Origin of the sequence: Vibrio sp. 10N.222.49.C9, from assembly GCF_041474985.1 — a bacterium.
Taxonomy (GTDB): Bacteria; Pseudomonadota; Gammaproteobacteria; order Enterobacterales; family Vibrionaceae; genus Vibrio; species Vibrio crassostreae_C.
Genome location: NZ_JBFRVD010000036.1, coordinates 126,919 through 184,589, shown reverse-complemented (window position 1 = coordinate 184,589; position 57,671 = coordinate 126,919). Strand labels below are relative to the sequence as shown.

The window sequence follows — 57,671 nt, the reverse complement described above, 5'->3', positions numbered from 1 at the left end:
AATGTGTAAGGTGGGAAGTAACCGAATGCGCCGTCCGTCCAGTGGAGAATGTGACCTGCATTTTAAGGTAGTTGCGGCTGTCCAAATTCTTGCTAACGGGGCGACTTAACTCACAAAGTACGAAAAGTGGGGGCAGAGTACAGTTCTTGACTCAAACGAATTCGCTAGTTTTTGCTCTGTAAATCGCACTGAAAGAGTCACACACATACAAGGTAGTATGAGCATAGCCTTGAACAAGCCCAAAATCCTCGCTGAGAGCGTTTGAGGCGGTCTGAGGGTTGTTTTTGGTAGCTAATTTACCCATTTACCATAATAAGAATGATGAACTCCGACTTTAATTGCATGAAACGAGAGCTATCTATTTAGTTTCACTGCTGCGACAATCTTAATTTCTTACTAAACTGGAATTAGTATTGAACTAATAAAAAAGGAATAGTTATGCGAATTGTTTTTTTGTTTTTGCTCTTTTTTTTTCTTCCCTTTCATTTGGAGGTTTTAAACCAATTCACGATAAAGCCTTAGAAGAAAAAGCACTCGATGCATTAGAAGTTCACTTAGTAGCTGAAGGTTTGATAAGAGATGATGCTGAGCTAGCTCTCGCGTATGAGGAGGGAGGGAAGAGTATTTTTTTCTTTCGAGTAAGAGAGCATGAAGGTGGGGATGAGTTATATAGGGTTTTTTGCTCAAAGGCTAGGTGCCGTTTTAGTTATAACTGACAATTGAAGTTGTAGTGGTCTAATGATCCCTGACAATCACGTAAGCGACTTTTTCTATCCTTTTAATTCATGCTTTGCTTAATTGGCAATCTTGCTAAAACGGAAATGTCCAGAGGCTTCATAAGCCTGAAGCTTTACTCGTGGCGCTTTTCTTGCAAAGTGCCTGCTAGCTCAGAACTGCCCCAAAATCACTTAGATTGAATACTCTACATCGTTTAGGATGCGAACATTTTCCCTACTAAAAGTCATCCATCCTTATGAACTTTAGTTGTGAACAATTGCTATGTATCACATCAACCATTTAGTCACTTTATCTTCACGGGCTGGGGGTAAAATCACAACAAACTGTATGATATCTTTTATATTATTTAAAGGTACAGGGAAAGTGACATGACTGAAGAGATAGTCAGCTTGATACCTCACACTCCTATATAAAGGGTGTAATCCATCAAAACTCGAACTTAAAGTTAACTGAAACGAAAACAAGGCTCTAATTGAACCTTGTTAAAAAATTGGATGAGTCTATGAGTTAACGACGGAGACCGTCTTCAAATCGCTTGCGATAATTGTTTATCACGGTGATTAACGACTTTTTAATATCAACAATTTGTTTGGAATGTGGACACCAAAGCGCGAAGCCAAACTTGAAGCCCTCTAGCATCTCATCGGCTTCAACTGGCTCAATGGCATGATTGGCAAACTCAGTATTAGCGAAGGTTTTAGGCAGTAACGCCCAACCCAACCCCGCTTCGACCATCTTTATCACTAGGGCAAGTTGATCGATTGCTTCATTGTCTGAGCTGTAAATAATCTTCTCTGACATACCTTCTTCAATAAAAGATCGTAAGACAAATTGTTTGCTGTTTTTCAGAGCTACCAAGACTGCACTTTTCTCCAACCTAGATAGATCTCCACCTTTTTGAACAAAAGGGAGAAATTCGAAATGCCCAAGGAAAGTAGCATCAAAGCTATACATCGCCTGACGGTCATGCACATTGACGATACCAAAATGGTATTCGCCACTATCTATGCCTCTTTTGATGTCCTGTTTATTCCTAACAAAAAAGTTCACGCGCATTAGCGGAAAATCGCGAAGAAATTGCTGGCGGATTTCAACCAAAGCGCGATGAGGAATCACACTAGAATAAGCGATGTTGACGCTTTCTAATCCACCATAAGAGAGGCTTAGCGCCAATTTATCGAAAGTACGCGCTTGCTCGATGGTTAATTTAGCATTGTGATAAAGAAGGTGACCATCTTCAGTTGGCTCTACCGAACGCCCCACTCGTTCAAACAAACTGACCGCTAGTTGGTCTTCAAGGTTGGTAATCACCTGCCCTATCGTAGTTCGGTGCTTATTGAGTTTGACCGCGGCTTTGCTAAACGAGAGTTGTTCATAAACGGTCACGAACGCGAGAAGTTGTTCAAAACTAAAATTCATAGGTTTCGCTTCCTTTCTAGAGTGATTTACTTAAAATATGATAACTGATCTGCACCAGTGATACTGGACATTCGACTAAGCGAGTTGCCCTACTTCTGTTAATTCATGACTTACTAAATTAGATAAAACGCAACTCGGAAATGTCCAGAACCTTCACAGATGGCACTTCGTAACTCAGAAGTGCCCCTTTTCTAGTTAGAACCAAAGCTACCCTTCAACCATAATTGTGACTTTTGACTTACAATACTTGTACTATGCTTTTTTCAGCTTGGTTCTACTTACACAGCAAGCTCTGCAAGTAGAAACCTTCAATGTGGTTGGGCGTTTTATCTACAGATAACGACTTCTCAAATGGTCTTTGAAGTATTGCGCATTCAAGGTTTCGCCCGTTGCACCTTTCACCAAGTCATCAGTGGTCAGCAGGCTGCCTTTGCTCCAAATGTTTGATTCTAACCAAGTGAAGATAGGGGATAGGTCACCGCTTTCAATCACAGAGTTTATATCTACCGTTTTCTTCATTGAAGCCATGAACTGCGCCGCGTACATCGCACCTAATGTGTACGATGGGAAGTAACCAAATGCGCCGTCTGTCCAGTGGATGTCTTGCATACAGCCGTTAGTGAAGTTGCCTTGAGTGCTTAAACCAAGGTAAGACTGCATCTTGGTATTCCATAACTCTGGCACGTCAGTGTGTTTGATCTTGCCGTTGATCAAGTCACGCTCAATCTCGTAACGCAGGATAACGTGTGCAGGGTAGGTCAGTTCATCGGCATCAACACGGATGAAGTCTTTCTTCACGCGCGTGTAGATCTTCTGGAAGTTTTCTTTCTCAAATTCTGAGCCTGAGAATTGCTGACCAGCCAAGTTCGCTAAGTGTCCAATGAACGGGTCGCTGCGGCCGACTTGCATCTCGAAGAATAAAGATTGAGATTCATGAATGCCCATAGAACGAGCTTCCCCCGCTGGTTGTCCTGCTAGGTGTTTTGGTAAGCCTTGTTCGTAACGTGCGTGGCCTGTTTCATGCACAATACCCATTAAGCTTTGAACGAATTCCGCTTCGTCATAGCGTGTTGTGATACGCACGTCTGAAGGGACGCCGCCACAGAATGGGTGAACACTTTCATCCAATCGGCCGTGTTCAAAATCGAACTGAAGCAGCTTCATGACTTCTAAACCCAGTGCTTTCTGTTTCTCGGTCGAATAGATACCTGATGGTGCGTTAAATTGCTCGCTCGATTGTTTTTCGATCACTTCATCAATTAAACCTGGAAGCCAAGTTTTAACGTCTGCAAATAGGGTATCAAGTGAAGTAGAGCTGGTGCCCGGTTCATAAATATCCAGCATCGCATCATAAGGCGTTAGATTGGCTGCGTCTGCGCGAATCTGCGCTTCTTCACGAGAAAGCTCAACCACTTCACGCCAGTTCTTTTCGAATCCAACCCAGTCGTTGTTACCGCGTTGGCTACGCCACGCATGTTCACATTTTGAACCCGATAGAGATTTCGCTTCAACCAGTTTTTCTGGAAGTAGGTTTGCTTGTTGCCACTGGCGTTTTATTTCACGAAGTGACGATTGTTGCTCAGTGTTCAGCGCTTCATTTTCAGCGTCTGCAATCCAATCGCCAAGCTGTGGTTGAGTCATTAAGCCGTGAATATGAACAGAAAGCTCGGCCATCGCTTCACTACGAGCTTGGTTACCACCTGCTGGCATCATTGAAGCTTGGTCCCAACCACAAATAGAAGCTAGGTGTTGAAAGCGTGAACATTTTTGAGAGTGTTCGACTAGTTTTTTGAATGCGCTCATTTGACTACTCTTAATTTGGTTTCTTTAAATGATCCTTAGGGCTGCGTCAGCGTTAAGGTTCATCTCGTGTACTTTGATTATGGCTTTGCTTTTTAATGACGCCGACCTTCGCAGTCGAAGATATAGCGAGAAAAGCATGAGGCGGTACGATGCCTTGAATTTACTATTTCTTAACAAATCAAACTGTTCTATTGTGCACAAAATCAGTGAGTTGTATAGCTGGTGGCAATTGTTGCTTGCGAATTGTTCAGATACACGGTATTGATGATAGATCGCTGAACAAAAATGACAATGATATGGATATTTTGAACTTTGAGGCATTTCTAATTGCCATCACTATTTTAACGCTAACGCCGGGCTTAGATACGGCTTTGGTGATTCGCAATACTAGCCGCTCTGGCTTAGCTGACGGTTGTATGACGAGCTTTGGTATTTGTAGCGGCTTGTATGTACACGCGTTTTTCTCTGCTGTGGGTATATCTGCAATCCTCGCCCAATCCGCTGAACTCTTTCAAGCCGTTAAGATGGTAGGTGCGGTTTACCTCATCTGGCTTGGCTTAAGCAGTTTGCGAGCATTAATGAAAAACGGTGGCGGTTTAAAGGTCGGAGAACAAGCTCAGCAGGCATACAGTGCAAAGCGTTCTTTGCGTGAAGGCTTTCTGTCTAACGTTCTTAACCCAAAAACAGCAGTTTTCTATCTGGCCTTTTTACCTCAATTTGTAAACCCTGAAGGTTCGCCTTTATTGCAATCTATGTTGATGGCTTCGGTACACTTTATGATTGCGATGGTATGGCAATGTGGTTTGGCTGGCGCGCTTAACTCGGCTAAAAATTTGCTCAAAAACGCGAGTTTTATGAAGTGGATGGAAGGCGTGACGGGCATGGTGCTGGTTGGGCTGGGTGTTAAGCTTCTGATGGAAGAGCCTGTGTAGTTCACCGTTTTCAGTTGAACATGAATATATGAAAGCCCACGATGTGTCGTGGGCTTTGTGCTTTATTACTGGTAGATCTTTGTACCGATCTTATTCTACAGCGCAGTTATTCAACGACGCTAATGTTCATCTCAGCACCTTCGAAACCTAAGTCACTCAACTCATCGGCGTTAAAGTTGGTGGTAACTTCGATGTCGCCAATGCGCTCAGTAGATTCGTTGACGGAATCAGTACTTCTTTTGCTGCGTAGATTGTTAGTAATTGGTGTTGCTTGTCCAATTTCGATAGTACCTGCAAATTGAGATTCAGCGTAGAAATCTCCAGACACGTAAGAGTGGAAGGGGCGTAAGCTTCCGCCAGTCGCGTATTGCATGCTTGATAAGCCAGCTTCTTTAATCGCCCAGCCCCAATCCCACCATTTAGTTTCACCTGGGATGTAACGGTGATCCCATTGGTAGCGAATGTCGGCAGATTCACTGCTGCCACGGCCCATGGTGAAGGTATGAGCCTTGTACGGGCGGTTATCTGGATGAGAGTGCCACGCGTTGCCACCCCAACGAAGGAAGCCGTTGAATTCAACATCGTAGCTAATATCGGCGTTGAATCGGTACGGGTAAGAGATGCTTGAACGATACAGCTCAACTCGAATCGGTAGCTCCGAATTCGCAGGAACCATAGGACGAGCTTGAAGTGTTACTTGTTCGCTAGTGGAGTTGCCATTTGTTTCAGCGAAGCTTTGGTTAGCCTCGAACTTAACGGTGAGCTTAGTTTCGCCAACCAAAGGCCACTTGAAGGTGTTCTCTGTTTGAACGCTCTGTGAGAATCCGTAGCTGTTCGTTTTCGACCAGTTTGTTGATTCGTCTACTTTTAGGTCTACCACCACTTGTTGCGCGATGTTGCTGTTGTTTCTTGCCGTCGCGTAAACCGTTTTCACTAGTTCACGATCCGACTCGACAACATCACCATGCCAAAAGTTGTCGTCGTTAACGGTGTAGGCAAAATTGTCGACGGTGATTTTGGTTTTTTCATCACAGCGATAGCCGCTACAAGAGCCATTGTTATTTCCTTGTATTACCCAACTGTTGCCAGAGCGCTTTATCGTCATGTCTTCGCCCACGTACTGACTGTTATTACCGCCAACCCAAGCGTAACCTAGGTTGTGGGCTAAGTAGCTTAATGGGCGTACAAAGTCGTTACGGTTGTTCACTAATTCATACTGAACATCGATTTCGCTGCCTTCCTGAACCGATTTGGCGGAATAGTTGGGGATTTCAGATTGGTCGTTGTTTGGGTAACAGAACGTTGACCCACTGCTTGATTGCTTAATTTCGCCATGATAACCCGGCCCCATGATTACCCAGTTTCCTTTTAACCCGGTGATCTGCCAAGTGCCCATGCGAGCGACCAAAGTACTCTTCTGCTCTTCTGCTTCATAACGGTCTATAGGACGATAACCAGAGCGACAGACATCTTCACCAAGTTGGTCAAACACTATTTGGTCTGGGTAAATCTTCGCATTTACACCGGTTGATAGAACAGACAACACTGCGGTTGCTAAGAGACTTCTGTTTACTGTGATCATTAACAATTCCCTCATTTGTAATTTTTCTATTTTGATAATGTTTTGTGTGCCGTGCAGTTAACAAGACAAGTTCACTTTTTCATGTTGATAAATAGATAGATACTGAAAAGGGTTGAATTAAATTACCCAGTTTATTCAATGGCTTGTATTGTTATTAGTGTTTTTACGGTGAAAGAGTATGCAACTGAACGTAAATTGTTTGATGGGGCTCAAACCGTTTTTAGAAAAATGAAGGCCCATTATTCGGGCTTAGACGTCAAAATTATTTGACGTTATTTTTGGCGTTTGTATGAATGGTTAATTAGAAGAACAGGTATAACCATTCACAATACTCGTAGTTTTAAGGTGGGCAGGTAGTGAGTGACAAAGAGTAAAAATCTAACTTGAATATTTTGCTTTGCTATCGGTTTTAAAATGCAAACACTTAAAGTAAGGAAGACTGTAATAATTGTATTACTGATAAAATAATGAAAATAACCATCCGTTTTTTATGTGTAATATCGGAAAAGCTTGCTACTTGATAATAGGGCACTTTTTGCTAGTGGTTAAACTATCTCTAATTATCGTTTGGCCAGAAGTTGCGTTCGGCCTGTATTACACGTTTTAATGATGGCAAATAAATCATTCGAACTTAAGATATCAATCTTTACCGTTAATGGGTCATTGTTGATTAACAGGTAAGGCGCCAATCGGCTGTCATTCATTGTTTTATTTATTTTTTGCACAGAGACTAAGTCAATGGTGCCAGAAATAGAAAAGAAAAGTGATTGAGAAGGACGGGCTGTTCCTCTGAATCGCAGAACAAGTGGGTCGGGCATGTTGTCGTCTTGAACGGACATCAGGTGCAGCACCTTGTTGTTACTTATTTTCGTTAATCCGTCGGTACGTAATACATTGTCATTCACTATCAGGTCCACCACGCTATGTTGGTAGCGATGCTCTTCTTTTGGTTGGGGCGAAGGGATACTCCATATGCCAACCAATAAAACGAATGCAGAAATGAGCGCAACGATTGGCATCATAATTGACCTCTTTCTAGGAATAGGGCCAGTTCGGTACTGGCTTGATCTAGTTGGGTTGGCGTGTAAAAGATGTTGACGGACTGGCGTGTGGCTTTGTTCAGAATAGAGAGCTCAGAATATTCCGCTTCTTCGCTAATGTACGCCACGCAATCACATTGATACTGATAGAGAATGCTTTCTAGCTCTGGCGTCATCGCCATTTCAGGGGCTTGGAAAACTTGTATTTGACCTATCCATTGCTCGCTGAGCCGGTTAACGGGGTTGATATCGCTGAGGTTTCTCTCATTAACCTTAGCAAAAGCCAATAACGCTGATGCCAACAGTAAGCAGCCAGTGGTGAAGTAGCACAACTTGTTTCGGTTTTCAGCAGTGGGAAAGTAAGCCGACGAACTTTGTTTAGGGTTAGGCTTAGGTTCGACTGCAACAGCTGCACCGATAGCAATACCGTTATTGCCGACGGGTATCAGGTTGCTCGCATCAGCAAGGGGAGTTGTGGCTGCATTATTGATGGGGGAGTCGATTACCACGCACTCATCGATAAGGCGATAGCCCACCTTAGGAACGGTGACGATTGGGGTTTCTTTGATGCCTAATCTAACGAACCCTTGGCGCAGTAAACTTATACTTTTCGCTAGTGACGTATCCCCTATGAACTCGTTTCCCCAAGCGAAGCTAATAATATCTTGTTTGTTAACAATATCGGGTGAGTTTTTATGTAATAACTCCAGGACCCGAGTTTCACGGTATCCTACTTTAATAGAACGTTCATCGTTATAAATACGGTTTTTAATCGGGTCGAATCTGATCATATAGCCAACGTTTTATTTTTATTATAATTCTCTCTACAATGTAGATGACTATAAACTGACTAATATATGAATTAAAGTCACATGTTTTATTCTTCTGGTTTTTTGTGTCGTTGAAACGAAAAGAAATTTAATATGTTTGTTACAAAACGCCTGACACCTACGCACAATCTGTTAAATATAAGTAATATCTAATTAAGTGTTGGTTTTATTAGTGTTCTTTTTAGTAGTCTTCTATCTTCTTTATTAAATCGCATAGTGGTCGATTTAATATTCTTGTTATTTATAAGGGCATATGTGCTGCATAATAATTTAAGACGTTTCGCTATGTGATGAAAATAAAAAAGCCCGCAGTTGAATGCGGGCTTGGTATTCAATCACTTCAGTTTACGCTTTAACTGCTTCACAATCATTTGAAGACGTCAACGGTTTGAAGAATAGCTTGGTTTCTTCGATAACAACGTGGCGCAGCAAGATAAGCCCGATTAGGTTCGGAATTGCCATTAGGCCGTTCACGATATCAGCCATTATCCAGATCATGTCGAGCTTTAAGAATGCACCAGAAGCCACCAACGCAATGAAGATGATCTTGTAAGGCAATACAGCTTTGGTACCTAGCAAGAACACAACACAGCGCTCACCGTAGTAGTTCCAACCTAAAATTGTTGTAAACGCAAAGAAGATTAAGCCAACAGAAACCAACATAGGGCCAAGGGTATCTGCATTCAGACCAACAGCGAATGCGTGAGTGGTCATCGCAGCGCCTGAAAGATCAGTCTGCCAAGCACCCGTTAAGATAAGCGCCAAACCTGTCATCGTACAGATGATGATGGTGTCGAAGAAGGTACCTGTCATAGAGACAAGTCCTTGTTTCACACATGAGTCTGTTTTAGCCGCTGCTGCAGCCATTGGTGCGCTACCTAGGCCAGATTCGTTCGAGAACACACCACGAGCGATACCTGATTGGATAGCAAGCATGATGCTCGCGCCAAAGAAACCACCGGTTGCTGCTGTGTTGGTAAACGCAGAAGTCACAACAAGGGTAATGGCATTCAGTAGTTGGTCGGCATTTGAAATCAGAACGCTTAAACACGCGACGACGTACATAACCGCCATAGTAGGAACAACTTTCCCTGCCACTTTAGCGATAGATTGGATACCACCAAGGGTAACCACTGCCACTAATATCGTAAGAACGACAGCAGACATCTCACGCGAAGCGCCAAATGAGATTTGAGTTGCGTCCAAGATAGCGTTGACTTGTGGGAAGGTACCGATACCGAAGCAAGCAACGCCGAGCGCGAAGACAGCGAACATTACCGCTAAGATTCGTGAGCCGACACCGTATTGCAGGTAGTACATTGGGCCGCCAACCATTTCGCCATTGCTATCGGTTCTGCGGTATTTAACGGCGAGTAGACATTCTGCGTACTTGGTCGCCATACCAAATACAGCGGCAAGCCACATCCAGAATAGGGCACCAGGGCCACCAATCTTGATTGCGGTCGCTACACCAACGATGTTACCTGTACCAATGGTTGCTGAAAGTGCAGTACACAAAGCCGCGAAACTCGATACGTCACCCGTACCAGATTTGTCTTTGCTGAACACCATTTTCAGTGCAGTTGGGAGGTGTCTAAACTGGAGTAAGCCTAAGCGAAAAGTAAAGTAGATACCTGTACCCACTAGCAGAATAAGCAGTGGTGGTCCCCAAACGAATTGGTTGATGGTTTGTAGTGTAGCTTGTAGGTGGTTCATAGATTCCCCTTAATAAATTAAAAATTTAAGGAGAAGAGGGAAGGCAGTGCAGATCTCAGGGATCGGGCGCACTACTTAATACATACGGATTTCTAGATAGAATTCTTGTGTTAATTAAGGCTGTTGCTTTCCACTCCTCTGTCCTTTTGCCTGAGAGTTTCACTTAGCGAATCACTTATAGATAAGTAACGGGCACTAAGCTTGCTCCTTCGGCGACCGATCTAACGGTTCTCTCCAGAGGTTCCTCCAACGACAGTCCTCACTTTTCTGGATTTCTCCAGCATAAAGCACCTGAAAGATTTACTTCTTCGGCGGGTCAATCTAACTAAATGTTAATGTTTAGTTAAAAACCACTCTCCTGCAGTCTTCATCGGAACAATTACCTAAATAATTAGGTAATCTGTAGGCGTATCCTAGATCATATAAAATGTGATGTCAGCTACAAAATATCTGTTTGCACAAATGTTGTTCAACTAAATGATCAAACAACGAGTCTCTGACGTAACTTGCTTATTTAAATGGTATAAAATAGAGAAACAAGGAGGAGTTATGACTCGACTAATAGCGATTGTTTTTTTATTGGCTTTGGCATTTGTACTATTTCGTTACCGGACAAACGAAAAACTGCAAAAATGGGTAGTGATAGTTATCGTTAGCAGTTTCCTTTTGTATACTGCCAGCTTGATGATTTCGGAGTTAACTCGTTAAGCCTGCCTGTAAACAGGTGGGATGAATGTGTTAGTAAAGCTTAAGTGCTTCTGGCTTGAGCGATAGGTTTAACTGAGCCTTCACAATCAGTATTGGCATTCGTGTCAGTGACCGCGTAACGTTAAATAAATTTTTGGGAGTACCCGCTAGTGAACCAGCAATCTGGACAAAGCGAACAAGATGAAGTGGTTGTTATAGAAGAACGCGATAAGCGCAGTCAGCTCTATATCGGCATTGCTGCGGTTATAGGTTTAGCACTGGGTGGCTTAATTGGTTCTACAGTTACGGCTTCTAAGTGGGAGTCCACTTATCAGGTACTCGAAACTCGTTATCAAGAACTGCATGACAGCAGAGCACAGTTGATGACATCCGTTGAAACTAAAGTGGCAAAAGTTGATACCGAAATCGATGCGAAAGTAGAAGCCGCTCTAGTGAAACAAACGGAAGAGCATCAAAAAGAGCTCCAGGAATTAGCGAAGCAGTCTTCGGTTTTAGAGAAGGCGAACTACTCGTTAGAGCAACAGCTAAATGAACAGAAGCAAACGTTAGAGCAAACTCAGCAAGACAACCAGAAACTTAATCGTCAGGCTGACATGCAATCGACTTTGTTTGAGCGTGCGCGTGAAGTTTTCCGAAAAGAATTACAGATTTCTCAAGAACTTGAAAAACTTGAGAAAGAAAGAGATCAACTCGAGCAGAATCTTGGTTCTCTTAAGAAAGCGTGTGATGTTTACTTAGATGGCACATCATGGGATGCGAAATCTGACGCGTGTGAGAAGCAAGATAACGCTAACTCTCGACTGAGCGATATCAGACAAATGATTGAAGTCCACACCATGGATCTCAAGCAGATCAAAACGCTCACTGAAGAGATGGGTCTATAAGCCGAAGGCTTTACCAACCTAACGTTAGTTTTGCATTAAATATTGAAACGCCCACATCACACACGTGATGTGGGCGTTTTGCGTTTGTCGAGAGCATAGATCCGGTGCGTTCTCATTATTGATTATTTAAGTGTTTTCATTGTTTGCTTAGATATTTGTGAATAGTTACGTATATCCACAATGATATGTTACTTGTTGTTTATTAAATGACTTTGCATACATATTTTCAGCTCAGAGTCGCTGCATAATAGTGTTGTTCAGGATGAACACGCAGTCGATTGCTAGCTCGCATTTGGCTGCTTTGACGACAAGGGATGGAGTGATGCCAGAGTATCTTTGTGAGAACTGCACCATAGCTTATTGTTTCGATGATTGTCGCTCGCCATTAGCGCAAAAAGAGATGATCAAAGTAGAAGAGTTGGTTCGTCGTGTCGATGTTGAACACGATGATGAACAGAGTGAAAAGGGTGAGCAGGGCATTGAAGGTAGTTATTCGCCTAATCGTTCAGACATAAAAAATCCCCACAAGCCAAGCTGGTAGGGATTTTGGATAAGTTGCAGTCCTGTTCTCGCTTTCTCAAGCAAAGGGTCTTACAAAAATTTTTAGAACAGTTTCGTTTTTAGAGCTGTGTCGTTTCTTAGAATGCAGTTAGCTACTAGAGCAAAACCTCATTCCACTAAACGTTATTTCTCATACGTTTTGATTTCGCCTGATTTCACACGAGCAACAAACGATTGCAGTTCTTTCTTCACAACTGGCATCAAGAAGTACAGACCAAGAATGTTGAAGATAGACATCGCAAAGATAGCCGCATCAGAGAAGTCGATTACCGCACCAAATTGAATCGTGGCACCAATAACAACAAACACACAGAACATCACTTTGAAAATCAGCTCCGTTGTTTTGCCTTCACCAAATAGGTAAGTCCAAGCTTTAAGACCGTAGTACGACCAAGAGATCATGGTAGAAAACGCAAACATGATTACTGCGAGAGCGAGTGTGTATTTGAATACTTCTGCCGTTTCAGTAAACGATGCAGCAGTCAGCGTTACACCCGTTAAACCAGAGCCATCGAATGGACCTACGTTTAAACCAGCGATAGTGATAACCAATGCGGTCATTGTACAAATGATTACCGTATCAACGAACGGTTCTAATAGTGATACTAGACCTTCGGTGATTGGTTCTTTTGTTTTAACCGCTGAGTGAGCGATAGCTGCTGAACCTACACCTGCTTCGTTCGAGAATGTTGCACGTTTCAAGCCTTGAATTAGCGCACCAATAAATCCACCAACAACACCTTCACCAGTAAATGCACCTGTAAAGATTGCGCTGAACGCAGGGCCAACTTGATCAAGGTTAGAACCGATGACAATCAGAGCCATACCGATATACAGAGCAGCCATCCAAGGAACAACTTTTTCTGTTACCGATGCGATAGAAGGCATACCACCAACAATCACAGAGAAAACTAAAGAGGCAAGTACAAGGCCAGTGATCACACCGTATTCACTTGGTACATCAAATGCGTAAGTTAACATGGCGTGTGCTTGGTTAGCTTGGAACATGTTACCGCCGCCCAATGCGCCTAAAATACACATTAATGCGAAACCAATAGCGAGCACTTTACCTAGTCCACCTAAACCTCTTTCACCCAGGCCTTGGCTTAGGTAGTACATTGGACCGCCCGAAACAACACCTGAAGGTAGGATAGTTCGGTATTTCACACCTAAAGTACACTCACAGAACTTAGAAGCCATACCCAGAAGGCCACACAAGATCATCCAGAATGTCGCGCCAGGACCACCAATCGCAAGTGCAGCACCTACACCGGCAATGTTACCAAGCCCGACAGTACCAGAAAGCGCCGTTGTTAACGCTTGAAAGTGAGAAACCTCGCCGTCCTCTTTAGAGTTAGGATCGGTATACTTACCTTTGATAATGTCTATCGCCATGCCGACACGTTTAAATTGAACAAAGCCAAAATAAACAGTGAAGATGATCGCAGCGAGCAACAGCCAGCCAACAATCACTGGGAAGTTAGCTTCACCAATCGGTACGCTTTTAAATATCAGCCCAACGAACCAACCTGTGTATTCGTTGAAAAAACCATCAACACTTTGACTTAAGTTGCTGATAGCTAGGTTAAATGATCCTTCTTCTGCAAATGCACTGGAACTAAACAATAATATAAACCCAAAAAATAATTCACGTATGTTTTTCATGGTTTTCCCTGTCTTTTTAATAAATTACGTTTGTTGCTGTTGTGTTTGTTTTCTATTTGATTTGTATATTTCAGCGGTATATCTACTTCATTCGACGGCAACATAAACGGCTGTAGCTAGGTCGAAAAACGAAATAAATATAAGTACTGATCTTGCTTTGTATGGATATCCTTTTGGTATGTGCACCAATAAGACTATGGTATTCGGGCTACCAAGTCCTACTGATAATCCTATACATAAAAATAATGCCAACAAAGAAATTTTTACAATAAATTTACAGTTGTTCGGGTTTTGTCATCATTTGGGAATAAGTCGATGCTTTTTATGCTGAGAAAAGCATATGCAGTAGCTGCTATAGAGTCGGGTGAAGGAGAATTCAGAGTGATGGGCTGGAGGGACATAGAGGGCGCGTAGGGGATTTCGAGTATTCGATATGTTTTCGAGGTGTATAAACATTCTAAGGCTGAAAGTGTATTCGGATCTTAGGATATTAAAAAAGCCCTTTATAAGAGCTTTTTTGATGAGCGGAAAGCATGACTACTTTCCGATAGCACATAAAACTAAACGGCTCGATCACTATTGCTATTGCCAACCGTGCTTTTGCTGGATTTGTGGTAGAGCTTAAGTGCCAATAACGAACCCCACAACAAAACTTGTCCCCAGAGTAATGTCCATTGAGATGCCACTTCTTGCCAAGATGCACCCATCTGATTAAGTGCTAAGAAGCCTTGGATAGCCGGTGTGCTTGGGAACAGCTGTGATAATAGAACTAACCATTCGGGCATCATTTCAACTGGCCAGATAAAACCTGAAGAGAAGATCAGTGGCATTGAACTGATTAACACTACAACCGTGACTAGCTCTCTTCGTGGCACTAACTCACCAATAAAAATCCCGATCAAACAACTGGCCAGTAAGAAGGGCAGAAGTAAGGTTAAGATCTGTGTTGTTGAGGCGAGCTGGTTTATCCCATACATCGAAAAGCTAGCGCCGAAATAGTACATCGACAACAGGTAATAAATGCCGACTAAGGTACAACAGCGGGCAAGCATCAGTTTCGCTGGAGAGGTCTTACTCCAGTAGCCAAATGTCGATTGAGCGTTTTGGGTTGCACCCACTAAACCAGAAGCCATGGCTAAGGTTTGTTGCAGGATCAACACAAAGACGGCTGGAACTACGTAATCGATGTATCCCATGCGACTATTAAACGTTGGTTTCAGGTTCAAGCTGAATGCACTGTAGCCTTTGGCTGCCGATTCTAAAGGCACACCTTCGACTAACAAATGGCTGACCTTAACTTGCGCAGCTAACGTACCACCGGCCTTGGCAAGCCCTTCAACAATGGTTCCGTAGACCAAAAAGTAAGAAGCATCACCAGCGTAAGAAAGTGTCGGGCTCTTACCGAGCAACAAGTCTTTATAGAAATCTTCTGGAATGACAAGGAATCCGCCAATCTCTTGGTTAAGCACGGCTTGTTTCGCATCGGCGATGGTGGAGTCTCGACGGACCAATTCGATCTGAGAGGTGGCATCCACCATACGCTCTAATTGATAGCTGCTTTGACTCTTATCCAAGTTCACAACCGAAGCTTTCAGTTGTTGAGGAACTTGGTTCGCGTAAGGCAATGGATACAAGAAGGAATAGAAGACCACACCACCAAATACCGTAAGAAGCACGACAGGGTTGCGCAATACCGCTAAGAGTTCTTGCTTGAGCAGTTGAGTAAAGCTCATCGTTTTACTCCTTGTTGTGCTGATGCTTCTGGCTGTGTTGACGGCGTTGTTTTTGCAGATATAGCTGCTTTTGTAGATGGATCTGCTTGTGCAGTTAGAGTTGATTGCGCCAAGTGTTTCTTAATTAGCAACATTACCACGAAAGCAGGAACTGCATACCACAACATAGAAGAGAGGCTGATCAAAGACTGTGCTGCGCTCACACCATAACTAGACTGCGCCGTTTGTACTTCGATGTAATGACTCACGGGCAATAAGCTTCTCCAAATTTGAGCAGCCGTGTTCATGTCTGTCACTGGAAAGGTAATGCCCATGAACGCGAAACTCGGTGCAGTAAAGGCACCTGCGAAACTCATCGCCCTTGCAGGATCAAGTGTTAAGAAGAAAAACAAACAACCCATGATGATACAACTGATCACTGTCAGTATTTGGGCAATGGTCAATGCTACAAAGCTGCCATTAAATGGCCAGTCTAAGAGAGCATAGAACCAAAAGCTAAACGCGATACCAAACATTAAAAATAAGACAGCATAAGGTATTAATGTTGAGGTTAGCGACTTCATAGGTGCGTTGGATAACCAAGCTTGAAGGCCACGTGCTCTAACGTTCGCCGTCAAAACCAATATCGTGCCCACCACAATCATGATCTGCCACAGTGCAGGAATAACCGCAGACACCAAGAACTGTGCATAACTGGTGTTCTTGTTGAACAGCGGCGTGATCTGGCTTTGTACCGTTACTGCTTGGCCTAATGCGGATTGCACCGTGGTATCACCGTGTGACAGCTGTTTCACGACTTCAAGTTGCGCGTTAAAAGTCCCTTGAGCCTGCAGCAAGGCAGAGTTCACCAGCTTACCGATTAAGATAAATTGGCTGTTATAGAATACAGACACTTGCGGATTCAAGCCGAGCAGAAGGTCTCGGTCGAAGTGCCTTGGTATCACAACATAACCATAGATATCACGTTCGATCATCGCTTTCGCCGCATCACTCGCAGAGCTGTATTTCTGAGTGACTTGCAGCGTTGGTGACGCATCAACAAGGCGTGTGAACTGTTGCGAGATTTGACTGTGCTCAAGGTCGACAACTGCGACCGGTAAGTCACGAGCGATCCCTTGTGAAAAAATCAGCCAGATACTGGCAGCAAGCAGCAAAGGAATCCAAGTTAGGCAAGACAACAACCATTTGTCTTTGCGGACAATCGCCCACTGCCGAAGCAAGGTATTCTTCGCTCTATGATGCTCCGTTGATTGCGAGCCTCTAGATTGCGATCCAGTATATTGAGAGTTAGCAGACATAAGTCACCTAAAGCTCAACCACTAGGCTCATGCCCATACGCAGTGTTTCGCTCGTATCGACAGGGTGTGCTTCTACTTCAAAAGTACGTAAATCGAAGCCTTGTGCTGCGTCTGTTGAGCGCCAAGTTGCGAAATCACCCATTACGGCGATGTGAGTTACTTGGAAAGTTAATGATTTATCCAGAGCCGGTAGGTACGCCTCAAACTGGCTGCCTTTCTCGAAATGCTTAAGCATGTCTTCACGAACATTGAGCACAGCCCAAGCATCCTTGGTGTCGATAACAGTCACAACAGGGAAGCCTTGTGGTGCAAGTTCTCCACTGCTCAATAGAACCTGAGAGACTTCGCCATTAAACCAGCTGTGGATCTGTGTGTCTTTTGCGTAAGCTTCAACTTCCGCTACCGCACCCGCTGCCATTAACGCTTTTTGAGCGGCGGCCACTTTGGTTTCGTCACGCGCACCTTCTTGCGCTAATTGATACATTTGGAATGCAGCGCTTTCGGTGTACTTCGCCGCTTGCCACTGTGTTTTGGCTTCATCACGCTTCTGCTCGGCAACCACACCATCGTTGTAAAGGTTGTTTACACGTTGGTAGGTTTTGTCCATCAGATCGGCAGCTGCTTTGGCTTTCAACCATTGGTCTTTAGCCGCTTGGATCTGTTGAGTACGCGCGCCATTCTCTGCTTCTTGTGCTAATGCACCAGCGGCTTTCTGACCAGCTTTTGCTTGCTCTAGCTTCGCATCAATCTCAGGGCTTAGTAGAGAGAAGATCAATTCGCCTTTTTCAACCGAATCGCCTTTGCGCACGAATATTTCATCAATTCTGCCAGGTACTTTCGATGAGATGCTGTATTGCTGCACATCGATTTGACCTTGAAGCTTAACCGGCTGAGGTTGATAAGCTTGATAGAAACTGTATCCGACCCAGCCAATAACGCCGATACCAACTAAAGATAGAAGAAGGGGCTTAATAGGTTTCATGAATTATCCTTTTGACTGGCTAACGGTGTCTGTTTTTGAGTCGAAATCAGACGGAACAGAGGAGGTTAAGTAACTGGAGTAAGCATTCATTTCGCTGGTTAGCGCTAACAGCTTGTTGAGAGAGATTAGGTATTTGAAGCGAGCAGCAGATTGCTGGGTTTTAATGCTCGCAAGATAAAGCTCGGCATCAACCACTTCTAATGAGTTAGATAACCCTTGTGTGAAGGCTTTTTTACGAAGTAATAGGTTTTCCTGAGCTAAAGACAAGCTCGAGTTTAGGCCTTGAACCTCTTCAATGGCTTGGTTTGCTTCAAGGTAAGTCTTTTGTACCAACACGGTTAAGTCTTGCTTAGCTTGTGACTTAAGGAATTGAACCTGTGATACGGCACTGTGAGCCGCAGCGACTTTGTCGGAACGGCCAGAGGTATCAAGCAGTGGCACATTCACACCAATGCCAACCAACCAATCGGGTTTCATTTCACTGGCTAGAGAGTCATCTTCATACAGGCTGTAATCACCATAAAGGTAAACCTCTGGGTAGTATTTACCTTTCTCGGCTTTAATTAAGCTGCTTGCTTGTTTCTCTTTTGCATCAAGAATCTTAAGGCCGGGGTAGGTCATGAGTGTCTGGTCAATGAACACGTCCATATGAGGCAGGTTCTTATTGATAAACAGTTGTTCAGAGGGTTCTACACTTTCATTTTGACCAAGGATTTGGGTCAACGCCAATTGCGCAATTTTAAGATCGTTCTGAGCTTTCGTGCGCTCTACAATCGCTTTATCTAAAGAAGCATCGGCTTGTAGGCGTTCTACTCGGGCGATTTGTCCTTGCTGTTCAAGCTTGATGGCGAAATCACGATGCTGAGTTAAGCCTGCTTCAACGGCTTGACGCGTTCTCACCACGTCTTCCGCTAAGATCACCGAGAAGTAATACTTACTTAAGTCTTCGTAGCGAGCTTGTTTCTCCATCAACAGTTGGCTTTGCGCTTCTTCGCTTTTACCTTCAGCCGCATTTTGCGCAGCGGTTATTCGACCACCAGTGAAGATAGGCCACACAGCACGAATGGAAGAGCTAAAGATGTCTTGTTCGGTAATCGTTGAGGTAACGCCACCAACTAGAGGGCGCAAAATCGCGGATATAGCAGGGTTTACTCCACTCAAGCTATCTGAAAACTGTTCACCATTAATCGTCACATCACTATCAAGGTGCGTGTAGTTAGCCCCTAAGGTAATAGAAGGAAGATTGAGGCTACTTGTTGAGTTCTGAAGGTGTTGATAACGTTCAACGTTGGCTTGTTGAGCCGCAAGAGAGTTGTTGTTCTCTTGGAGAATTTGCCACGCTTTAGAAAAAGTGAGCGGAGCTGCATAGCCTGGCGAAGCCATAGTGCCGAGAAGCATACTGGCGATCGCAAGGTATCGGAATTTTGGTTTGGTCATCTGCATTAAATACCAATTAGAGTATTAACTCTAATGTTAACAGGGCGATAGTCATTTGTCTTGAATAGATTGTCTCATATGAATAGAAATTCTCATAACTCGTTAATCAAGTGTAAATAAGATTGAGTGACGTGAATATCAAAGATAAATGAAACTTAAAAAGCACGCATAAGCATGCTCTTTAAGTTCAGTATAGAAGTGTTTTTACAAAATGAAGTGGCTTATTTAAAGCTAGGACAATGGTGATCGGCGCGCCATACCAATTGTCTTGAACCTTGCATTGTTTGTAATAAATCTCTCCCTGACATTTGCGGGAATGCTAACAATACCTTGAGATCGAGTGGGGAGGTGCCATCTTTCTCATAGGCTCTTACGTGAGTAAAAGTCGATTGTAAGTGTTTGAACAGCATAGTCTTAGTAAGACAAATTCCAAAGTTATCGCGTTTCATTGCCTTGTTTCCTTTTCAACAATGTTTATACGTTATGTTTGTTATCCTGTTTCTATTGGACGTTGCCACTGATCGATACTTCCTGCTCATCAATGTTTTATTATTGGGCGCTGATTTGATCAGGCGCCTCTTGATTGTCATGCTGGCCAGTAGTGTAAATAAGGATGTGTGAATGAGGTTAGATAGATAACCTGTTTGTTCAGCAACCGTAGCGGCGAGCGTGCAATTTTTAGTTATAGATACGTCCAGCGAGCGAAGGGTTGTTGCTATTTTGTTAATCGAAGTTTCGATTCAAAGCGCGGTCTGAAAATCATGACCTATGGCTTAGCAACAATAAACTTCTTCATATGCAACCATTATAATTGTATTTATTTTAAACAACCTAAAAAACACCTAAAAGCTTAGTGATCTAGCTCAATATTTATTCGTTTATTTTGGTTTTTAAGCTAATCAGTCCTAAAAATGAACGATTAATCGAGATGAACAACGTAAAGGATTATCAATTAACAATCTGCTCAATTATTTAGTTGAGTAGCAGTCACAAATTCACGTCCCTAGAAAGGTCATGCGATTAACTTGGTGTTAACATTGATCGTCTAACACTAGGGACGGTGGAATATGAAATGGAGCAGTATCAGTTTCCGTAAAAGGTTACTGATTATCATGACGGTCACTGGCCTCGTTGAACTTTTGATTCTTGCAGCGGCTGGTTTTTACTACATCAAACAATCTCAAGAACAAGAGATGGGTTTGAAAGCGTTAGGTGTTGCTGAATTTCTATCTGAATCGCCACTTGTCACCAGCATTATTCAAGAAAATGGAACGTTGGACCCTGATGGCGTTCCCTACGTTTTGTCTGAAAAAACCCAAGTTAAATTTCGTAACCTTACTCAGCTCATTGGCGCGGCGTTTATCGTTGTTGGAGATGATAAAGGTATCCGCCTGATTCACCCTTACGATGACAGGCTCGGCAAACCCATGCGTGGTGGCGATAACCAAAAAGCATTGGTATTGGGCGAGTCTTATGTGTCGACAGCCAAAGGATCGCTGGGTTTTTCAGTTCGTGGTAAATCCGCGGTAAAAGACACCCAAGGTACCGTTATTGGTGTGGTGTCAGTTGGTTACTTATTGGATTCGTTGCAAGATCGAATCGAACCTTACTTAGCCTTTTTGATTGTGATGGCGTTGCTGGTGGTTGCGGTCAACGCTTTGATTTCGAGTTATGTATCTCGCCGTTTTCAACGCGCTATTTTGGGCTTTGAGCCTGAAGAGATAGGCCGGTTGTATGTTGAGCTAGATGTAACCATGAGTACCGTGAAAGAGGGCATTCTGAGCATCGACAAGCACGGCATTTTGCGTTCTATTAATAAAAGTGCCTGCGATATTTTATCGATAGACAGGGATAAAGCACTCAATCAACAGCGCCTTTCTGACGTATTGCCAGGCAGTGATTTAGAACAACTGCTATCAACCGGCGACACCGACCACGATGTTGAGTTGTATTTAAACAATAAGCGAATCATTGCTAACCGAAGCCCGATTATAGTGGCAGGTGAGGTGGTCGGGGCGGTATCGAGTTTCCGATTACGAGATGAAATCAACGATTTAACAGACCAGCTCTCACAAACCAAAGAATATGCTGATCTACTGCGTTCACAAACCCACGAGCATCAAAACAAGCTTAACACTATTAGTGGCTTGATTCAGATGGGCGAGTTGGATTCTGTTCAACAATTGATTGGTCAAGAAACCGCTCATTACCAGAGCTTAATTGAGTTCTTAAGAGAGACGGTGAAAGACCCTCTTATTGCAGGCATGCTTTTAGGCAAAACAGAGCGAGCTCGAGAGATTGGGTTAGAGCTTAAAGTGGAAGAGGGATCAAGGCTTGAAGCTCTGCCTAGCTGGTTAAACGCGGATGACGTTGTCACAATTCTTGGCAACCTGATTGATAACGCCTTTGACGCCACCATGACGGCGATTAAGCAAGAGGGTCAAATTGCGCCAGCGCGTCGGGTTATTGAAGTTTCAATCAGTGATTTTGGTAATGAAATTATCGTAGAAGTAGAAGACAAAGGGTGCGGTTTGCCGAAAGAGTTGGCGACCAAAGCACTCACCGAAAAAGGCGTATCGAGCAAAGCGAAGCAAAATCGTGGTGTGGGTTTGTATCTGATAAAGCAGCTGGCAGACCGATATCAAGGGCAGCTTGAAATGGTCGACAACCAAGATTTTGGCACGCGAATGACGGTTTATTTGCCAAAAGAAGAACAATAATAATTAAGCACGAAGCGATCTTGTGAAGATCATCGTGACGGAAAAAACATGGTTAAAGGAAGAACATAAATGAACGCAATCACGAGAGTCATGGTCATTGAAGATGATATTGCGATTGCAGAGCTACACCATCGTTATTTAGAACAGATGGGTGGCTTTGACGTGGTCGGCATTGCCACTACACAGTCTGAAGCGCTGATGCAACTGGACATCTTAAAACCGAATTTGGTGTTATTGGATGTGTATCTGCCGGACGGGTGTGGGCTCGATATTCTTAATCACGTAAGAGGGAGCAATCAAGGCTGCGACGTTATCTTGATTACTGCTGCTCGGGATGTCGATACGCTGCAGCAAGCAATGCGTGGTGGGGTGGTCGATTATCTATTGAAACCAGTAATGTTCCCTCGTTTGGAAGCGGCACTGAAAAAGTATCAATCTCAACAGCAAGAGTTTGAAAGTGTGTCGGATTTGAATCAAGGTTTGGTTGATAAGATGCTGCAAGCCAATGCCAAAGCGGACTCTGGAAAAGTATCCACCTTACCCAAAGGCATTGATGGCGTAACGTTGGATAAGATCAGAGCCATTTTTCAGCAAGCTGATGCCGTTAATATTACCGCCGATGAAGCCGGAGAACGAATTGGTGCTAGCCGAACTACCGCCAGACGCTATTTAGAATTTTTGATTACCACTGGTGAGTTAGTCGCAGACTTAAATTACGGTACCGTAGGTCGCCCGGAGCGCTGCTACAACAAAGCGCAAAGATAAACACGACACCATCAAAATAAATATAAAGCCAGTTGAATAAGCTGGTTTTACCTTTTTCTCCCTTTCCTATTGCTCACTCCACCGACCAGATACCGTTCTTTCTTGACTACACTGTTTGAGAATGCCGATTTGCTTCTCCCTCGGGTCAAATGAACGGAACTATCGATTAGAATTTGTTCGAAATGAGTCAATATTTAATCGATTGCTTTCACAGTGGTTGATGTAAATCAAATAGTCATAGACAATACTGTCCCGAATAGAGGTGATAGCTTTCACCCTCGTTTACCAAACGCATTCTCAAATTTAATAGGCGCTTACTATTGATGTAATAGTTAAGACCTATTATCTATTTTCGTATGTCGCTGATACCTTTGGCGAATACTAAAAACCTTGTTTTTATAGGAAAGATGATGGTAATACCTGAAAACAGCAGCATCGTTATTTTTGGTGCGTCGGGAGATCTAACTTACCGCAAGTTAATTCCTGCTCTATACCACCTGTATGCTAGCAATCAACTACCAGAATCCTTTGCGATTCTTGGAGTGAGCCGTACTGAGTACAGCGATGAGTCTTACCGTGAGAAGCTGAAGAAGTCTCTTCAGGAAATGGAAAAAACTGAACCAGAGACGCTGAATGCATTTATTGAACATCTGCATTACCAAGCGATCAATACTTCAGATGTAGACGACTATGCTCGTTTAGCACAACGTCTAGACAAGCTTGAGCAAGACTACCAATTCGAAAACCATAACACATTGTTCTACTTGGCAACCCCGCCAAGCCTATACGGTGTGATTCCAGCAAACCTTGCTGCGCATGGCCTTAACGATGAATCGAACGGCTGGCGTCGTCTGATCATCGAAAAACCATTTGGTTACGACTTAGCATCAGCTCAAGCGTTGGATGAAGAGATCCATCATCACTTCCAAGAACACCAGATCTACCGTATCGACCATTACCTTGGTAAAGAGACGGTTCAAAACCTTCTAGTGCTTCGTTTCTCAAACGCGATGTTTGAACCACTGTGGAACCGTAACTTCATTGAATACGTTGAAATCACAGGTGCTGAGTTCCTTGGCGTTGAAGAGCGTGGCGGATACTACGACGGTTCTGGCGCAGTTCGCGACATGTTCCAAAACCACCTGCTGCAAGTGCTAGCGATGGTAGGTATGGAGCCGCCTGCACAAATTAACGCTGATTCTATTCGTGATGAAGTGGTTAAAGTGCTTCAGTGTCTGAAACCATTAGAAGAAGATGATCTGCGTAAAGACTTAGTATTAGGTCAGTATACAGCATCAGATGTTCGTGGTCAGCACCTACTAGGTTACCGTGAAGAGCATGGTGTAGCGGATGATTCTCGTACCGAGACTTACATCGGCTTGAAAGCTCACATCAATAACTGGCGTTGGAATGGTGTTCCTTTCTACGTACGTACAGGTAAACGCTTACCAACACGTGTGACTGAAATCGTGATTCACTTTAAGAACACGCCACACCCAGTATTTGGTCAAGATGCACCAGAGAACAAGCTGATTATCCGCATCCAACCGGATGAAGGTATTCAGATGAGCTTTGGTTTGAAAGAGCCAGGCGCAGGCTTCAAAGCAAAAGAAGTGAAAATGAACTTCTCTTACTCTGACTTGCCTGAAACTCAGATGCTGACGGCTTATGAGCGTCTTCTTCTTGATGCACTGAACGGTGATGCGACTCTGTTTGCACGTACCGATGCGGTAGAAGCATGTTGGAAGTACGTTCAACCAATCTTAGACTTCAAGCAAGATCCTCAAGCACTGTTTGGCTATGCTTGTGGTACTTGGGGCCCACAGGAAGCAGATGAACTTCTGCAACGTGATGGCCGCGCATGGCGTTTCCCATGCAAAAACTTAACAGACACGGATTACTGCGAACTATGATCAATCACAAGATCTTTGCAACGCCTGAACTGGTTGTTGAAAACCTAGCAAATGAAATGAAAGCATACAGCGAGCAGGGCAAACCTGTTCACATTTCACTGTCTGGTGGCAGCACGCCAAAAATGCTTTTCAAACTTTTAGCACAGGCGCCATACGCGGAAGGTATTCAATGGAATAACCTTCACTTCTGGTGGGGCGACGAACGTTGCGTTGTACCAGACGACGCTGAAAGCAATTTCGGTGAAGCAAACGCGCTCTTATTTTCAAAACTAAAAGAGTTTACTCAAGTAAACCTTCCTGCTGAAAACATCCACCGCATCCGTGGTGAGGATGAACCAAAAGCAGAAGCAGAGCGTTTCGCAAAAGAGATGGCAGACGTAATCCCAACAGAAAACGGCACGCCTGTATTCGATTGGATTCTGCTTGGTGTTGGCGCAGACGGTCACACAGCTTCACTATTCCCGGGCGCAACCAACTACCAAGATGAGAACCTGTCTGTACTGGCTTCTCACCCTGAGTCTGGTCAAATCCGTGTTTCTAAAACCGCAAAAGTTTTAGAAGCAGCAAAACGAATCAGCTACCTAGTACTGGGTGCAGGTAAAGTTGAGATCGTTAAAGAAATTCATACTACTCCTGCTTCAGAGTTGCCTTACCCGGCAGCGAAAATCCAGTCTAAAACTGGCGAGACAGAGTGGTTCCTAGATTCAAATGCAGCAAGTGCTATCGCATAAGTGCGAATAGCCGCAAGGAGATATAAATAATGAAAGGTGATATCGGTGTAATTGGCCTAGCAGTAATGGGTCAGAACCTTATCCTAAACATGAACGACCACGGCTTCAAAGTTGTGGCTCATAACCGTACTGCTGCTAAAGTAGACGAGTTCCTAGAAGGCCCAGCTAAAGGTACTAACATTGTTGGTGCTTACTCTCTAGAAGAGCTAGTTGAGAAGCTAGAAGCGCCACGTAAAGTGATGCTTATGGTTCGTGCTGGTGACGTTGTAGACACGTTCATCGAAAATCTAATCCCACTTCTAGACGAAGGCGACATCATCATTGATGGTGGTAACACTAACTACCCAGACACTAACCGTCGAGTAGCGCATTGTCGTGAGAAAGGCATCCACTTCATCGGTACTGGTGTATCTGGTGGTGAAGAAGGTGCTCGTTTCGGTCCTTCAATCATGCCAGGTGGTGCGGCTGAAGCTTGGGAAGCGGTTAAGCCAATCTTCCAAGGTATCTCGGCAAAAACTGACGCTGGTGAGCCTTGCTGTGACTGGGTTGGTAACGACGGTGCTGGTCACTTCGTTAAGATGGTACACAACGGCATCGAATACGGTGACATGCAGCTTATCACTGAAGCATACCAGTTCATGAAAGATGGCCTAGGTATGTCTGCTGACGAGATGCAAGCAGTATTCGCTGACTGGAACAAGACTGAGCTAGACAGCTACCTAGTTGAAATCACTGCTGACATCCTTGGCTACAAAGATGAAGACGGTGAAGCGCTAGTTGAGAAGATCCTAGACACTGCAGGCCAAAAAGGTACGGGTAAGTGGACGGGTATCAACGCACTAGACCTAGGTATCCCACTAACACTGATCTCTGAGTCTGTATTCTCTCGTTGCCTGTCTGCTCTTAAAGACCAACGTGTTGAAGCTGAAGCTTTGTTTGAGAAGACAATCACTCCAGTTGAAGGCGACAAGCAAGAGTGGGTTGATGCACTACGTCAAGCTCTACTGGCTTCTAAGATCATCTCTTACGCTCAAGGTTTCATGCTAATGCGTGAAGCGTCGAACGAAAACGGCTGGGACCTAAACTACGGTAACGTAGCGCTAATGTGGCGTGGTGGTTGTATCATCCGTTCTGCATTCCTAGGCAACATACGTGATGCGTACGAAGCAAACCCAGACATCGCGTTCCTAGGTTCTGACGAGTACTTCAAAAACATCCTACAAGGCAGCCTAGTGGCATGGCGTAAAGTAGCAGCGAAATCTCTAGAGTCTGGTATCCCAATGCCATGTACGATTTCTGCGCTATCTTTCCTAGACGGTTACACAACTGCACGTCTACCAGCGAACCTGCTTCAAGCTCAACGTGACTACTTCGGTGCTCACACTTACGAGCGTACTGACCGTCCACGTGGTGAATTCTTCCACACAAACTGGACTGGTACAGGCGGCGATACTGCTTCTACAACTTACGACGTATAATCGTTAGTTAGAATCAGTAGAGAACAAATTTGTTCTTTCAGCTGCAAACTAGAAAACAAAAGGATGCCTCAGTGGCATCCTTTTTTGTTGGTTTGCGTATTTTTAGATGGTCACTTCAAACACACAACTAATTATCGCTTAGGCGGTCATGATATGTGGTTGTACATCGTCGTTGTATTGATCTCGAATGGCCATAAAGCTGTCTAGGTTTTGTTTAGGCGCTTCAACCCACTCTGGGTCAAACATTGAACCAGTGTTTGCTTCTATATAGGCCATCACCTCATTCAGTGACCAAGCGTGTTTATAGGCTCTTTTACTCATTAACGCATCGAATACGTCTGCCAGTTAATAGCGTATGCGCTATTGCTTAACTAAAGTGCTGTTAATGATGATCTGGACGTTAAATAACCATTTTAAAATTAAATGAAAAGATAAATAGGATAACGCACATGCTTTATGCCATCATAAAGACATAAACAAGGGCAATGGAAATAATGCCCAAATGATTGAGCTAGAAGCGGTCAGTGATGACGGTGTTCTAGAGTAAATTCAAGGCCTTTAGTTGCCTTGAAAAAGGTAATGTTATGACTGAAGAAGAAAGAATCGAACTGCAACAAAATAACCCGCTACACGGCTTAAAGCTTGAAACCATGATCACTGAATTAGTGGATCATTATGGTTGGGAAATTTTAGATGCGGCAATGCGTATGAACTGCTTTAACACTAAGCCTACAGTGGCAAGCGCAGTTAAATACCTGAAGAAAACCGAATGGGCTCGTGAGAAGGTTGAAAACTTCTACCTTTACCGTTTCAAGCGCATGCCTAAAGCATCGGACATCGAATACCAGATGCCTCCGCGTTCACGTACATTCCGCCATGGGCTAGAGCCTCGTGAGCCGATGGAACTAACGGTTGAGTCTATCCATGCCTCTCAAGCTAAAGCTGCGTCTGCATTTAAAGAGCGCCGTGGCGGTAACGGTCGTAATTTCCGTCGTTAACAAGAAGACGTCGCTAGAAAGAACCGTCGCTAAATAAGGCGTCGGCGATTAGCACGGCTAATTAGATAAGCGAAAAACACAAAAGGAGCCTATGAGCTCCTTTTTTAATTCGTTCGATTTAAACCGTAAATGGCTAAGCTTCGCGGTTCTTTCTTTGATTCTTCCAAAGATCGGCGACATAAACGATTGCACTGGTAAGTAAGAATAGCGCTGACACAGAAAACAGAGCGGGCATTTTTAGGATCCACGCGAATGTGGCAGCAAGAAAAGCGACAAAGCAAATGAGTCGACTTGATGACATGACATGACCGAGTTTAATGTTCATAACGCCTCCTAATGAAGTCTCACTTTCGACAGGAGAAGTATCCCACCCTTGGAAAAATAAAGGCTAAAAAACAGTCTAAATTGTTATCAAATTTGCTAATTGAAGGACTCGTCTCACACATTTTGGCTTGGCTATTTTATAAGTAATAAAATAGCCAAATCGGTATGAGCAGGGTGGAGTCTTTTGGCTTTATCTTTTCAGTTGCAAGTCTTATTAAACCGAACGTCTAATTAGCATAGAAAAAGTAAGCGGTGATCAAAAAGCTCGCGATGATCACTGTGGTTCGAACATAGTGTTGAGGGATGCGGCGAGAGATTTTTGCTGAATAATAACCACCAACCAATGTACCCAATAATACAGCCATGCCAGACGGCCAATCAATCGAACCATTGACGATAAAAAATACGATCGCTGCGAGGGAAGCACACGCGGACACGAGCAGTTTGATGCCATTCATCACGTTGATGTTGGTGTAACCAGCCAGCGCCAAGTAGCTCAATGTCACAATGCCTAAGCCTGCATTAAAATAACCACCATAAACACACACGATCAAAAGCAATACAGCGGAAAAGAACGCCCCTGCGCTGGTGGCGTGCTTATGTTTAGCGGTTACTTTCTTTAGCCATTTGTTGAGAGTGCCACCAAAGGTAAAAAGCAGAGCGGCGAACAGTAATAACCAAGGTACGGATTGGGTAAATAGCGCTTCTGGCGTGTGTAGTAGTAAAAATGCACCAATGCCGCCGCCAATTACGCATAGCCCAACAACGAGCTTGAGTTGTTTGGTACCAGATTGAATTTCGTGGCGCAGTGCGTAAGCACCACTGATGTAACCAGCGCATGAAGCAAAGGTGTTGGTCGCGTTGGCTGCCATTGGTGGAACGCCAGCAAATAACAAAGCAGGGAAAGTGATGAAGCTGCCGCCACCCGCAATGGAGTTAAGCACACCGCCAACCACCCCTGATAAGAATAGCATCAACCAATCCATAGTTTTAGAATCCAATACGTTAACTAACTGGTTACCTTACTTGAATTTGTTATGAATATCAGCGCCATGTGTGTTGTAAAGATAGGTTTGTGAGTTTGCTACCATCTTTAACCGCTGGTTTTAATTGAGGCTTTAAATGAAAAAAGGAGCCAATGGCTCCTTTCGTTGAGGTTTAGTTGATTCGATAAAGCTTTACACTTCTACTGGCTTCGCTCTAAAACTCTTAAATAGTTTCACTAGAATCGGGCTAGACAGCACCAATACCGCCAGAATAGTGAAGGTCATCGTAATAGGGCGTTCCCATAAGAAGTTCAACTCACCATCGCTGATCATCAATGCTCGTCTTAGGTTCTCTTCCATCAAGCCGCCCAATATGAAGCCTAACAGTAATGGTGCCAATGGGAAGTTGGCTAGCCTTAATGCTATCGCAGCCATCGCTACCAGTAGCATCACAAATACGTCCATCGTGTTGAATGACACCAAGTACACGCCAGTGATTGAGAAGAAGATAATCATTGGCAGTAGAACCGTTCTAGGTACCGCTAGCAGTTTAGAGATATATGGGATCAACGGTAGGTTTAAGATAACCAGCACGATGTTGCCAAAGTACATCGAGATAATCACCGACCAAAATACGTCTGGGTGTTCAACGAACAAGCGAGGACCAGGCTGAATACCGTAGGCAATCAATGCACCAAGCATAATCGCAGTTGTACCAGAGCCCGGAATACCCAGCGTTAGTAGCGGAACGAATGAACCACTTGAAGCGGCGTTGTTTGCTGATTCAGGAGCAACAAGACCACGGATACTGCCTTTACCGAACTCTTTCTGCTTGTCTTTTGGCGCGAGGCTACGCTCCATACCGTAGCTTAGGAATGCCGCAATAGTGGCACCTGCGCCCGGTAGAACACCGGTAAAGAAACCGAGAATAGAAGATCGAATTGAAACTGGTGCCACTTCTTTGAACTCTTCTTTGGTGACCTTCATGCTACCAATATCCGACATCTTTTGGCTTTCTTCCGCGCTGGTGTCTTGCTCTGGTTTTAGAATACCCATCAAGGTTTCACCCAGTGCGAATGTTGCCATCGCTAATAATAGGAAGCTAAAGCCATCCATCAGATCCGTAAGGCCAAAAGTGAACCGTTCAACGCCAACACCTTTGTCGATACCTACAGTTGATAGCATCAAACCAAGAATAGTCATCATCCACGCTTTGACTACCTGACCTGGGCCTGCAAACGCCGCTACAGCGGACAAACCTAATAGCATCAACGCAAAGTAGTCTGAAGACTGGAAGCTCAGTGACACGCTTGCTAGAGCCGGTGCGGCAATCAAAAGCATGATTGCTGAAAGCGTACCGCCTGTGAAAGAAGAGTAAGCCGCGAGAGCAAGTGCTTTACCTGCTTGGCCTTTTTGAGCCATCGGGTAGCCGTCAAACGCGGTTACTACCGTTGAAGAACAACCCGGAGCATTGATTAAGATGGATGACGTCGAGCCACCAAATACAGCGCCGTAGTACACACCAGCCATCAAGATTAGGCCAGAAGAAGGATCTAGGCCGTATGTAATCGGGATCATCAACGCGATTGCTGAAATTGGACCGAGTCCCGGTAGCATTCCAATAAAGGTACCAACAAAACAGCCAACAATTACCATCATGATGTTCATTGGCATCACGGCGGTAGAAAGTCCTTGTAAAATTCCGTCTAACATAATGTTATCCCTACCAAAGAGTGAAGATTAAACCAGGCTCTAGGTAGATATCTAAGCCTTGAGTTAATAAAAGAAAGAACGCGATAACGAAAGGAAACGACGCGCCAAATAAGACAGCTTTGCGGCGCTCACCCAGTAGGTAAAAGCCTGCAAGTAAGAAGAAGCTGGTTGCTAAAACAAAGCCAAGATAAGTCAGTCCAACACCGTACAGAGCCATTAACACCAAGAAGCCAATAAGCAGTTTCCAGTTCAGCGGCGTAGTGTCGCATGTAACTTTTTTATCCGGCTGTCCGGTTATAAGCAGGATCAACGAAAGGCCAATGCCGATAAACGTTAGCAGGATAGGTAAGGTTCTTGCTGTGAAGGGTTCGTACTCGTCACCGGGGAACAAAGGAATCAGCGTGGTTTGGTAGCCATAGCATAAACATGCAAGCATAAAGAGCATGGCTCCGATGCGATCCTTCGAAAGCAAAGATTCCTTACTCAGAAATTTGGTTGGTAAGTCCGACATATCCAACTCCATTTGGGGTGGTATAAAAAGTAAAAAAGCCGTACATGAGCGAGTCAATGAAATGTCTGGGATCACTAACCAAAGGTAAGCGAATTACGGTACTGGTTTATCAGCCACTTGCGTTTACAACGAATCGGCAAGCGTTAGTAATACGTCTACGAATAAACAAAGGAGTTTGAAGTTAACTCATGCACGGCGAAACAAGGAAAGAGTAAGAGGGCACATAGGCCCTCTATGGTTGTTGGTTATTTCAAGAAACCAAGCTCTCGCATTAGGTCGCCCATCTGTTTTTCTTGATCTTCTAGGAAGGCGTAAAAATCTTTGTCAGCTTTGTAGTTGTCGATCCAACCGTTACGGTCACGAACCACTTGCCACTCATCGGTTTTGTACATTTTGCCAAGCGCTACATTCCACTCGTCGATTTTTGCTTGGCTTGTCCCCGGTGCCGCAAAGAAACCACGCCAGTTAGCAAATACTGTCTCGTTGCCGTATTCAGTCAGTGTTGGGATGTTAGGCGCAGCGTCAAGACGCTTTGGAGCCGTCACAGCAAGCACTTTTACTTGGCCAGATTTAGACATCTCTAGCACTTCACCAAGGCCAGTAGAAAGCAGCTGTGTTTCGCCAGAAAGCAGTGCCGCCATCGCTTTACCGCCAGCATCGTAGGCAATGTAACGCACTTTCTTCGCATCAAAACCTTCGCCTTTGAACGCTGCCGCAACCACAAGGTGATCCATGCTGCCACGGGCTGAACCGCCAGCAATTTTCACTTTACGTGGGTTGGTTTCGAACTCTTTAACGACGTCTTCCCAAGTGTCGTACTTAGAATCCGCAGGAGCGACGATTGCGCCGTAATCGGCAATGGTTGCTGCTACCGGAGTTAGGTCACGGAAAGATTGAGGGAAGATACCTGTTAGTGAACGAACAACGATAGGCGTTGAGTTCACCATTAGCGTGTCTTCTTGGCGTTGTGCTGTTTCGATTAGGTGAGCAATCGCTTTACCGCCACCGCCACCAGACAGGTTTTGGAAAGAGACATTTTCTACGATGTCTGATTTCACCAATACATCACCCGTACCACGAGCTGTCATATCCCAACCACCACCAGCGCCGCCAGGGATTAGGAAGTGGATTTTTTCTACGTCAGCAGCAAAAGTGTTGAAAGAAAAGGTTGCTGCGATGATAGAAGCCGCAAGAGTAGGTTTCAGTGCCTTGAACATGGTTCACGTTCCTTATGTAGGGGATCTCTTCAATGGAGAGAAACTTATGTTTTATTTCCAGCTACTAAACAGATGAGTAGGATATTGCTTAGCAGATGAAGCTAAAGTTAACGGTGTGTTAATGAAATGTCTGTAATGCGGCGATATTGAGAATAAAGAACATTGGATTAATATTGTTCATAAAGTTCACGGTAACGTGTTTTTGTCCATTTACTGTTGAATGATATCTGGATTCTAAAATCGTAGTTATTGTCTCAGAATGATTGAATTCATTGACAAAGGTTGGATTTAACTAGCGTTTTCTACTCGAGTGCATTGGTTGTTGGTCTATATTGTTAGATGTGACTACGATAACTATTTCTGCAAAAGAGTCAGGTGTATAGAGGTGTTAGATTTTAGATGTGGAATAATGAGTTACTATAGTTGATATGCAACTTAAGCGGTATTGATTGCGCTAGGCTGTTAACTTTGGAGTTGGCGATTATTCAAGGATGAAATAATGGCATTAAAAAAAATTTCGTTACGCTTTACCGTTGGAACAATGTTCATACTCGCGACTGTGCTAACGGCTGTGGTTGCGGTCTCTCTTCAATACTACTTCAGTAAAAAAATGGCGACGGAGAATACTCTGTCAAAGTTGACGATGGTATCTCATGACCTGAGTGATTATATCGGCGCGATTGACTCTGACGCAGCCAACACCGCGCGTTTACTTGCTACAGTGAAACTATCTATCAGTAACAAAATATCGAAAGAAGAGTCGCGTAGTATTCTTTCTGAAGCCATTAAAGATAACCCTCTCTTTTATAGTATTTACATTGGCTCATCCGATGAAAATTTCTTCCAAATTATTAACCTAGAATCTGCCCCTGTCGTTAGAGAAAAAATAGGAGCACAACAAACGGATCGTTGGGTTGTGGTTGAGATTCAAAATATAGGGCAGGAGCGAGTCCGGACAACGAAATACTTTGACCAAGAGTTTTCCCTCAGAAGCTCAACTACGGAGCAGAGCAACTACTTTCCAACGACCAGGCCTTGGTATGTTGCTGCCAATGTTCTGTCGGTCGAAAAAACTCAGCCATATCTTTTTCAGCATTTACAAATTACCGGACAAACTTATTCTTTAGCGTTTGAGTCGAAAATCGAATCTGAAATTCAACATGTGATTGGTATTGATATTGTGCTGTCTTCTTTGGCTAACAAATTATCAGGTACGGCGCTTGGATTAGCAGAAGATAGTAAGGTTGAGTCTTTCTTATATTCGAAATCGGGTAACATTATTGCGTCTAACCTCAAGGTTAATAATCAGGAATCGGAGTTTGATGTATCAAAACTGATGCTATCATCTGAGCAAAAAGCCTTGGTTAATGATACTCCTCCGCTTTTAGTGTCTAATCAAAATGATTGGGGGCCGATGGACTTTTCAGTGGCGGGAAGACCAGACGGCTATGCGATAGACCTTCTCAAAATGATTGGTGGTATGACTGGGATCAGGTTTGAATTTGTGAATGGTTTTTCTTGGGGAGAGCTTGTTAATAAGTTTCAAGAAGGAACTATAGATGGGCTGCAATCGGTGCAAAATTATAAAAATAATGGCATAAGCGGCCTCTACACCACTCCAATCTATGATTTACCGTTTGCTATCGTGACCAGAGAAGACGCGAAGATTATTACTAATTATGCCGAGCTTGAGGATAAAAAAGTGGCCATTTTATCTGGGTGGTCAATTATTCCTAAGCTAAGGGAAGACTTTCCGAATATTGATTTAGTTGAGTTTGAAAACCTAGAGTCCGCATTTGATTCAATTGAAAGCGGAGAGAACTTTGCATTCTTAGACGCTGAACCCGTACTCTCGTTTGCATTAGATAGGTTTTTCCAACCAGGCCTTGTTGTAAATGGGGCTCTAGAAGATCTAAAACAGAACTACTCAAATCAATTCCATTTGGTGTTGCAGAGCAAGCATAAGCAATTGCTTCCAATTATTGACAAAGCTATCGGCAGGTTAAGTGATGAACAACTTGATACCTTAGCGAAAAAGTGGCTCCATGATACCGGCTTTAATACGAATACGACGGTTCCTTATATTGAACTTTATGATTTGACTAAGGAAGCAACGGTTGAAGGCAGTATGGTAAGGGTAGAGTTGAATGGCGAGATCAAGCATCTCTATTTAAAGAAAATAGACACGGGCGAACACTACTCTGAATATTTTGCGGTATTGATTCCCGAATCTGAAATCTTTAGTACAGTCAATAAACGTCTAGCAACCTCTGTTGGTATAACGATGTTACTGATGAGTTTGACGTTGCCTATTGCTTGGGGTTTTGGTGCACCGATAGTGCGTCCTATTCGTCAATTAGAGGAGGAGACTCATAAGATCAAGATGCGTGATTATGATAGTGTCGAGCTTGTTGACACTCGAATCAAAGAAGTATGGGAGCTGTCTGTGGCAGTGAAAGGCATGGCGGCAGAGATTAAGCAGCATGAACAGACACAAGAGGCGTTTGTGGAGTCGTTTATCAAGCTTATCGCCCAAGCTATCGATGATAAATCTGCTTATACGGCAGGGCACTGTAATCGTGTACCAAAACTCGGCTTGATGTTGGCTGATGCAGTTGAGAAATCACAGTCCGATCATTTCAAAGATTTTGAGTTTAAAAATGATGATGAACGTCGTGAATTCAGAATTGCGGCTTGGCTTCACGATTGTGGCAAGATCACGATACCCGAACACATCGTCGATAAAGGTACGAAGCTAGAAGCGAACTACAACCGAATTCACGAGGTGAGAACTCGATTTGAAGTACTTTGGCGTGATGCGGAAATCACCGCTTTGAGAAAGCAACTTGAAGGTACGCTATCAACGCAGCAAATTGCAGATGAGTTTGCGACAACCAAACAACAGCTACAAGATGACTTTACTTTTATCGCGACATCGAACGTTGGTGGTGAATTCATGAGTGAAGACAAAGTCGCTCGTATTCACGCGATAGCTGAGACGACTTGGACGCGTAACTTTGATGATCAACTTGGTTTATCACCGATAGAGGCGTTGAACCGAGAACCGAGTGCAAGTTTACCTGCGACAGAGCCACTGTTAAGTGATAAACCTGAACATATAGTGAGAAGAGATAGGCCGTTAGAGTTTGACCCGAAACATAAAATCAAAATGGATGTACCTGAGCACTTATATAACCTAGGCGAAGTCTACAATCTGAGTATTGCACGCGGCACGTTGACTGCAGAAGACAGATTCAAGATAAACGAGCACATGCTTGGCACGATTAAGATGCTTGAGAATCTGCCATTCCCGAAAGAGCTAAGCCGTGTTCCTCGCTATGCTTCGACGCATCATGAAACACTCAAAGGTACGGGATATCCAAGGAAGCTGACTGGTGATGACCTTTCAATCCCAGAACGTATTCTGGTGATCTCCGATATTTTTGAGGCGTTAACTGCTGCGGATAGGCCTTATAAGAAGGCGAAGCCAATCAGTGTTGCTGTCGACATCATGTACAAAATGGCGTTGGACGAGCATCTCGATATCGAACTGTTTAGATTGTTCTTAACCAGCGGTACTCACCTGCGTTATGCAGAAGAGTATCTCAAACCGGAACAAATTGATTTCGTTGATATCAACAAATACCTAGAAGTTACTCGTCAGATAGCTTGATTAAAGGTTGGCTTGTTAGAACGGGTTCGATGAATGAAAGGCGCACATGAGTGCGCCTTTTTTATATCTGTTTATCGGTGAGCTGGTGGATAGATACGAAGGGGGCTGCTTTTGACAAGTTTCGGCTATAAGTTGTCGACATATCGATTTCAAATGATTTTAGGGTAGATAGGGGGTTAGTGACTCTTACTCTGATTAAATCGATAAATAACAGATGGTTGAGTTGTTTGTAGTGTCCTTTTGGATTAGTTTTAATCGTCTATGAAAAATACTACCTTAGTCTAAATTGTCGACAATTTGCTTGATTGTCGACAATTCAATCGTGTATTTTATGTTCATGTTATGAAATTGTTGACAATTAGGGTTCAGCAATCAGAAGTGAGCAGCGTGAATATGAATACTGCGATAAAAGATCTCAGCTTAAATGCAAACACGAAGACACGTGTGAACGATAAAGAGAACACTAAATCAGAAAACCTCACTGAGTACCTCGTTGAGGCGATTGTTAACGGTGAATTAGCACCGGGCAGTAAGATCTCGGAGCCTGAACTGGCTAAACGCTTTGAGGTAAGCCGAGGCCCATTACGTGAAGCGATAATGCGTGTTGAAGGGCTTGGCTTGATTGAACGCATTCCTCATGTAGGGGCTCGAGTTATTACTTTTTCGGCAGACAAACTACTCGAGTTGTACGCGGTGCGAGAGGCATTGGAAGGCATGGCGGCTCGCTTAGCAGCAAGACATATCACACAAGAAGAGCTTGTCGGGCTTGAAGGATTATTGTCGACACACTCAAAATACATCGATGAAGTCGAAGGTTCTTCTTACTTTCATCAACATGGGGATTTCGATTTCCATTACCGCATTATTAAAGCGAGTCGTAACAGCAAACTGATTTCGCTGCTGTGTGATGAGCTTTATCACCTATTACGCATGTACCGCTATCAATCGCCTAGGGCTCAGTCTCGGCCCAAAGAGGCGCTCGATGAACACAAATACATCCTACAAGCGATTCGCAACCGTGATGAAGAGCTAGCAGAAATACTAATGCGAAGACACATCTCGGGAAGCCGATTACTTATAGAGCAACAAATTCAATCCAAAGGTCTTGATTAATTGGCGACTGGTATTTGCTAGCGGTTCTTCGCTGGCGAGAGCTAAACATCAGTAGTCATAAAGATTAGAAATTAACAATTAACAGGGAGCGTCATTATGAAGTTATCAGCAGGAGCTAAGTTCCGACAAGCTGTGCAAGACAACGACCCATTGCAGATCGTCGGTACGGTGAATCCGTATTGCGCGATGATGGCAAAGAACTTGGGGCATCAGGCGATCTATTTGTCTGGCGGAGGCATCGCCAATGCGTCTTATGGGTTGCCTGATTTAGGCATCACCACATTGAACGATGTGTTGGTAGATGTTGAACGTATTACCAACGCGTGTGATCTGCCATTGCTGGTGGATATCGATACGGGATTTGGTGGCGCATTCAATATTGCACGTACGATTCGCGCTATGGAGAAGGCAGGCGCAGCAGCAATCCATATGGAAGACCAAGTGGCCCAGAAACGCTGTGGTCATCGACCAAATAAAGCGATTGTAAGTCAGCAAGAGATGGTCGATAGAGTCAAAGCGGCAACCGATGCTAGAACCGATGAAAGCTTTGTGATTATGGCACGTACGGATGCATTGGCGGTTGAAGGCATTGATAGCGCAATTGAGCGAGCGATAGCTTGTGTTGAAGCGGGCGCAGACATGATCTTCCCTGAGGCGATGAATCAACTCGATCAATACGTGAAGTTCTCGGCAGCGCTGAAATCAGCAACGGGCAAGCACGTGCCTATTCTTGCGAACATCACTGAATTTGGCCAAACACCACTCTACAGCTGTAACGAGTTAGCCCAATCAAGTGTCGACATGGTGCTTTATCCATTGAGTGCGTTCCGTGCGATGAACAAAGCGGCGGAGAATGTTTACAAACACTTGTTAGTTGAAGGTAATCAAGAAGCTTTGTTGGATTCAATGCAAACCCGTAAAGAGCTTTACGAACACCTGAATTACCACGACTACGAGAACAAGCTTGATCAGTTGTTTTCAAGCGAAGGGTAAACCGGTTTCAATTAATCAAAAATCAACTTAATCCAATAACGTGAAATGGTTAGTCGCCATATCCAGTACCGATGATAAAGATCATCGGATACATAAACAGGCAGCACCAAAGAGTGCAGGCGACTAACACAGAAAAGGAGTTCACCATGTCTGTATCTTTGAGTGATAAAGCAGCTGTCGATAAGGCTTCAACAGAAAATCTACAACAAAGCGAAAAAACAGCAAGCAACTCAGCCAGCGCACCTGCCATCGGTGGTGCTGGTCTGCGTGGGCAGAGTGCGGGAACCACGGCGCTATGTACGGTAGGCCAGTCAGGAACGGGTTTGACCTACCGTGGCTATGACATAACCGACCTTGCTAATCATGCTCAGTTCGAAGAAGTGGCGCATCTGTTACTAAGAGGTCATTTGCCCAGTGAAAAAGAGTTAGACGATTACAAAACGTTGTTGATTGGTTTGCGCGGCTTGCCTCAACCTTTGAAAGCAGCACTAGAGCTTATCCCTGTAGACGCTCATCCAATGGATGTGATGAGAACGGGTTGTTCAATGCTAGGTAATCTAGAGCAAGAGTCAGATTTTTCTGAGCAACTGTCTGCGACTGAGCGAATGCTTGCGCTTTTCCCTGCGATTATTTGTTACTGGTACCGCTTTAGTCATGATGGCGTGCGCATTGACACTGAAGATCAAAGCGAAGCATGTCTGGGTGGCTACTTCTTGAAAATGCTAACAGACAAAACTCCAAGTGAACTTCATAAGAAGGTGATGCATTGCTCGCTCACCCTATACGCGGAACACGAGTTTAATGCTTCAACCTTTGCGGCTCGGGTTTGTGCATCAACCCTGTCTGATATTCATTCGTGCGTTACAGCAGCAATTGGCACACTAAGAGGCCCGCTGCATGGTGGTGCGAATGAAGCGGCAATGGAAATGATCCAAGATTGGAAAACCGCTGATGAAGCAGAAACTAACATCATGCAGATGCTTGCTAACAAAGACAAAATCATGGGCTTCGGTCATGCGATTTATCGCGAAAGCGACCCACGAAATGCTCTAATCAAGCGCTGGTCAAAAGAGCTAGCTCAAGAGGTGGGAGATGAACAGCTTTACGCCGTTTCTGAGCGTGTTGAAGCGGTAATGAAGCGCGAGAAAGGACTGTTCTGTAATGCGGACTTTTTCCACGCCTCTGCTTACCACTTCATGGACATCCCAACCAAATTGTTTACTCCTATCTTCGTGATGAGCCGCCTTACGGGTTGGACGGCACACGTGTTCGAGCAAAGAGAAAACAATCGCATCATTCGCCCAAGCGCAGACTACACTGGGCCAGAGCATCAAGACTGGCTGCCAATCCATTTACGTTAGTCCTCTATATCGAGCCGACTTATGTCTTGAGGTGACTTCCGTCTTCATACGACAAGGCCTCAAGAACCAACGAATAGAATTTAACAGATAATGGTGGATGTATGTCTGATGTGAAACTTGAACAAGCTCAGTACCTTGATAAAAATCAGTACCGAAAACTTTTACCCGGAACTCATTTAGAATATTACGATGCTTGCGAAGCGGTAGAAGCGATATCTCCGGGCAGTTATAAAACCTTGCCTTATACGTCGAGAGTATTGGCAGAGCAATTAGTAAGACGCTGTGATCCTGAAACCCTTGAAGACAGCTTAAAACAGATCATTGAACGCAAGAGTGACCTTGATTTCCCTTGGTATCCTGCGCGTGTGGTGTGTCATGACATTCTTGGTCAAACAGCCCTAGTAGATTTGGCTGGATTAAGAGACGCGATTGCCGACCAAGGCGGAGACCCTGCCAAGGTGAACCCCGTTGTCGAAACCCAACTGATTGTTGATCACTCTTTAGCTGTGGAACATGCAGGCTTTGATAGTGAAGCCTTTGATAAAAACCGTGCGATTGAAGAACGCAGAAACGAAGATCGTTTTCATTTTATTGACTGGTGTAAAATCGCGTTTAAAAACGTGAGTGTGATTCCTGCGGGTAATGGAATTATGCACCAGATTAACTTGGAGAAAATGTCTCCAGTGATTCAATCTAAAGTAGGAATCGCGTTTCCTGATACCTGTGTCGGCACCGACAGTCATACTCCTCATGTTGACGCTCTGGGTGTTATTGCAATAGGTGTAGGTGGTTTGGAAGCTGAGACTGTGATGCTCGGTCGTCCGTCGATGATGCGATTGCCTGATATTGTAGGCGTTAAACTGACGGGTCAACGACAAGAAGGGATAACCGCAACGGATATTGTGCTTGCGATTACTGAGTTCCTTCGCAATGAGAGAGTGGTCTCAAGCTATTTGGAATTCTTCGGTGAAGGGGCTCGTGCTCTGACTATTGGTGACCGCGCAACGATATCTAACATGACGCCAGAATATGGTGCGACAGCGGGTATGTTCTATATCGATGAGCAGACTATTCAATACCTGAAACTCACTGGTCGAGAGCCTGAGCAGGTTGAACTAGTTGAACGCTACGCCAAGCAAACTGGGCTATGGGCTGACGATCTCGATTCTGCTCAATATGAGCGTGTACTTGAGTTTGATTTATCGAAGGTTGAGCGCAATCTTGCAGGGCCGTCTAACCCTCATCGCCGTTTGCCAACCAGAGAGCTGGCTGAACAAGGTATCAGTCAAACATCTTGGAAAGAGCAGCATGCTAAGCAGTACAGGGATGATCAGATGCCTGATGGTGCCGTAATCATCGCAGCGATTACCTCTTGTACTAACACCAGTAATCCAAGAAATGTGGTCGCCGCAGCATTGGTGGCTAAGAAAGCCAATCAACTTGGATTAGTTCGTAAGCCGTGGGTGAAAACATCATTTGCGCCGGGCTCTAAAGTTGCCAAGCTCTATCTTGAGTCGGCAGGTTTGCTACCTGAGCTGGAAAAGCTAGGCTTCGGTATCGTCGGCTATGCGTGTACTACCTGTAATGGTATGAGCGGAGCCCTAGATCCTGCTATCCAACAAGAGATCATCGACCGCGACCTGTATTCAACCGCTGTGTTGTCAGGGAATCGAAACTTTGATGGTCGAATCCATCCCTATGCCAAACAAGCGTATTTAGCCTCACCGCCATTGGTGGTTGCTTACGCGTTGGCTGGCACGATTCGCTTTGATATCGAGAAAGACAGCTTAGGTACCGACAACAATGGTAAGCCAATCTACTTAAGTGATTTATGGCCGAGTGATGCCGAGATCGATGCTGTTGTCGGTGAGCACGTTAAGCCTCAGCAATTCCAACAGATCTACGTAAAAATGTTCCAGCCAGACGAGGAGCAGGTGACGACTGAACCGCTTTATGACTGGCGACCTCAAAGTACTTATATCCGAAGACCACCTTATTGGGAAGGTGCTCTTGCGGGAGAACGAAGCCTATCTGGTATGAGACCTTTAGCGATTCTGGGTGACAATATCACTACAGATCACTTATCCCCTTCAAATGCGATTCTCGCTTCGAGCGCTGCGGGGGAATATCTCACCAAAATGGAAGTGCCGGAAGAGGACTTTAACTCTTACGCGACCCATCGAGGCGATCACTTAACCGCGCAACGAGCAACATTCGCCAACCCTAAGCTGTATAACGAAATGGTTAAGGACGCTGGAGAAGTTGTGCAAGGTTCACTAGCAAGAGTTGAACCAGAAGGTCAAGTTACGCGAATGTGGGAAGCGATAGAAACCTACATGAACCGTAAACAGCCTTTGATTGTCGTGGCGGGTGCCGATTATGGACAAGGTTCATCACGTGACTGGGCAGCCAAAGGGGTGCGCTTGGCGGGTGTTGAAGTGATTGTTGCCGAAGGCTTTGAACGAATCCACAGAACCAACTTAGTTGGAATGGGTGTGTTGCCTTTGCAGTTTAAAGCGGGAACCAATCGCAATACCTTAGAACTGGACGGCACCGAGCTTTACGACGTGTACGGCGACATTGAAGCAGGGTCTGATTTGGCTCTAGTCATCACTCGTAAAAACGGTGACAAGCTGGATGTTCCTGTGACCTGCCGACTAGACACGGCAGACGAAGTGAATGTGTACAGCGCTGGTGGCGTATTGCAACGTTTCGCTAAAGACTTTCTCGCACAGTAGGAGCTTATGATGACAAATAAACAGATAAAAGTACCTGCTACCTACATGCGGGGCGGAACAAGCAAAGGCGTTTTCTTCAACTTAAGTGACTTACCTGAGGCTGCGCAAGTTGCCGGAGAAGCTCGAGACGCATTACTTCTGCGCGTGATTGGTAGTCCAGATCCTTATGGCAAACAAACCGATGGCATGGGTGGTGCAACATCCAGTACCAGTAAAACCGTTATTGTTTCGAAAAGTAGTAAAGCCGATCACGATGTTGATTACCTATTCGGCCAAGTAGCAATAGACAAGCCGTTCGTTGATTGGAGCGGTAACTGCGGCAATCTGTCTGCTGCAGTGGGCCCATTTGCTATTCATAGTGGCCTAGTCGACTCGAATCGTATTCCAGAAAACGGTGTGGTCGAGGTGCGAGTATGGCAAGTGAACATAGAGAAAACCATTATTGTTCATGTACCTATCGCTGGTGGCGAAGTTCAAGAGTTAGGTGATTTTGAACTCGACGGTGTGACTTTCCCCGCCGCTGAGATCCAAGTTGATTTCCTAGACCCCGCCGATGCGAGTGGCTCTATGTTCCCAACAGGGAATGTTGTCGATTTTTTAGATGTTCCCGATCTGGGTTGCATCAAAGCGACATACATTAATGCTGGGATACCCACCATTTTTGTTGATGCTGAATCGGTTGGCTACCAAGGCACTGAACTTCAATCAGATATCAATAGTGATACCAAAGCCTTGGCTCTGTTTGAATCCATACGAGCACATGGTGCAGTAGCAATGGGTCTTATTGATTCTTTAGAACAAGCTGAATCACGTCAACATACACCTAAAGTCGCGTTTGTTGCTAAGCCTCAAGCGTACCAAGCTTCCAGTGGTAAATCGGTTGCTGTCGAAGATACTGACCTTCTAGTACGTGCTTTGTCTATGGGACAACTGCACCACGCCATGATGGGCACGGCAGCGGTCGCGATTGCTTCAGCGGCGAGTGTGCCAGGTACGTTAGTGAACTTGGCAGTCGGTGAGGGTTCCCGAGATTTTGTGACCTTTGGTCATCCATCAGGAACCTTAAAGGTCGGAGCTAAAGCTTTGCAGACGGAAAGCGGTTGGCAAATAGAACGGGCGATTATGAGTCGTAGTGCCCGAGTGATCATGGAAGGTGCCATCCGTGTGCCTTTTCCTAAGTAAAGCGATTGTCGTGAACGGTCAAATGTTCACGAACACAACGCTGAGAAAAGAGTGCACCCAAGTGACACTGCCAAAAGCTAGGCGCTTGGACTAATGGATAAATCATGGAGGAGGCACTATGTCTGCTACGAATCGAATGAAAAGAAAAACCGATTATATCACCGAGTATCAATGGGCTAGGGAAGACCCCAATTCGTTCTGGGAAACACAAGCACAAGCGATAGATTGGTTTGAACCACCAAAAACGATATTACAAACTGACGATAACGGTATTGAACGTTGGTTTCCTGATGGGGTGATGAACACCTGCTGGCTCGCGCTTGATTACCATTGTGAAAATGGGCGAGGTGGCAATACCGCGCTGATTTACGATTCTCCAGTTACAGGAAATCAATCCTCATACACTTACAATCAATTGCGTGACCAAGTGGCAAAAGTCGCAGGTATGTTAGCCACGCAAGGCGTGACCAAAGGCGATCGTGTGGTGATCTACATGCCAATGATTCCTGAAGCGGCAATGGCAATGCTGGCTTGTGCTCGACTAGGCGCGGTGCATTCGGTGGTGTTTGGTGGTTTTGCTCCTCATGAGCTTGCCGTTCGTATCGAAGATGCTGAACCGAAGGTCTTGATTACTGCCTCCTGCGGTGTCGAGATAAATAAAGTTCTGCCATATAAGCCGATGGTCGACAGGGCGATCATGGACAGCCGCTGGAAGCCCGAAAAAGTGGTGGTATTCCAAAGAGAGCAATCTCTAGCCGAGTTGAACAATGAACGCGATGTACTTTGGCAACAAGCTGTTGATGATGCTTTGCCTCATGTGTGTGTGCCTGTTCTAGCGACTGACCCACTATATATATTGTATACATCAGGGACGACGGGTAAGCCAAAAGGCGTGGTGCGCGATAATGGTGGTCACGCGGTCGCGATGAAATACTCGATGAGCACTATCTACGATATGCCGCAAGATGGCGTATTTTGGGCGGCTTCTGATGTCGGCTGGGTAGTGGGGCATTCTTATATTGTTTATGCACCATTGATTCATGGTTGTACTACGATTCTGTTTGAAGGTAAGCCAGTCAGAACGCCAGATCCCGGCGCATTCTGGCGAGTGTGTGAAGAGTACAACGTCGATGTATTGTTTTCTGCGCCAACAGCGTTTAGGGCCATTAAGAAAGAAGATCCTGAAGGCGAGTTGCTCACCAAGTATGACTTATCATCGCTCAAGTCGATTTTCATGGCTGGCGAGCGCTTAGACCCGCCAACATTGGATTGGGTCGAGTCTCATACCAATAAACCGGTTATCGACCACTGGTGGCAAACCGAAACGGGTTGGGCTATTTCTGCCAATCCGACAGGGCTTGAATCTTTGCCTGTAAAAGCGGGTTCTTCAACCAAGCCAGTACCCGGTTACCAAGTGGAGATCCTCAATGAATTGGGTGAAACGGCACAGCCAAATCAGCAAGGCTTTGTTGCACTCAAACGTCCACTACCACCCGGTTGTCTGCCAACGGTTTGGCGTAATCATGATCGATTTGAATCTGGCTATCTGAGCCAATTCCCAGGCTATTATGTTTCTGGGGACGGTGGCTATCTCGATGAAGATGGGTATCTATTTATTATGGGCCGTATCGACGATGTGATAAACGTAGCGGGACACCGTCTGTCGACTGGAGAAATGGAAGAGATCGTGGGTGGTCACCCAGCCATTGCAGAATGTGCGGTAGTCGGGATTCACGATGACTTGAAAGGACAACTTCCTTTAGGTCTAGTTGTGTTAAAAGATGGCGTAAAAGTCGATGGCATTGAGTTGCAAAGGGAATTGGTTGGCAAGGTTCGTAATGAGATCGGCGCGGTAGCTTGTTTTAAGCAAGCCTTGGTTGTTGAGAGGTTACCTAAGACACGCTCAGGTAAGATCTTACGTAGAACGATCCGGCAGATCGCAGAAGGTGAACAATATGTGGTGCCTTCAACTATTGACGACCCTACCAGCTTAACTGAAATTGCTGAAAAGCTCGGCAAATAGACGTCGCAGTTTAGGTAATCTCACCTTCGGCTTGTTGATTTATACATAATCCGGCGTGATGGTTTACCTAAACTCTACTTTATTCATCCGCTTATCCATTGCGTTTACTATGACCTCATTATGAATCCCACATATTGAGGTCTTTTTATGCGAGCGTACTTTTTGTTGATTGCTTTATTGGTCAGTGGTGCTGCTAGTGCCAGTATTTCAAAGGATGAAGCGAGTAGAGCGTTGTTAGAACCTTTGAGTCATCCCAAGGTATTTAAATGTGTATCAAAGACTGGCGTCGATCTCTATCAAGCGGTTTTTGATATTGGTGTGGGATATGAAGCCGACCCTATTAACTCGAAGATGATCGTTAATTCAAGGAAAGGCCGCTACGAATATCAAATCTTAGGCGCAGTAAGGTCTGAAAGAGCTGGTGAAATTGTCGTGTTAACTCGCCATGTGGGAGACGGTGTTAAAGTTGCGGCTATGATTGATGACGAAAATGGCAAGATACTGGGGATCGGCGATAAAAATCATTATCGAGATTGTGGTGTTAGGCCACCACCTAGCGTAGCAAACATGCAAAACTTTTGGTCTAAAGGCTAAGAGATATGTGAAAGGCAAGAATTATAGAGAAAGCGCGATTGAGGCGACCTTATTGGTCGCCTTTTTTGTTGGTGAGGATAAAGCGAGCTCAAAGCTATATATCATTAATCAGTTATGCGATGGCTGAATAATACATAGCTGAACATGATGTATCGTCTAAACGTGGCTTTATTTATCTTATTAACGGCTCTGCTTAAGATGGTTCTACTCAAAACGAAGAACTAAGCGAGACTCCTATGAAATTCACTAAACCTTTTCTTTTAGCGACACTGATTGTGACTCTTTCTGGTTGCGCATCACCAGCAATGGATAACGAAAATGAGAATGCCGCACGTAATCGTGGTGCGGTAGGTGGTGCTTTATTAGGAGCAACAGCCGGCGCTCTAACTGGAGATGCGAGTTTAGCCGTTAAGGGCGCTGCATTAGGTGGTGTGACCGGTGGTGTTGCGGGTTCAATGAAAGATACGGACGATGCAAGAAACGCACAACGAACCCAAGTTACTGCTGATGGTCTAGCGCAAGACAATCGCACTGATGCAGAAAAGCGAGTTGCGGAAGTAGAGGCGGAAATTAAGCTTATTGAACTGGAACAACAGCTTGCTGATCTCAAAGAAGAGAAAGAAGATAACGGTGCATAAAGCTGAAGCTACAGCAAAAGCCACAGCAAAAACCATAGCTTCGATATTCGTTTAATTCAAAATCATTCAAACAGAATGGCCACGTAATGTGGCCGTTTTTGTATCTAAAATACACACTTCAAACAATGAATTAATTCAATAACTTGTATAGATACTCACGCCAAGTAAACTAGACTCAGTTTAGATATTAATTTGGTTTGAGAAGCGCAATAGTCATGAATGTCACCTTAAGGGCCGCAAAGCACGCGGATTTGGAACAACTTAACGAGTTAATGTTCGATCTCCACCATTATCACCACCTTGCTAGCCCAGAGCATTTTAAAACGGCAGAAGAGATTGAGCAGGAAAAAAGCATTGCACGATACTTGGATGACCCTGAATGTTTGGTTTATGTGGCATTAAAAGGAGAGCTCATTGTTGGCTTTATCTCTGGGCATTTTTGTGAGCTTATCTCAACGGTCAGCAAACCAGTGCCGATGGGAAGTGTCGATGAACTGTTTGTCTTGCCTGATTATCGAAAAGAATCGATTGCTGAAAAGTTGTTTAACAAAGTTGAAAGTACTTTTGATGATTATGGGGTTGAACAAGTCTTTGTAGAAGTTTGGGACTTTAACTCGCCTGCCAAGGACTTCTATCAAAAAATGGGGTTCACACCTCACATTCAATGGATGAGGAAGGCTTTGCACAAAACGTAGACAGCGATTTTGTGTGGCTTTGATTACAATAGTTCAACTGCAACAGCAGTCTTCAATATTCTTCTATTATTTTTTAGGTAAACTCGTTGGTTATTCGATATTTATTAGTTTTCATACTGTCTCTTTTGAGTACTACTTCCGCTTGGGCAAACGACACTTTGCCCGATCATATCGCGGGCGCCTTGTGTGTAGTACGTGCTGATAACCAAATCGTGTTGGTTGATGAGTTGATCACCGGTCAATTGTCTCTACCGGGAGGCACTGTTGTTTCAGGTGAGCCGCCAGCCGTCGCGGCGCAACGAGAAACTTGGGAAGAGGCTGGTTTGTCGGTAACGGTCGGTGATGTGCTAGGTTATACCGACAGTGCCGTCGTGTTTGATTGTATTTCTGACTCTGAAGTGATCAGTTACAAGGCTCGAAATGAGTTAGGTGGCTTTGAGCTGCCGATTTGGTTTGCTCCTCATTATGGCGTGGAAGTCAGCCGAGCGATGTTACTTCCTCCTACTGAATTGCAAGATCACCAATACCGCTACCCAGAACAGTGGTCTGAGATTAACGAGCTGTTTTTATCTGCGACAGATCAACCGGTGACGTATGTGACTGAGCTGGTGGGCGCGGCACCCAAAGTCCATCAAGTTGAATTAAATTGGATTGTGTCACTTCAAAACACGTTCGATAAGATGCCAAGCGTATTTGCGAATACTGTGCTTTTGACTGACTTGTTGGCCAAGCCATGGGTCTTCATTGTGATATTGCCGTTAATTGCTTGGTACTTTGGCCGTAACTTCGCGTTGAAGTTTGGCTTCACTTTGATCTCGGTGACACTACTTACTTTAATCGCGCACCAAGGTTTTGGTTTTCCACGTCCACACGCTTACATGCCAACATTGAAACTGGTGATGAGCAGTGGGTATAGTTTTCCAAGTCTGTTGGCTGCCTTGTGGGTCAGTTTAACCTTGTTAGTCTTTTGGAAACTAAAGCGCCTCTTGGAGCAAAAAGCCATTCTGGTAGTGCTCGCTGGCCTGCTGTGGATCATGCTATTTAAGTCTTATTCAGGTAGTGCGTTTTTTAGTGATGTATTAATGGGTGGCGTATTAGGCGCTTTAACGACGTGGCATATCGTGAGATTAGACGCGAAACCGGATGTTGATATTAGCGCCTTATTGAGTTCTAAAGGTGTTTGGTGGGCATTGTGCTTACTGTCGATTGTTCTGACGGTGATATGGCCACTGCCAACATTCTCATTCTGGGTGGCGATTTTGATGACGATTGCATGCCTAGTGACGTTAACAGACTCGAAACCTTTGGTTGGTCAGTTCTCATTCAAGATCGTTCTTGGAGTGATGGCGATGTTGTTAGCGGGAAATCTGCTGATTAGCTGGGCTGGAAGCTTTGTCTCTTTCAGCGGTATTGCTTCATTTATTGTTGAAACGTTACGTTTCCCAATCTTGATTCTGTTTGGTGTGGTGGCATTTCGTCTGCCATGGAAAAGAGAGTAAGCGACTCGACTAACACAAAATCAAAAAGGCTGTGCAGTGCACAGCCTTTGTCATTTCTGAAACAAGCAAAAAGTAATTCTTATTAGAACCTGTTGAGCGTTTATGAGTTGAAGATAAACTTCTCAATCGCGACCGCTACACCATGGTCGTCGTTGCTAGCTGTGATGTGATCCGCCAGTTTCTTGGTTTCTTCCATTGCGTTTTCCATTGCAATGCCAAGGCCTGCGTATTCAAGCATATGGTGATCGTTTTCAGCATCACCCATGCAGATGACTTCTTCCGCTTTAATGCCTAAGTGTTTCGCTATCGCTTCAATACCGACACCCTTGTTTGATTTCGGGTTTAGGAACTCTAAGAAGAATGGTGCACTTTGTACGATAGTAAACTGAGTCTTAAGCTCTTGTGGCAACTTACCGATGATTTCAGTCAGCTTGCTTGGTTCAGCGACAATCATAGTTTTGATGATTTCGTGGTCATCTTCTAGTTGAGAAAAGTCGAACTCGGTTATATCTAAGCAATTAATACGCGCTTCAATACCAGTGTACTCATTGTTCTCAGGTGTGATTAAGCCGTGGATCTTGCTGAAAGCATGGACATAACCACCAAGCTGTTCAGCGAGGGCAGCAATCTCTTTTGCGGCTTTACCGTTGCTGATCTCACTGTGAATGATCTCTTTTGTCGATACGTTCTGAACCATAGAGCCGTTGTAGAAGAGTACAAAGTCATCTTCGCCGTCAATCGAAAGCTCATCTAATTTGCTTTGCATGCCTTCTAAAGGGCGACCAGAAGCGAGAACTACTTTCACACCTGCAGCTCGTGCTTTGGCGATTGCGTCTTTGTTCTCTTGAGAAATCACTTTTTCACTGTTGAGTAGTGTGCCATCCATATCAAGAGCAATCAGTTTGTACATGTTGTTCCTTACTAAAAAATTAAAAGCTAACGAAATCTATGGGCGAAAGGATAAGGGAACTTGAAAGTTCAGGCTAGGGCTTTGATCAACTCATTTATCAGTACTCATTTGTTTGACCAAAAGGGGGAAGTGCTTTAAGGTCTGCGGTTGATTAATTTCATCAAATGATTGAGCTGAGGGAAAGTTGTACAAGATTAATGAAATGTTTGAAACCATTCAGGGTGAGGGCGTGTTTACTGGCGTTCCCGCTGTTTTTGTTCGTCTGCAAATTTGCCCAGTGGGCTGTTCTTGGTGTGATACCAAGCAGACCTGGGAAGCGTTGCCAGAAGAGGAAACCAGCCTTGGCGATATTATGGTTAAGACAGAAGATTCACCTACTTGGTCAGCAATCGATGCTCAAGGAATCGTGAATGAATATATCAAGCAAGGTTACACTGCTAAGCACATTGTGATTACTGGTGGTGAGCCATGCATTTATGATCTTGTTCCTCTTACTGAAGCGTTTGAGCAGCACGGTTGTCGCTGTCAGATTGAGACTAGCGGAACATCAGAAGTTAAAGCCACACCGGACACTTGGGTTACGGTGTCACCGAAAGTGGCGATGAAAGCGAAACTGGAAATCTTAGATAGCGCCTTGCAACGTGCTAACGAAATTAAGCATCCAGTAGGTACAAGCAAAGACATCGAACAACTTGACGGTTTATTGGAGCGAGCAGCAGTTCCTAACGACACTGTTATCGCTCTGCAACCAATCAGCCAAAAAGACCGCGCTACTCAGCTTTGTATTGATACCTGCATTGAGCGCAATTGGCGCTTATCAATACAAACTCACAAATATTTGAGCATCGCATAGGTTGTATTTTTACTGGGCAAGATAAGTCGCTAGTAGAAGGTTCTCGTAAGGATTTAAGATGAAAAAAGCAGTGGTAGTATTCAGTGGTGGTCAAGACTCAACAACGTGTCTTGTTCAAGCATTAAAAAAGTATGATGAAGTTCATGCGATTACGTTTGATTATGGTCAGCGCCATAGACTCGAGATTGAAGTTGCTGAGTCATTGTCGAAAGAGCTTGGTGTGAAAGCGCACAAAGTGATGGATGTGACTCTGTTGAATGAACTGGCTATCAGCTCTTTGACTCGTGACGATATTCCTGTGTCTCATGAGCTGCAAGAGAATGGGCTGCCGAATTCATTCGTTCCTGGTCGTAATATTCTATTTCTGACTCTAGCGGGTATTTACGCTTACCAAATCGGTGCAAATACCGTAATCACGGGCGTGTGTGAAACTGATTTCTCAGGCTACCCTGATTGTCGTAATGACTTTGTGAAAGCGATGAACTCTGCGCTTGTACAAGGTATGGACAAGCCGCTTGATATTAAAACACCGTTAATGTGGCTCAACAAAGCTGAAACATGGGCGTTGGCCGACCAGTACTCAGCACTTGAGCTTGTTCGAAATAAAACACTGACTTGTTACAATGGCATTGTCGGGGATGGTTGTGGCGATTGCCCAGCGTGTGAACTGCGTAAAGTTGGCCTTAACGATTACCTAGGTGATCGTGAAGGTATTATGGCTGAGTTGGTTCGCAAACAGACTGAGAATAAATAACCTCAGGTCAATCAATTGGTTCGTTGTAAGCATCAATGATGCAGTTTCGGCCGTTGCTTTTTGCTTTCTGATAAAAAGACAGTGCTTGAAATGGCGTAGTGCAACTCTTCAACGCGTTCTCGTACCTCTGCTGGTGGGGTATCGGTTAATATGATGACAAATTCTTCACCCCCTAAGCGACCAAACAATTCACCATTCACTAAGTGTTTTCTAATTTGATCACTAATATGGACCAGTGCCCGATCACCAGTAGGGTGCCCATGCTCATCATTAATCTTCTTAAACTTATCTAGATCGAGCAGCACGAGCACATGCTGTTTGTCCGTCCCTTTACAGCGTTTCACTCTTTTGATTCTTCGAATTATCTCAGTTCGGCTATATGCTTTCGTTAAGCCATCAATTGCTGCTTTTGCGCGAACCGTTTTGTTTATCAATACCGTGAAGCTTGCAGCGCAAAGCAACAGAATAACAACGATGTTGTACATCCATCTTTGATGTTCCATTTTTTCAATTTGAACGCGGTCGAGTTTCGTCTGATGTGTCAGGAAAGAGCTTTCTAGTTCTTGTTCATATTTGGCGTGCGTCAGGCCGAGCGCTTCGAGTGCGAGTCGATTGTCGATATCTCTAGCTTCCATTTGTATTGAAGAGTATCGCTGGTAGAAATAGAAAGCTTGTTGGTAATCGCTGAGTGATTGATGAATATCAGAAAGCTGAAGAAGTGACTGCGCGATGTATTTATGCCTTGTGACTTGTTCAGCTAATTCTAGCGCTTGTTGAGCATAGTTGAGTGCTTCCGTTGGCAGTTTCTGTTCTTCGAACATATCGCTGATCGCCAAGTAAGCATTGATGCGAATGACATCATTGCTCAGTTCGCTCGAAGCTGAAAGAGACTCAATTAGGTAGGTTCTCGCCACATCATAGTTTTTCGTTTGAGTGTACGCTTTTCCTAAGCCAAGACTTGTGAGTGCAATACCGTAGCTATGCGACGTTGAGCTCAGCAGTGTTCTTGCTGTCTGAAAGTGGTGAATTGCTAGTTCACTTTGCTCTTGGTTAAGGTAGAGATCCGCAAGGCTGTGATGCACTTGTGCTTTCATTAAATCTGAAGCGTTTACTCTGAGAATGAGAGCTTGCTCTAGATACTCCGCCGATTTTTCATATTGCTTTAATTCTTTGAGCAAGTTACCCACATCGTTGTAAACCCCTGAAATATCATGCCCTTGTGGAAACACGTTTATTAGTGATAGGTAGGTGTCTAGTGCAGCTTGATAGTCACTGCGGAAATGATGATTGTTCGCGATGACTCGATAAGTCCCGAATTTTGGTAATACAGGGTCAGCGATGTCATGTAAATCTGACTGAAGGGCAGAGCAGTAATAGTTCGCTTGATGGTATTTAGCTTGCTCGTTAAGCGATCGGCATAGCTGGTACTTTAGTAAGGCTTTACCAGTTAAATCACTGCGAGATTGCATTTTCGCCAAAAGTGTTAGAAAGCCTTGTTGTGCTTGTTCATATTGGCCTTTGCCGTCTTTCATCAATGCAGAAATAAACGCTTCTTCAATCGCTTGGTACTCACTGTCGTTTGAAGCGATTCCATAGAACGGTTGATCTCGGTGGCTCATGTATTGATATAACAGAGATGAAAGGTAAAGCTTATCCCCATAGACGGTTGAGCCAGTGTAACGGGTTTGCAGCATGTTTAACGCACGCGATGGGGAATGAGTTAGAGTCGAGAGATAGAGTGCATTCCAATCAGCATTTGGAGTCGTGTTTGAATCCAAATTGGATGAGTTGAAAGGAGAGTCCAGGTGACGATCTTGTGTTGATACTTGGCCATGAGAACAAAAGCTAATGAATAGTAGAAAGGTAACAAAAACGAAGTGATTCACAAGAGACGATCAATCAGATAAAGAACGATATTCTATTATTAGTTTGATGTTGCTTCAAATTTTGAATGGTGCGACTACGTGGTTATGCGAGGTAGGTCTCTAATTTATTGATACTAATCAGAGGTATATCGGTCGCGCGAATCGTGCGACCGATATCGGAAATTAGATGTATAATTTCGCTAGGTCAGAAGGCTCAAGTTCTTTGCCTTCTAATGTTGCATTCCAGTTAGTACCAACAAGAACGCCGTCTTCAGCAAGAGTCAGTAACCAATCTTCTACAAAGATATCTAGTGGAATTTCTAATACTTCGAAGTCAGCCCACTCTTCAACGTTGTGAGTTTGAGCATCTTCTTTTGAAGACCAGAATGGCATCACTTCGCTGTTTTCGAATTCACTTGAGTCACATGCTAGCCAACCTTCTTCGTTGCGAAGGCCCCATACCAGTTTAGTTTCTTGTGTTTCAGAAACGAAAAGTTCTAGATTTGCTTGAGTATCAGCTGTTAGTTTGCTCATGGATTAATTCTCTATGTTGATAACGTGGCAAGATTAACATTATAGACGGCTTAGGTATATGCTATTCAAGGAATTATCACCATACTGAAACGTTAACTTAAGATAACGTTTCAGTATGGTAAAAGCTGGGTACGCCTACTTTTTAATTTTGGTGAAGATGTGCCATTCTTCTTTGATATTACCCTTAAATCCAACAACGGAAGCAACAACTTTTCGATGTAGTGCGTGATTGATTTGGGTGTCATCACTGCTGAATTCAGAATCACCATGACCTACGATGCTGACTCTAGATGGCTGAATACCGTTGCTAATTAGCGCTCGTCTTACATGTGATGCACGTTCTTTCGAAAGCTTTAGGTTATGTTCCGCGTTACCTACTTTGCTGGCATAACCTTGCAATTCAATGCTGGTACTTTCGTAGCGCTTTAAAAATGCCGCCATTTGGCGTATCTGCCCTAGAAAGACAGGGTTTATTTCCGTTGAATTATTAGCGAAGAGTATATGCAGCTCTTTCTTTTCCGATGACTCGAAATATGATCCACAACCGTCGTTATCGATCTCGGCACCAATTTGTGTATCGGGACATAAATCTCGCGCGTTTATTACACCGTCATTGTCATCATCTTGAAGATCGTAAATTTGAGTGGCCGGTGGTAGAGCGCGATATTCGAATTCATCTTCGTTGTTTTCAGCTAAAACATTGGCAGATACAACCATGAAGCAAAGCGATAATACTGTGTTGGTAAGCTTCATTAATATTCCACCTTTTCATTCCATTCTTCTGGGATCTCAACTCGTAAACCGATGAGTAGGTTACCAGTTGCGTTCATTACGCGATATTTTGCGTATTGCTCGTCATACTTAGCATCTAAATAGCCTTTACGAGCTTCGAATAATTCATTCTCAGTGTTAAGTAAGTCGAGAAGGGTACGTTTACCGATACGGTATTGTTTCTCATATGAGATTACCGTGTCTGATGCCGAGTCTACGTGGTCAGATAGGAACTCTTTTTGCTGAACCGTTAAATCAAGTGCGCTCCATGATAGACGTAGACTCTCTTCTACATTGCGGTAAGTACTTTCGCGAAGGTCCTTGGCTTTGTTGAGTTGGTAGGCTGCACTTTCTGTGCGGTCTTGATCCGAACCACCATTGTAAAGGTTGTATCTTAAACGAACCATGGCAGAAAACTCATCGCTGCTGCCTTCTGTACCACCGGCGTCATCACGCCAAGTTTGAGCGGCTTCAAAAGAAACAGTCGGGTAGTTGGTACTCTTAGATTGTTTGTATTGGAACTTCGCTGAGTCAACATCGGCTTGTGCAATCTTAATGACTGGATGCTGGTTAAACGCTTTTGCCAACGCACCATCAACGGTATAAGGAATTGCACCCGCATCTGCGCGAGGGAAAGTTAACCCTAAAGGAGATTGACCAACAAGTCTTTTAAACTGAGTATGCGTATCAAAAAGGTTGTTTTGAGCAGCAAGCAAATTCCCGTGCGCTTTCGCAATACGAGCTTCAACTTGTGACATATCTGCGGTTGAACCAATACCTGATTCCACGCGCTTACGAATATCGTTATATATCTCTTTGTGCGTCGCTAAGTTACTTTCCGAAAGAGAAAGCACTTCATAGGCTTTCACTGCATCAAGATAAACCTTTGTTACTTCTAAAGCGATGTCTTGCGCGTTAGATAGTAGTTGATAGCGCACGGACTCTGCATCAGCCGCAGTACGGTCAATATCATTGGATGTATTAGCGCCATCCCATATTAACTGGGTCAAGGTGATCGTTGCTTCTTTTCTAGTCAGATCGGTAGTGTCTTGGTTGGTTGCTAGATCAGTATGTTCATAACCAATCCCACCATCTAAGTCTATACTTGGTCGATAAGCACCACCAGAAGCGTCGTTAAGATAACGCTTACTGATATATTCGTTATAAGCACTTTTGATTTCAGGGTTGCTTTCTAATGTAAACGCAACGGCTTGCTCTAAGGTTTGTGCTGTTGTCGGCAAACTTAGCGCTATAGCTAACCCTAATGTTGTCGTTTGAATGTAATTCAATTTCCATCTCTCCAAATTGGACTGCATCTAAACCTACGCTTTTTAATGTGCTAGATACGAAATTTAGATGAACCGCCAAAAAAATAACGTTCGCTCGAGAAGCTACCGTAAATGGTTGTAAAGTTGTTAACAGTTTGCTGTGCGTTTTATGATGATTTTGAGAACGTCAATTTTACGTTTTTAGCTCTGTTATTTTTCGCAAACACAATAACTTATATTGATAGTGTGAGCACTTTCATTATTGTGTGATGTGATCAGCGTCATTACCTTGTCACTCGGTATGTTAAATGCACGATTCATAACTAGGAATTATGTGATGTTAAATGTTATATTTCGGCTAATATTATAAATAAGATGTCACAAAGTTGACGTGACAAGCGAAAATGGTTTTTAGGGGTTGATATGGACATTACAGCATTGAATTTGACCGGTGCTCTTGCATTGGGTCAGCGCATGGTTATTTCAGTTGATGGCACGGTTAGAGTACTCGAAGATGGAGAGCCTCTACAGGCTGGAGATGTAACTCTTGAATCTCAAAATGGACCTAATGAACCTCAGGTATCAGTTAAGCGTTTTTCACCTGAAGACGGTGAAGTTGAACTAGACCAGGATATCGCAAATATTTTTGCCGCATTAGAAGAAGGTGAAGACCCTACTGAGTTAGGAGATGAGTTCGCTACCGCTGCTGGTCAAAATGGTTCTAGCTTGGCAACTAGTGGGACTGTAGAGCGAGACGGTGAAGAAACGATCCCAGCAACCGAATTTATAACAACGGGATTTGAAGCGCTGGGCATGTCGCGAACTCAAAGCCTGAGCCTTCTAGAGCAATTCCGTTTCGCACAACAAGAGCCAATCTTTGTAGACCTTTCTTTTAGCGCGCTTGAAGATGCACTAAGTGCATCTGTTCCAGAAGATACTTTGTTAAGCGGCCAGTTAACTGCGACCGATGCAAATAATGACCTTCTTACCTTCTCAGTTGAATCGGGCCCTTCTAACGGTAGCCTTACCCTAAATGAAGATGGCTCTTGGCAATACACTCCAGATGCAAACTATAACGGTCCAGATAGCTTCCAAGTTATCGTGACGGATGAAACTGGTCTGACAGACACGTTAACTGTCACAATTGATGTTACGCCAGTGAATGATGCGCCAGTAGCAGAGCCTAAGGACCGTTCCTTATTAGAGGACCAGGTTATTAGCGGTAGCATCAATGCTACGGATGTAGATCAACCTGTAGGTGAACCACTAGTGTTTACTACGGACACCTTAGTTGAAGGTCTAACTTTAAACGAAGACGGTAGTTATGAATTCGATGCGTCTTCTTATGGTTATCTATCCGAAGGTGAAGAACTAAAGATTGAAGTACCAGTCACAGTAACTGATGACCAAGGTGCAACTGATACAACAACGTTAATTATCACAGTCACAGGCACTAATGACCTTCCAATCGCAAACGCCGACACTAGTGCAGTGGAAGAAAACAGCACAGTAACCGTAGATGT

General features: G+C 44.2%; 44 protein-coding genes, 3 pseudogenes and 1 riboswitch (1 of these 48 running past the window's edge). Of the genes and pseudogenes, 23 read left to right on the top strand and 24 right to left on the bottom strand.

What is annotated here, in order from left to right; genetic code table 11:
* The 3 genes and pseudogenes from AB4585_RS16325 to AB4585_RS16315 form a co-directional block, all read right to left on the bottom strand.
* Positions 1 to 47: pseudogene (locus tag AB4585_RS16325) on the bottom strand (carboxypeptidase M32) (its annotated part extends 223 nt beyond the left edge of the window); the annotation flags it as partial.
* A gap of 1,198 nt (positions 48 to 1,245) precedes the next feature.
* The gene (locus tag AB4585_RS16320; protein WP_017069525.1) at positions 1,246 to 2,157 is read right to left on the bottom strand and encodes a LysR family transcriptional regulator; all 912 of its coding nucleotides are present in this window, start codon (positions 2,155 to 2,157) and stop codon (positions 1,246 to 1,248) included.
* Positions 2,158 to 2,487: 330 nt separating this feature from the next.
* Positions 2,488 to 3,960, bottom strand: coding sequence for a carboxypeptidase M32 (locus AB4585_RS16315; RefSeq protein WP_017066275.1), 1,473 nt, complete (start codon positions 3,958 to 3,960; stop codon positions 2,488 to 2,490).
* 296 nt (positions 3,961 to 4,256) lie between these two features.
* Here AB4585_RS16315 and AB4585_RS16310 point away from each other — a divergent pair, with 296 nt between their 5' ends.
* Positions 4,257 to 4,892 (top strand): LysE family translocator, encoded by a 636-nt coding sequence (locus AB4585_RS16310; protein ID WP_017058961.1) that lies wholly within the window; start codon positions 4,257 to 4,259, stop codon positions 4,890 to 4,892.
* A gap of 106 nt (positions 4,893 to 4,998) precedes the next feature.
* Here AB4585_RS16310 and AB4585_RS16305 read toward each other — a convergent pair whose 3' ends face one another.
* The 4 genes from AB4585_RS16305 to AB4585_RS16290 form a co-directional block, all read right to left on the bottom strand.
* Positions 4,999 to 6,474, bottom strand: a complete 1,476-nt coding sequence (locus tag AB4585_RS16305; RefSeq protein WP_017063796.1) for an aerolysin family beta-barrel pore-forming toxin — start codon at positions 6,472 to 6,474, stop codon at positions 4,999 to 5,001.
* 560 nt (positions 6,475 to 7,034) lie between these two features.
* The gene (locus AB4585_RS16300; RefSeq protein WP_017059728.1) at positions 7,035 to 7,496 is read right to left on the bottom strand and encodes a hypothetical protein; all 462 of its coding nucleotides are present in this window, start codon (positions 7,494 to 7,496) and stop codon (positions 7,035 to 7,037) included.
* A complete protein-coding gene (locus AB4585_RS16295) occupies positions 7,493 to 8,305 on the bottom strand; it encodes a winged helix-turn-helix domain-containing protein (RefSeq protein WP_017066273.1) in 813 nt (270 codons plus the stop codon). The genes AB4585_RS16300 and AB4585_RS16295 overlap by 4 nt, the downstream gene beginning before the upstream one ends.
* A 384-nt stretch (positions 8,306 to 8,689) precedes the next feature.
* The gene (locus AB4585_RS16290; RefSeq protein ID WP_017059726.1) at positions 8,690 to 10,060 is read right to left on the bottom strand and encodes a sodium:alanine symporter family protein; all 1,371 of its coding nucleotides are present in this window, start codon (positions 10,058 to 10,060) and stop codon (positions 8,690 to 8,692) included.
* A gap of 128 nt (positions 10,061 to 10,188) precedes the next feature.
* A riboswitch (glycine riboswitch) is annotated at positions 10,189 to 10,308 on the bottom strand.
* A gap of 609 nt (positions 10,309 to 10,917) precedes the next feature.
* Between AB4585_RS16290 and AB4585_RS16285 the strand changes: the two genes are divergently transcribed.
* Both AB4585_RS16285 and AB4585_RS16280 read left to right on the top strand, forming a co-directional pair.
* On the top strand, positions 10,918 to 11,652 hold the full coding sequence (locus AB4585_RS16285) for a chromosome segregation ATPase (RefSeq protein WP_017059725.1): 735 nt from the start codon (positions 10,918 to 10,920) through the stop codon (positions 11,650 to 11,652).
* Positions 11,653 to 11,974: 322 nt separating this feature from the next.
* The gene (locus tag AB4585_RS16280) at positions 11,975 to 12,193 is read left to right on the top strand and encodes a hypothetical protein (RefSeq protein ID WP_372170268.1); all 219 of its coding nucleotides are present in this window, start codon (positions 11,975 to 11,977) and stop codon (positions 12,191 to 12,193) included.
* Positions 12,194 to 12,336: 143 nt separating this feature from the next.
* Here the strand turns inward: AB4585_RS16280 and AB4585_RS16275 are convergent, their stop codons facing one another.
* The 6 genes from AB4585_RS16275 to AB4585_RS16250 all read right to left on the bottom strand — a co-directional run bounded on the left by AB4585_RS16275 (position 12,337) and on the right by AB4585_RS16250 (position 19,777).
* Complete coding sequence (locus tag AB4585_RS16275) at positions 12,337 to 13,878, bottom strand: alanine/glycine:cation symporter family protein (RefSeq protein ID WP_372170265.1); 1,542 nt, start codon at positions 13,876 to 13,878, stop codon at positions 12,337 to 12,339.
* A 560-nt stretch (positions 13,879 to 14,438) separates the two neighbouring features.
* Positions 14,439 to 15,611 carry an ABC transporter permease gene (locus AB4585_RS16270; protein ID WP_017059721.1) on the bottom strand — a complete coding sequence of 391 codons (1,173 nt, stop codon included), beginning with the start codon at positions 15,609 to 15,611 and terminating at the stop codon, positions 14,439 to 14,441.
* A complete protein-coding gene (locus AB4585_RS16265) occupies positions 15,608 to 16,909 on the bottom strand; it encodes an ABC transporter permease (protein ID WP_372155207.1) in 1,302 nt (433 codons plus the stop codon). The genes AB4585_RS16270 and AB4585_RS16265 overlap by 4 nt, the downstream gene beginning before the upstream one ends.
* A 7-nt stretch (positions 16,910 to 16,916) precedes the next feature.
* On the bottom strand, positions 16,917 to 17,891 hold the full coding sequence (locus AB4585_RS16260) for an HlyD family secretion protein (RefSeq protein ID WP_017070946.1): 975 nt from the start codon (positions 17,889 to 17,891) through the stop codon (positions 16,917 to 16,919).
* A 3-nt stretch (positions 17,892 to 17,894) separates the two neighbouring features.
* Positions 17,895 to 19,334, bottom strand: a complete 1,440-nt coding sequence (locus tag AB4585_RS16255; protein WP_372170262.1) for a TolC family protein — start codon at positions 19,332 to 19,334, stop codon at positions 17,895 to 17,897.
* A 215-nt stretch (positions 19,335 to 19,549) separates the two neighbouring features.
* Complete coding sequence (locus AB4585_RS16250; protein ID WP_009846577.1) at positions 19,550 to 19,777, bottom strand: hypothetical protein; 228 nt, start codon at positions 19,775 to 19,777, stop codon at positions 19,550 to 19,552.
* Positions 19,778 to 20,395: 618 nt separating this feature from the next.
* On the opposite strand from AB4585_RS16250, the gene AB4585_RS16245 reads away from it, so the two are divergent.
* The 5 genes from AB4585_RS16245 to gnd all read left to right on the top strand — a co-directional run bounded on the left by AB4585_RS16245 (position 20,396) and on the right by gnd (position 26,935).
* Positions 20,396 to 22,048, top strand: coding sequence for an ATP-binding protein (locus AB4585_RS16245; RefSeq protein ID WP_372136874.1), 1,653 nt, complete (start codon positions 20,396 to 20,398; stop codon positions 22,046 to 22,048).
* A 69-nt stretch (positions 22,049 to 22,117) separates the two neighbouring features.
* Positions 22,118 to 22,813 (top strand): response regulator, encoded by a 696-nt coding sequence (locus AB4585_RS16240; protein WP_017069356.1) that lies wholly within the window; start codon positions 22,118 to 22,120, stop codon positions 22,811 to 22,813.
* A gap of 410 nt (positions 22,814 to 23,223) precedes the next feature.
* Positions 23,224 to 24,726 carry a glucose-6-phosphate dehydrogenase gene (gene zwf / locus AB4585_RS16235; protein WP_017059714.1) on the top strand — a complete coding sequence of 501 codons (1,503 nt, stop codon included), beginning with the start codon at positions 23,224 to 23,226 and terminating at the stop codon, positions 24,724 to 24,726.
* The gene (pgl, locus tag AB4585_RS16230) at positions 24,723 to 25,457 is read left to right on the top strand and encodes a 6-phosphogluconolactonase (RefSeq protein WP_017066266.1); all 735 of its coding nucleotides are present in this window, start codon (positions 24,723 to 24,725) and stop codon (positions 25,455 to 25,457) included. Before zwf ends, pgl begins: the two co-directional genes overlap by 4 nt.
* 29 nt (positions 25,458 to 25,486) lie before the next feature.
* Complete coding sequence (gene gnd, locus AB4585_RS16225; RefSeq protein WP_017059712.1) at positions 25,487 to 26,935, top strand: decarboxylating NADP(+)-dependent phosphogluconate dehydrogenase; 1,449 nt, start codon at positions 25,487 to 25,489, stop codon at positions 26,933 to 26,935.
* A 138-nt stretch (positions 26,936 to 27,073) separates the two neighbouring features.
* Here gnd and AB4585_RS16220 read toward each other — a convergent pair.
* Positions 27,074 to 27,280 (bottom strand): annotated as a pseudogene (locus AB4585_RS16220) (metal-dependent phosphohydrolase); the annotation flags it as partial.
* Between the two features lie 239 nt (positions 27,281 to 27,519).
* Between AB4585_RS16220 and AB4585_RS16215 the strand changes: the two are divergent.
* Positions 27,520 to 27,933: a VF530 family DNA-binding protein gene (locus AB4585_RS16215; RefSeq protein ID WP_010438513.1), complete on the top strand. Its 414-nt coding sequence runs from the start codon at positions 27,520 to 27,522 to the stop codon at positions 27,931 to 27,933.
* 133 nt (positions 27,934 to 28,066) lie between these two features.
* Here the strand turns inward: AB4585_RS16215 and AB4585_RS16210 are convergent, their stop codons facing one another.
* The 5 genes from AB4585_RS16210 to AB4585_RS16190 form a co-directional block, all read right to left on the bottom strand.
* Positions 28,067 to 28,258 carry a hypothetical protein gene (locus tag AB4585_RS16210; protein WP_372170259.1) on the bottom strand — a complete coding sequence of 64 codons (192 nt, stop codon included), beginning with the start codon at positions 28,256 to 28,258 and terminating at the stop codon, positions 28,067 to 28,069.
* A gap of 226 nt (positions 28,259 to 28,484) precedes the next feature.
* Entirely contained in the window at positions 28,485 to 29,243 is a 759-nt protein-coding gene (locus AB4585_RS16205) for a sulfite exporter TauE/SafE family protein (RefSeq protein WP_372170256.1), read from the bottom strand.
* Positions 29,244 to 29,435: 192 nt separating this feature from the next.
* Complete coding sequence (locus tag AB4585_RS16200) at positions 29,436 to 30,956, bottom strand: tripartite tricarboxylate transporter permease (protein WP_372170254.1); 1,521 nt, start codon at positions 30,954 to 30,956, stop codon at positions 29,436 to 29,438.
* Between the two features lie 10 nt (positions 30,957 to 30,966).
* Positions 30,967 to 31,467 carry a tripartite tricarboxylate transporter TctB family protein gene (locus AB4585_RS16195; RefSeq protein WP_004733594.1) on the bottom strand — a complete coding sequence of 167 codons (501 nt, stop codon included), beginning with the start codon at positions 31,465 to 31,467 and terminating at the stop codon, positions 30,967 to 30,969.
* 245 nt (positions 31,468 to 31,712) lie between these two features.
* Positions 31,713 to 32,684: a tripartite tricarboxylate transporter substrate binding protein gene (locus tag AB4585_RS16190; RefSeq protein WP_017062289.1), complete on the bottom strand. Its 972-nt coding sequence runs from the start codon at positions 32,682 to 32,684 to the stop codon at positions 31,713 to 31,715.
* Between the two features lie 499 nt (positions 32,685 to 33,183).
* Here AB4585_RS16190 and AB4585_RS16185 point away from each other — a divergent pair, with 499 nt between their 5' ends.
* From AB4585_RS16185 to AB4585_RS16135, 11 genes are all read left to right on the top strand, one after another.
* Positions 33,184 to 36,357, top strand: coding sequence for an HD domain-containing phosphohydrolase (locus AB4585_RS16185; protein ID WP_372155211.1), 3,174 nt, complete (start codon positions 33,184 to 33,186; stop codon positions 36,355 to 36,357).
* A gap of 393 nt (positions 36,358 to 36,750) precedes the next feature.
* Positions 36,751 to 37,470, top strand: coding sequence for a GntR family transcriptional regulator (locus tag AB4585_RS16180; protein WP_372155236.1), 720 nt, complete (start codon positions 36,751 to 36,753; stop codon positions 37,468 to 37,470).
* Positions 37,471 to 37,566: 96 nt separating this feature from the next.
* Positions 37,567 to 38,463, top strand: coding sequence for a methylisocitrate lyase (gene prpB, locus AB4585_RS16175; protein WP_017062292.1), 897 nt, complete (start codon positions 37,567 to 37,569; stop codon positions 38,461 to 38,463).
* A gap of 146 nt (positions 38,464 to 38,609) precedes the next feature.
* Entirely contained in the window at positions 38,610 to 39,824 is a 1,215-nt protein-coding gene (gene prpC, locus AB4585_RS16170) for a 2-methylcitrate synthase (protein ID WP_372155213.1), read from the top strand.
* Positions 39,825 to 39,925: 101 nt separating this feature from the next.
* A complete protein-coding gene (gene acnD / locus AB4585_RS16165; protein WP_372155214.1) occupies positions 39,926 to 42,562 on the top strand; it encodes a Fe/S-dependent 2-methylisocitrate dehydratase AcnD in 2,637 nt (878 codons plus the stop codon).
* Positions 42,563 to 42,571: 9 nt separating this feature from the next.
* A complete protein-coding gene (prpF, locus tag AB4585_RS16160) occupies positions 42,572 to 43,744 on the top strand; it encodes a 2-methylaconitate cis-trans isomerase PrpF (protein ID WP_372155238.1) in 1,173 nt (390 codons plus the stop codon).
* A gap of 118 nt (positions 43,745 to 43,862) precedes the next feature.
* Positions 43,863 to 45,767, top strand: coding sequence for a propionyl-CoA synthetase (locus AB4585_RS16155; RefSeq protein WP_372155216.1), 1,905 nt, complete (start codon positions 43,863 to 43,865; stop codon positions 45,765 to 45,767).
* A gap of 147 nt (positions 45,768 to 45,914) precedes the next feature.
* On the top strand, positions 45,915 to 46,361 hold the full coding sequence (locus AB4585_RS16150; RefSeq protein WP_050648228.1) for a hypothetical protein: 447 nt from the start codon (positions 45,915 to 45,917) through the stop codon (positions 46,359 to 46,361).
* A 236-nt stretch (positions 46,362 to 46,597) separates the two neighbouring features.
* Positions 46,598 to 46,999, top strand: coding sequence for a glycine zipper domain-containing protein (locus AB4585_RS16145; RefSeq protein ID WP_017062298.1), 402 nt, complete (start codon positions 46,598 to 46,600; stop codon positions 46,997 to 46,999).
* A 215-nt stretch (positions 47,000 to 47,214) separates the two neighbouring features.
* Positions 47,215 to 47,694 (top strand): GNAT family N-acetyltransferase, encoded by a 480-nt coding sequence (locus AB4585_RS16140; protein WP_017062299.1) that lies wholly within the window; start codon positions 47,215 to 47,217, stop codon positions 47,692 to 47,694.
* A gap of 86 nt (positions 47,695 to 47,780) precedes the next feature.
* Positions 47,781 to 49,193, top strand: coding sequence for an NUDIX domain-containing protein (locus AB4585_RS16135; protein WP_029235369.1), 1,413 nt, complete (start codon positions 47,781 to 47,783; stop codon positions 49,191 to 49,193).
* A gap of 100 nt (positions 49,194 to 49,293) precedes the next feature.
* Here the strand turns inward: AB4585_RS16135 and AB4585_RS16130 are convergent, their stop codons facing one another.
* Positions 49,294 to 50,103: a Cof-type HAD-IIB family hydrolase gene (locus AB4585_RS16130; RefSeq protein ID WP_017062301.1), complete on the bottom strand. Its 810-nt coding sequence runs from the start codon at positions 50,101 to 50,103 to the stop codon at positions 49,294 to 49,296.
* 184 nt (positions 50,104 to 50,287) lie between these two features.
* Between AB4585_RS16130 and queE the strand changes: the two genes are divergently transcribed.
* The gene (gene queE / locus AB4585_RS16125; RefSeq protein ID WP_346762947.1) at positions 50,288 to 50,956 is read left to right on the top strand and encodes a 7-carboxy-7-deazaguanine synthase QueE; all 669 of its coding nucleotides are present in this window, start codon (positions 50,288 to 50,290) and stop codon (positions 50,954 to 50,956) included.
* Between the two features lie 58 nt (positions 50,957 to 51,014).
* Positions 51,015 to 51,710 (top strand): 7-cyano-7-deazaguanine synthase QueC, encoded by a 696-nt coding sequence (queC, locus tag AB4585_RS16120; RefSeq protein WP_136974304.1) that lies wholly within the window; start codon positions 51,015 to 51,017, stop codon positions 51,708 to 51,710.
* Between the two features lie 7 nt (positions 51,711 to 51,717).
* On the opposite strand, the pseudogene AB4585_RS16115 reads toward queC, so the two are convergent.
* The 4 genes and pseudogenes from AB4585_RS16115 to AB4585_RS16100 form a co-directional block, all read right to left on the bottom strand.
* A pseudogene (locus AB4585_RS16115) lies at positions 51,718 to 53,596 on the bottom strand (diguanylate cyclase domain-containing protein).
* Between the two features lie 162 nt (positions 53,597 to 53,758).
* Entirely contained in the window at positions 53,759 to 54,109 is a 351-nt protein-coding gene (locus tag AB4585_RS16110; RefSeq protein ID WP_017062305.1) for a DUF2750 domain-containing protein, read from the bottom strand.
* Positions 54,110 to 54,244: 135 nt separating this feature from the next.
* On the bottom strand, positions 54,245 to 54,862 hold the full coding sequence (locus AB4585_RS16105) for an OmpA family protein (protein ID WP_136982597.1): 618 nt from the start codon (positions 54,860 to 54,862) through the stop codon (positions 54,245 to 54,247).
* A complete protein-coding gene (locus tag AB4585_RS16100) occupies positions 54,862 to 56,169 on the bottom strand; it encodes a TolC family outer membrane protein (protein WP_017062307.1) in 1,308 nt (435 codons plus the stop codon). The genes AB4585_RS16105 and AB4585_RS16100 overlap by 1 nt, the downstream gene beginning before the upstream one ends.
* A 402-nt stretch (positions 56,170 to 56,571) precedes the next feature.
* Between AB4585_RS16100 and AB4585_RS16095 the strand changes: the two genes are divergently transcribed.
* On the top strand, positions 56,572 to 57,671 hold a 1,100-nt coding region (locus AB4585_RS16095), incomplete at its 3' end, for an Ig-like domain-containing protein (protein ID WP_372170246.1).

Coding starts and splice junctions, on each gene's coding strand:
- AB4585_RS16320 (WP_017069525.1), bottom strand. CDS start 2,157: ATGAATTTTAGTTTTGAACAACTTCTCGCGTTCGTGACCGTTTATGAA.
- AB4585_RS16315 (WP_017066275.1), bottom strand. CDS start 3,960: ATGAGCGCATTCAAAAAACTAGTCGAACACTCTCAAAAATGTTCACGC.
- AB4585_RS16310 (WP_017058961.1), top strand. CDS start 4,257: ATGGATATTTTGAACTTTGAGGCATTTCTAATTGCCATCACTATTTTA.
- AB4585_RS16305 (WP_017063796.1), bottom strand. CDS start 6,474: ATGATCACAGTAAACAGAAGTCTCTTAGCAACCGCAGTGTTGTCTGTT.
- AB4585_RS16300 (WP_017059728.1), bottom strand. CDS start 7,496: ATGATGCCAATCGTTGCGCTCATTTCTGCATTCGTTTTATTGGTTGGC.
- AB4585_RS16295 (WP_017066273.1), bottom strand. CDS start 8,305: ATGATCAGATTCGACCCGATTAAAAACCGTATTTATAACGATGAACGT.
- AB4585_RS16290 (WP_017059726.1), bottom strand. CDS start 10,060: ATGAACCACCTACAAGCTACACTACAAACCATCAACCAATTCGTTTGG.
- AB4585_RS16280 (WP_372170268.1), top strand. CDS start 11,975: ATGCCAGAGTATCTTTGTGAGAACTGCACCATAGCTTATTGTTTCGAT.
- AB4585_RS16275 (WP_372170265.1), bottom strand. CDS start 13,878: ATGAAAAACATACGTGAATTATTTTTTGGGTTTATATTATTGTTTAGT.
- AB4585_RS16270 (WP_017059721.1), bottom strand. CDS start 15,611: ATGAGCTTTACTCAACTGCTCAAGCAAGAACTCTTAGCGGTATTGCGC.
- AB4585_RS16265 (WP_372155207.1), bottom strand. CDS start 16,909: ATGTCTGCTAACTCTCAATATACTGGATCGCAATCTAGAGGCTCGCAA.
- AB4585_RS16260 (WP_017070946.1), bottom strand. CDS start 17,891: ATGAAACCTATTAAGCCCCTTCTTCTATCTTTAGTTGGTATCGGCGTT.
- AB4585_RS16255 (WP_372170262.1), bottom strand. CDS start 19,334: ATGCAGATGACCAAACCAAAATTCCGATACCTTGCGATCGCCAGTATG.
- AB4585_RS16250 (WP_009846577.1), bottom strand. CDS start 19,777: ATGAAACGCGATAACTTTGGAATTTGTCTTACTAAGACTATGCTGTTC.
- AB4585_RS16245 (WP_372136874.1), top strand. CDS start 20,396: ATGAAATGGAGCAGTATCAGTTTCCGTAAAAGGTTACTGATTATCATG.
- AB4585_RS16240 (WP_017069356.1), top strand. CDS start 22,118: ATGAACGCAATCACGAGAGTCATGGTCATTGAAGATGATATTGCGATT.
- zwf (WP_017059714.1), top strand. CDS start 23,224: ATGGTAATACCTGAAAACAGCAGCATCGTTATTTTTGGTGCGTCGGGA.
- pgl (WP_017066266.1), top strand. CDS start 24,723: ATGATCAATCACAAGATCTTTGCAACGCCTGAACTGGTTGTTGAAAAC.
- gnd (WP_017059712.1), top strand. CDS start 25,487: ATGAAAGGTGATATCGGTGTAATTGGCCTAGCAGTAATGGGTCAGAAC.
- AB4585_RS16215 (WP_010438513.1), top strand. CDS start 27,520: ATGACTGAAGAAGAAAGAATCGAACTGCAACAAAATAACCCGCTACAC.
- AB4585_RS16210 (WP_372170259.1), bottom strand. CDS start 28,258: ATGAACATTAAACTCGGTCATGTCATGTCATCAAGTCGACTCATTTGC.
- AB4585_RS16205 (WP_372170256.1), bottom strand. CDS start 29,243: ATGGATTGGTTGATGCTATTCTTATCAGGGGTGGTTGGCGGTGTGCTT.
- AB4585_RS16200 (WP_372170254.1), bottom strand. CDS start 30,956: ATGTTAGACGGAATTTTACAAGGACTTTCTACCGCCGTGATGCCAATG.
- AB4585_RS16195 (WP_004733594.1), bottom strand. CDS start 31,467: ATGTCGGACTTACCAACCAAATTTCTGAGTAAGGAATCTTTGCTTTCG.
- AB4585_RS16190 (WP_017062289.1), bottom strand. CDS start 32,684: ATGTTCAAGGCACTGAAACCTACTCTTGCGGCTTCTATCATCGCAGCA.
- AB4585_RS16185 (WP_372155211.1), top strand. CDS start 33,184: ATGGCATTAAAAAAAATTTCGTTACGCTTTACCGTTGGAACAATGTTC.
- AB4585_RS16180 (WP_372155236.1), top strand. CDS start 36,751: ATGAATACTGCGATAAAAGATCTCAGCTTAAATGCAAACACGAAGACA.
- prpB (WP_017062292.1), top strand. CDS start 37,567: ATGAAGTTATCAGCAGGAGCTAAGTTCCGACAAGCTGTGCAAGACAAC.
- prpC (WP_372155213.1), top strand. CDS start 38,610: ATGTCTGTATCTTTGAGTGATAAAGCAGCTGTCGATAAGGCTTCAACA.
- acnD (WP_372155214.1), top strand. CDS start 39,926: ATGTCTGATGTGAAACTTGAACAAGCTCAGTACCTTGATAAAAATCAG.
- prpF (WP_372155238.1), top strand. CDS start 42,572: ATGACAAATAAACAGATAAAAGTACCTGCTACCTACATGCGGGGCGGA.
- AB4585_RS16155 (WP_372155216.1), top strand. CDS start 43,863: ATGTCTGCTACGAATCGAATGAAAAGAAAAACCGATTATATCACCGAG.
- AB4585_RS16150 (WP_050648228.1), top strand. CDS start 45,915: ATGCGAGCGTACTTTTTGTTGATTGCTTTATTGGTCAGTGGTGCTGCT.
- AB4585_RS16145 (WP_017062298.1), top strand. CDS start 46,598: ATGAAATTCACTAAACCTTTTCTTTTAGCGACACTGATTGTGACTCTT.
- AB4585_RS16140 (WP_017062299.1), top strand. CDS start 47,215: ATGAATGTCACCTTAAGGGCCGCAAAGCACGCGGATTTGGAACAACTT.
- AB4585_RS16130 (WP_017062301.1), bottom strand. CDS start 50,103: ATGTACAAACTGATTGCTCTTGATATGGATGGCACACTACTCAACAGT.
- queC (WP_136974304.1), top strand. CDS start 51,015: ATGAAAAAAGCAGTGGTAGTATTCAGTGGTGGTCAAGACTCAACAACG.
- AB4585_RS16110 (WP_017062305.1), bottom strand. CDS start 54,109: ATGAGCAAACTAACAGCTGATACTCAAGCAAATCTAGAACTTTTCGTT.
- AB4585_RS16105 (WP_136982597.1), bottom strand. CDS start 54,862: ATGAAGCTTACCAACACAGTATTATCGCTTTGCTTCATGGTTGTATCT.